The following is a 57,671-nucleotide window of genomic DNA, read 5'->3' as shown; positions in this document are numbered from 1 at the left end:
GGAATGGTGGTTAAAGGCGTAGCAATGATTTGCAATGGATCGGTAACAGCAATGCCGGTTCTTTTTCCTCCATAATCAATACAAATAATTCTGGCCACAATTTCATTTTTAAAAAATAAATAAATCGGCAATTACAAAAACACTAAACACCACACTGGCAATACCATTGGCAGTCATAAATGCAATATTTACCCTGCTTAAATCATTGGGTTTAACAATGGAATGCTGGTAAAGCAACATACCTGTAAAAAGCAAAATTCCTATCCAATACAACCAGTGAAAATGACCATAATAACCGGCCAATATTACACAAGCAGCACTTAAAAAATGTAAAAACGAGGAAATACGTAGTGCGGCAGCTTTTCCAAATACAGCAGGAATGGAGTATAAATCCTGCGATTGATCGAATTCTATATCCTGTAAGGCATAAATTACATCAAAGCCACTTACCCAAAATATTACTGCAAATGAAAATAAAACAGGCAGCAGGTTAAAGGTTCCGGTTACTGCCAGATAAGCCCCAATTGGTGCCAATGAAAGCCCTAAACCCAGCACTAAATGGCATAATGCAGTAAACCGTTTGGTATAACTGTAAAATAATACTACAAAAAGCGCTACCGGTGCCAAATAAAAACAAATTTTATTGATGAAATAAGTTGTACCCATAAACAAAAGGCAATTCAGCAAAACAAATCTTAGCGCACTTTCAGGAGAAATAATGCCTTTGGGAATTTCGCGAATGGCGGTACGTGGGTTGCGTGCATCGAAATGCCGGTCTAAATATCTGTTAAATGCCATTGCAGCATTTCGGGCAGTAACCATACATATTATTACCAATAAAAATTTTTCCAATACATACTGATTACTAAAATAGCTGTGTTGTATAATTGTTTTATTATTGCCAACTTCCTGAAACATATTAGATGTTTTCCGGTGTATTACACCAAGAAAAAAACCAATGAATGCAAAAGGCATGGCAAAAATGGTATGAGAAAACTTTACGAGACTTAAATATTTTTTTACCTTATGCATAAATTTTATTTTCTTTTAAAATGATTGGATTTTCTTCACCAGCTCCCATAAAACAATACCGGCTGCAACAGATACATTCAGTGAATGTTTGGTTCCCCATTGTGGAATTTCAATACATCCATCGCACAAACTTAATGCATCTTCACTCACCCCTTCTACTTCATTTCCCAGTACAATAGCAATTTGGGTGTTTGAAGTTATTGCAAACTGCTGTAATGATATACTTCCTTTAGCCTGTTCTACACCCCAAACGGAATAGCCTAAACTTTTCAATGAATGAACTGCGGCGGAGGCAGTTGGCACATACATCCAGTCTACCGTTTCCGTAGCTCCCAAAGCTGTTTTATGGATATCCCGATGCGGTGGTTGAGGAGTATAACCGCAAATACAAATTCCTTCCATTAAAAACGCATCGCAGGTTCTAAAAATACTGCCCACGTTGTGCATACTGCGAATATTATCTAAAACAACAATCAATGGGTGTTTAGCAGATGCTTTAAATTCCTGAACCGACTTGCGGCCCAATGCATCCATACTTAATTTTTGCATATGCAAATGTACATAGTATGTATGCTTTGAAAAGATGAGCAATTAAAAAGTTCCCCCATAAATATGAAGGAACTTAACCCTTAAAACAACCAACATGAAAAAATACAATAAACAACATAATTAATGGTTGTTTTGTTCATGCGGCTGGCTACATATTTTATACCAATGCCAAATCAAGCACTTGTTGCATGGTTTTAACATAATGAAACTGCACACCGGTTATAAAATTGCTATCTATTTCCTGTACATCTTTTTCATTCTGCCAACACATAATAATTTCTTTAAGACCGGCTCTTTTTGCTGCCAGTACTTTTTCTTTAATACCTCCTACTGGTAATACCTGGCCACGCAAAGTTATTTCACCTGTCATAGCTAAATAAGGTTTTACCTTTCGGCCGGTAAATGCTGAGGCTAACGATGTAAGCATGGTAATACCGGCACTTGGCCCATCTTTTGGTGTTGCGCCTTCAGGTACATGTACATGCACATTATGGGTAGTAAAGGCACTCATTTCAATCCCAAGTTTTTTGGCGTTGGCCTGTAAATAAGTGTAGGCTGTGGTGGCACTTTCTTTCATCACATTACCCAGATTGCCGGTAAGCTTCAATTCTCCTTTTCCTTCACTCAGTACTGTTTCAATAAATAAAATATCGCCGCCTACATAAGTCCAGGCTAAACCTACTGCTACACCGGGCATATTCGCCATTTTGTATATTTCATTATTATAGCGCTGCGGACCTAATATTTTTTCAATATCTGCTAATGAAACCGATAGTTTAATTTTATTTTTTGTAGCCAGTTCCTTGGCTTCATAGCGCATAACGGAGGCTAATTGACGGTCTAATTCTCTTACGCCACTTTCACGTGTATAGTTTTCAATAATTTTTTCTAAAATCTTATCACTGAATTTCAGATTTACTTTTGCTAACCCATGCGCTTCCATTTGTTTTGGAATGAGGTGTCGTTTGGCAATTTCAACTTTTTCTTCAATGGCATATCCACTTAAATCAATTATTTCCAACCTGTCGCGAAGTGCGGGTTGTATGTTTTGAATATCGTTGGCAGTAGCAATGAACAATACCTTGCTTAAATCATATTCCAATTCTAAATAGTTGTCATAGAAACTGTTGTTTTGTTCGGGATCCAATACCTCTAACAATGCAGAGGATGGGTCGCCGCGAAAATCGTTACCAATTTTATCAATTTCATCTAAAATCATTACAGGATTAGATGTTTTGATTTTTCTGATATTCTGAATAATTCTCCCTGGCATAGCACCAATATAGGTTTTCCGGTGCCCTCGTATTTCACTTTCATCGTGCAGACCACCTAAACTTACACGCACATATTTTCTGCCTACTGCATGGGCTATACTTTTACCTAAAGATGTTTTACCAATTCCGGGAGGGCCAATAAAACAAAGAATCGGGCTCTTCATATCGCCTTTTAATTTGAGCACGGCCAAATACTCCAGAATTCGGTTTTTTATTTTTTGCATGCCATAATGGTCGGCATCTAAAATTTTTTTGGCATTTTTTAAATCGTAATTATCATCGGTATATTCTCTCCATGGTAAATCAAGCAATAAATCTAAATGATTGTACACCACAGAATAATCGGGTGTACTGGGATGCATTCTTTCTAATTTCTCAATACCAGATTTAAACATGGCTTTGGCAGCTTCAGGCCATTTTTTGGCTTCAGCTTTCTTTTTCATTTCAGCAATTTCTCTTTCATTGGGATCGCCGCCTAACTCCTCTTTAATGCTTTTAAGTTGTTGCTGTAAAAAATAATCACGTTGTTGTTTATCCAGTTCTGTTCTGGTTTTTGTGGTAACCTTATTTTTCAGTTCTGCAAACTGCAATTCTTTGTGTAAAATACCGGTTAATTTCTCTGCCCTTATTTTGATGTTTTCAAGGGATAACAATTCCTGCTTTTCTGTAATAGAAGTATTTAAATTGCTGCTTACAAAATTGATGAGAAAGGAAGGATTTTCTATATTTTTTAAAATGATAGAAGCCTCGGTAGGTAAATTGGGAGACAACTGAATAATTTCTGTTGCCAGATCTTTAATAGTACTGATGTATGCATCAAAATCCGGGTCATTTAAAACCGGTTGATCTTCTAATAATTGTATTTGGGCTTTAAAAAATGGTTCTTCGGCTATTACTTGCATTAATTCAAACCTTTTTTTACCCTGAATAATGATGGTTGTCCCACCATCGGGCATTTTAATCAGTTTCAAAATTTTTGCAACTGTACCAATTTTACACAAATCTTTTACCGCAGGATCTTCTACTTCGGTATCGTTTTGTGCCAATACGCCAATCAGCTTATCGTTTTTATAAGCTTCATTTACTGCCTTTATGCTTTTATCCCGCCCTACTGTTATGGGCAATACCACCCCCGGAAATAATACTGTGTTTCGTAAGGGTAACAAGGGTAAAGTATCGGGAATTACAATTTTTTCTTCTTCACCTTCCCGTTCATTAATGGCAATGATGGGCATAAAATCATTCTCGTCTTCTGCTGAAAAAAGAAATTTGTTTTTGTTCATACACTACAATCTATGGTAAAAAGTCATTTTGTCACTTACAACCAATAAAAATGATTTATTTATTGGCGTATGTTTGGGGCAATATTAATGCCATTGGCAACAAAGATGGGCAAACGGTACAAAATGGCGCAAAAAAATGGCATACCCGGTAAGATATGCCATGCCATGCATTATGCAGAAATTTACATTAAAACCTAAATCCCATACCCATTTGTATTTGCTGACTTTTCCAATTATTTTGATTACTTACATCGTTCAAATTATTCAAACCTACCGCATAACGACCATAAATACGCAATACGTTAAAATTCAACTGCACGCCTCCAACCATGGCAAAATCGCCCGATTTAAAAGCATTTTGCCCATTCACCAACAAGTTGTCATTTTTATTCAGCAGTATACCAAATTGCGGCCCAAGATTGAAGGTTACCAATTTTCCAACATTATAGCGCAACAATACCGGAATGGTTAAATAATCTAATTTAATATTTTGATCGGGCGGAAAAATACCAGAAAATGTGGCTGATTTTGTGGCAGATTGGCTCCAGAGTAATTCCGGCTGAATACCAAATTTTTTATTAAAATCTATTTCGGCAAAACCACCCACCTGATACGACAATTGAAAGCCCTGATCAAAAGTTTGCCCATCAATCTTAGTTAAATTACCGCCTGCTTTAATACCGGCTCTAAAACCTTGCGCCTGTGCTATGGCCGTTAAACAAAACACACCAATGGTTAATACTATTATTTTTTTCATAAATGATTGTTTTACAGGGATAAAAGTCAATGATTGTGCCAAACTTAATTCTATATGTAAACAAGTTGCAAACAAGCAGTATTGTATGATAATATTTAAAATTAACGCTTTGTTCTATTAAGCTCTGAAAAGCTTACTGGGCATGGGTTTTAATAAACTTGGCTCAACAGTCATTAGTTATACAGAGTTTACTGAAACACTATTTGGCAATGAGTTTCAAACGAAAACAGATTTTAATAGCACAACACGTTATTTAAAATTAAAAAAGGCTAAAATTTTTTCTTGATACAATGAATGACCAATTAACTGTGCTATTGCTGCTGATTTAAACCAGTTCTATTATGGTAATTTCAGGCAAAAAACCTACTCTGCCCGGATAACCAATGAAGCCATATCCGCGGTTTACATATAAATACTGCGAGCCTTCCTGATATAATCCTGCCCATTGTTTGTACATCCATTGTACCGGACTCCATTTAAAAAAAGGCGTTTCTACACCAAATTGCATACCATGTGTGTGGCCAGACAGTGTTAAATCAATATCGGGATATTTTGTTCTAACTTCAGCATCCCAATGGCTGGGATCGTGGCTCATTAATATTTTAAAAGAATATTTTTCTGTTCCGGGATAAGCTTCCTCCATTTTACCATATTTTGGGAATCTGCCTTTTGCACCCCAGTTTTCAATTCCCAGTAATGCAATGGCATCACCGTTCTTTTCCAAAATAGCATGTTCATTCATTAAAAGGCGCCAGCCTAAAGCTGCATGTACTGCTTTCAACTTTTCCAAATTCAGTTGTTTAGCCTGTATAGATGGCCATTGAACATAATCGCCATAATCATGGTTACCCAATGTACTGTACACGCCCATTGGCGCTTTTACTTTTTCAAATACATCCATATAATCGTTCATCTCTTCGTAGCGGTCGTTTACCAAATCGCCGGTAAACAATACCAAATCGGGCTTTTGTTGCAACAACATGTTTACCCCATGCGCAACAGCCTGTTTGTTGTTAAAACTGCCGCTGTGTATATCACTAATCTGAGCAATCCTTAAACCTTTAAATGCATTGGGCAAATTCGCAAATTGCAGGCGTATATATTTTATTTGATAATTGTATTTATTTCCAAAACCATATAAAAGGATACCCATTAATGTAATACTCATACCAATACCCATCCAGCTTAAAAATAAGGAACGTGAAATAGTTTCAGCTCCATTATCGGCAAAATGAGTACCAGATTTCGTGGAAAAAAATGTTATAAGCCAAACTATACCACGCCGAATATCATCCATTAAAAAGAATACGGAAGCAATCAGTTTGGCCATGAATAAGCCAACTAATATAAAAAAAACATAATTTCTAAAAAATTTAGAAATCTGTAAGTCCTGAATATAGGGCAATGCAATTAAAGCAATCCAGCAAAGTAGGGCAATCAACCAGTAAATAACAGTTACCCATATCCGGGTTTTTTCTGAAGCGTTTTGCAGTACTGTTTTAACAGCCTGAAATACATAAACATCTAAAATAATTAAAATGGAGATAATGATCCACCAAATTCCGGTACTACGCATAAATATTTTTTTAACAGGCAATATTTTGTTCACTAAAGTTTTAATAGCATTGCAACATTGTTTAAACATCTTTCTACTAATTTTGTTAAGCAGATGACATTAAATTTTTAAATGCTTAATAATACAACTATGCAATTTACGTATTACGGACATTCTTGTTTTTTGGTTGAAGTGAAAGGCAAAAAAATTCTTTTCGATCCATTTATTACTTACAATGAATTAGCAAAAAATATTAAGGCAGATGCCATTGAAGCCGATTATATTTTTTTAAGCCATGGCCATGCCGATCATATAGCCGATTGTAGTTCCATTGCCACCAAAACAGGAGCAAAAGTGGTTGCAGTTTTTGAAATTCATGAATGGCTCAATAAAAATGGCGTTGCCAATACACACCCCATGAACACAGGCGGCAAATGGCAATTTGATTTTGGAACCGTTAAATGTGTGGTAGCACAACATAGCAGCGCACTGCCCGATGGAACTTATGGCGGCAATCCGATTGGATTTGTTTTTACTACTGATGAAGGTAATTTTTATTATAGCGGCGATACGGCACTTACCTTAGACATGCAACTCATTCCCGGTTGGGCTGCCTTAAATTATGCCATTTTCCCCATTGGAGATAATTTTACCATGGATGTTGCCGATGCGGTAAAAGCAGCCGATTTTGTGCAATGTAAACATATTATAGGCGTACATTATAACACATTCGGTTTTATTAAAATAGACACCGAAGCTGCAAAAATAGCATTTGCCACCGCCGGCAAAACGCTGCATTTACCAGCTATAGGCGAAACCATTCCGCTTTAAACATTCTAATCAATCATAAAATACCAGCCTCTTCCGCAAAAAAGAAGGGTTTTTTTAAGTTTTGGCAACAACCACCACCGCTTATTATGCATCATTCATTTTTTTGCAACCCCGCTATTAAAAAAATTCTAACTGAAAAAACACATCAAAATATGAGAAATTAAATATGAACACATGCAACAGAATACTTTAGATTTGCAATCTTGATAAATTGGGAAATCCTTTCTTATTTTTAATTGCATTTTAAGCAATCAACCCTATGGCGAGAATTATTAGTATTGCAAACCAAAAAGGAGGTGTAGGTAAAACCACTACAGCTATTAATCTGGCTGCCAGTTTTGCAGTTTTAGAGTACAAAACATTATTGGTCGATGCTGATCCACAGGCCAACAGCACTACCGGTGTTGGTTTCGATTTGCATAATATTACCAACAGTTTATACGATTGTATGGTAAATAATGCATCCGCAGAAGATGTGGTTTTGAAAAGTGAAATGCCTTATTTAGATGTTATCCCTTCTCATATTGATTTGGTAGGCGCCGAAATTGAAATGATCAATTACCCCAATCGGGAAAATGTTTTAAAAACAGTTTTAGAACCCATTAAAGAAAAATACGATTTTATTGTTATTGATTGTTCCCCTTCTCTTGGATTGATTACTGTAAATTCATTGGTTGCGGCCGATAGTGTTGCTGTTCCGGTTCAATGCGAATTTTTTGCTTTGGAAGGATTGGGGAAATTATTAAATACCGTAAAAATTGTGCAAAACAGGTTGAATCCGAATTTACAAATAGAAGGCATATTAATGACGATGTATGACGGCCGCTTACGTTTATGCAATCAGGTAGTCAGTGAAGTGAGAAGGCATTTCGACGATTTGGTTTTTTCAACCATTATTCATAGAAATACCAGATTAAGTGAAGCACCCAGTGTAGGCAAACCCGTTATTTTGTACGATGCAGAAAGCAAGGGCTCTGTTAATTATCTGAATTTAGCCAAAGAAATTTTACAAAAAAACGAAATGACCAATATGTCGAACACAGAACGAATAATTGAATAGACCTTTTTACCTGTCATTTCAAAATAACTAATTCATCAGAACACATCATTGATTATGAGTGCACCAAAACAAAATAAAGCTTTATTGGGTAAGGGCATCCGCTCTTTACTGCAAAATATTGATGAAGATTTAAAAAATACAACCGGCCATCTTAAGAACCAGGTAGTTGAACAGGTTACCGGAGTAATGCGCATACCCATTCAGGATATTCAAATCAATCCCAAACAGCCCCGGCGTGATTTTGATGAAAATGCTCTTCAGGAATTAGCAGCTTCAATTAAATTACACGATATCATCCAACCTTTAACAGTATCTAAATTAGCCTCCGGAAAATACCAGCTCATTGCAGGCGAAAGAAGATACAGAGCAAGCAAATTAGCCGGATTAAAAGATGTACCGGTATATATTCGACAGGCTAATGATACAGAATTATTAGAGCTGGCTTTATTAGAGAATTTACAGCGTGAAGATTTAAATGCGATTGAAATTGGCTTAAGCTACAAACGCATGATGGAAGAATTAAATTATACACAGGAGCAGGTAGCCGAAAGAATGGGTAAGGAAAGAAGTACCATCACCAATTATATACGTTTATTAAAATTGCCGCCTGATATTCAGTTGGCAGTAAGAGGCGGTAAAATTAGTATGGGGCATGCAAGAGCATTAATCAATATTGATAGTGTTGATAAACAGCTATTTGTTTTTAATGAAATTAAATCAAAGGAATTAAGTGTGCGCCAAACCGAAGAATTGGTGCGCCAAATGTATAAGGCACAAAACCATCAGGCTGTTAAATCTTCCTCAAAAAACCAATTACCACCGGCTTATAAAAAAATTGAAGATAATTTAGCCTCTCACTTTGGTACCAAAGTTTCGCTGGCACATCAAAAAACAGGGAAAGGAAGTATTACATTGGAATATTATTCTTTACAGGAATTGAATAAAATTTTAGAGCTTATGAATATAAGCGTTAGCTAAAAATGAAGGTAAGCATTACAATATTCGGTATCATTATTTTTTTGAATACTGTATCTACTGCATTCAGCAGGAATGGCAGCAGTTTACCCGGCAGCAACATTCATGAAAAATTTCTGATGGATACTACGGGTGAAAACAACCAGAAAGAGGCCACAGGTCCTATTATCAAAAAAAAACACAATCCAAAAATTGCCACGCTCCGCTCTGCCATATTACCAGGTTTAGGCCAGGCATATAATCGCGAATACTGGAAAATTCCTATTGTTTATGGTGCTTTGGCTATTCCTACCATTACCTATTTATACAACAATACCTGGTACAAACGAACCAGAGATGCATACAACATAAAAATTAATAACGATACTGCTCATTTTGCCAATATTTATCCCATTTTACAAAATGTAGATCCGTCTGCTTTACAAACCTATCGCAACTCATTTAGAAAAGACAGAGACTACTCTATTCTCTGGTTCATGATTTTATGGGGTTTAAATGTAGTAGATGCCACAGTATATGGGCATTTAAAAGATTTTGATGTTAGCAACAATTTAAGTTTACATATTGAACCCACTTATAATCCTATGCTTTCGGCACCGGGATTAAGTTTTACCTTTAGTTTCAGAAATAAACACAATATTTTAAAACCATTACCCGATGTCAGGTAAATGGTATTTGTTTAAACCCCAAGCAATCGAATCATGAAAATTGCATTAATAGGTTATGGTAAAATGGGCCAGGCCATTGAAAAAGTGGCAGTAGCCAAAGGTCATGAAATTGTTCTAAAAATTGATGTAAACAATGCACATGAATTGAATGCAGCACATTTACAGAAAGCAGATGTTGCGATTGAGTTCACGGGCCCGCACAGCGCCTTCAGCAATGTAATGCAATGCATCAACAGCGGCACACCGGTAGTTTGTGGTTCAACCGGCTGGTTAGCAAAATGGCATGCAATAGAAGCGGCTTGTATACAACAAAAAGGTTCATTAATTTATGCCAGCAACTTCAGTATAGGCGTTAATCTGTTTTTTGAATTAAATAAATTTCTGGCACATTTAATGAAACAGCATCCGGAATATGAAGTAACTATTACAGAAATTCATCATACACAAAAAAAAGATGCACCCAGCGGTACAGCTATTTCATTGGCAGAACAAATTATGCAGGAAATACCATCGAAAAAAAAATGGGTTAATACCATTACAAACCTCGCAGATGAATTAAGTATCATTTCAGAGCGAATTGATCCTGCACCCGGCACACACAAAATTTTGTACCACTCAACAATTGATGATATTGAAATTGTACATACCGCACATAGCCGAATGGGCTTTGCCGACGGAGCAGTTTTGGCTGCCGAATTTTTGATAGGTAAACAGGGAATTTTTACAATGAAAGATGTATTAGGGTTACATTAAAACCGCTTACATGTTTTTTGAATCAGAAAAACAACTTCCTTTCTTGTAGCAATCAATACAAACTAACGTATTGTGCTATTAAGCTCTGAAAAGCTTACTGGGCATAAGTTTCAATAAAATTGGCTCAACAGCCATTAGTTATACAGAGTTTACTGAAACACCATTAGGCAATAAGTTTCAAACGAAAACTGATTTTAATAGTACAACACATTACAAACTACTCAACATTTAGCATGGTGATTGTTATTCTATTATCATGAATTTACAAATGCATAACAATAAAATAACTACATTTAACAGCATGTTGAAAAAGCAAAATAGTTCACGATATTCGTTAAAAGTTTTAACATTGAATATAAAATAACCCTGAGTATGCTGTCTAAAAAAACACAATATGCTTTTAAAGCACTGATTTATCTTGCACAACATCAGGATAATGATCCTGTTTTAATTGCAGAAATTTCTAAAAAGAAAAATATTCCAATAAAATTTCTGGAAAACATTCTGCTCGAATTAAAAAAAGTAGGCATTTTAGAAAGTAAGAAAGGCAAGGGTGGTGGCTATTTTTTTAAAAGTCCACCTTCATCCATTCCTTTGGCAAAGGTGATGCGTACTGTGGAGGGGCCTATTGCTTTATTACCTTGTGTAAGTTTAAATTTTTATGAGAAATGTAAAGATTGTGAAGAAGAAGTCTGTGGCCTGAATAGAGTGATGATAGAAGTAAGAGACGCTTCTTTAAAAATTTTAGAAGGTAAAACTGTGGCAGATTTAGCCATGTTGTCATGATAAAAAAAGCAAATATTATTTTTACTCCTGAACATTTTCATTGCCGTCATCGTATCTGCACAGCCCGTACACGAAATAAAACATAGTGATACAACAAAACCTGTATTATTCACTACAGTGTATCAAAATAATTTTTAAAACTAAACATGCGGCAAATTAGCAATCATATCTGCAGTCATTAATTGCAAATTAAAATCGGGTTGCCAGTTCCAATCTTTTCTTGCGGTAGTATCATCAATACTTTGCGGCCAGCTATCGGCAATGGTTTGGCGGTAATCGGGCTGGTATGCAATGGTAAAATCAGGAATAAGTTGCTGAATGGCTGCTGTAATTTCTTTTGGTGAAAAACTCATGGCAGCAACATTATAAGAAGTTCGTACAGTTATTTGATCCTGTGGTGCCTCCATTAAACTTAATGTGGCTTTAATGGCATCGGGCATATACATCATTGGTAAATAAGTGTCTTCTTTCAGAAAACAGGTATATTTTTGTTCTTCAAGTGCACCATGGAAAATTTCAATGGCATAATCAGTTGTACCACCACCCGGGGCAGACTTATAACTGATTAAACCTGGATAACGAAGGCTTCTTACATCAACACCATACCGTTGATGATAATAATTACACCAAAATTCACCTGCGTATTTACTGATACCATAAACAGTAATAGGCTCAATAATGGTTTGTTGCGGACAATTTATTTTTGGTGAAGTAGGTCCAAAAACTGCAATACTGCTTGGCCAGTAAACTTTATGAATTTGCTCCTCCCGAGCAATATCTAAAACATTTAATAACCCCTGCATATTCAGGTTCCAGGCAAGATTTGGATTTTTTTCGCCGGTAGCAGATAAGATAGCCGCCAATAAATAAATCTGTGTAATATTTTGCCGTATTACCTGCACATGCAACATTTCCTTATTCATTACATCTAAACTAACATAAGGCCCTGTACCCTTCAGTAAATCATTTTCTTCCCGTAAATCAGAAGCCACAACATTTACATTGCCATACACTTTTCTTAAAGCAAGGGTTAATTCTACACCTATCTGTCCGCTGGCTCCAATCACCAAAATTTTATCTTTCACCATTTAATTTAAATTTACTAACAATTGTTAGCGCAAAGAAAACAAAAATGCATGTAAGTTCGCATTTCAATAACTCATTTAATTTTATGATGCCTGCATACTTATCTTCTGTATTAAAAAATCAACAATATCATCCACAACAATTTTTTTTAATTGCCGGGCCCTGTGTAGTAGAAAATGAAGAATTGGTAATGGAAGTAGCAGATAAAGTATATAGCACCTGCATAAAATTAGGTATACCTTATATATTCAAGGCCAGTTATCGAAAAGCGAACAGAACCAGTGCTAACTCCTTTACCGGTTTGGGCGATGAAGTTGGATTATCGTTAATTGAAAAAGTAGGTAAAACGTTTGGCTTGCCTACAACATCAGATATTCATGCACATGATGAAGCAGCCGAAGCAGCAAAGTATATAGATATTTTACAAATCCCCGCTTTTCTTTGCCGGCAAACTGATTTATTGCAGTCTGCCGCAGTTACCCATAAAATTATTAATGTAAAAAAAGGACAATTTTTAAGTGGCCCTGCCATGCAGTTTGCAGTTGATAAAATTAAAAAAGCCGGAAACCAACAAATCATGTTAACAGAACGAGGTACTACATTTGGGTATCAGGATTTGGTGGTAGATTACAGAAATATTACCTGGATGAAAGCTTTAGATACACCGGTGATAATGGATTGTACCCATAGTTTACAACAACCAAATCAAACCAGTGGCGTTACCGGCGGTAACCCTGCGTTAATTGAAACCATTGCAAAAGCAGCAATAGCAACCGGGGCAGACGGTTTATTTATTGAAACCCATCCCAACCCGGCAAAGGCGCTTAGTGATGGAGCCAATATGCTGCCACTTCATTTACTGGAAAATTTACTTGAAAAACTGGCCTCTCTGAGGGAAACAGTGGTTAAAATTGGTTAATACAATTGAAAAATATTTTATAAATACTTCAGCGGATTTCTTCTCGCATTGAGAATGTATCGCTTTATATTCATCCAGAAAGCAAGAATCATATATATAATCAGTGGTGAGCCCATGGTTAGAAATGAAATATAAATAAACCACATCCTAATTCTTGAAGTGGCAATACCAAGTTTTTCACCTATTGCTGTGCAAACACCAAAAGCATGCATTTCCATAAACTCACGTAACTTATTCATCAGTTTCATAGTGTTTATTTTAGAAATAAACTTTATGCAATTTACTGTATTTACAAATAGTAACTGCAAAACAATTCATAAAACAGTTTTTTATCGCCTTTTGTTTTATCGTAATTTTGCATTTTTAAAAAACTTGAAACAGTTCACTTTATTAAAGTCATCTCTTTTCATTCATCAAATTATAAAATAGCAATTATGGCATTCGACATTGAAATGATTAGAAAAGTTTACGCTGAAATGCCGGCTAAAATAGCCGCAGCCCGTAAAACTTTAGGCAGACCCTTGACACTGGCAGAAAAAATATTATTTGCACACCTACACTCAGAACAACCTTTAAATAACTTTGAAAGAGGCAAAAGTTATGTTGACTTTGCTCCAGACAGAGTAGCGATGCAGGATGCTACCGCACAAATGGCCCTGTTACAATTTATGCAGGCAGGAAGGCCTAAAGTTGCCGTACCCTCAACAGTACATTGTGATCACTTAATTACAGCACGTGTAGAAGCAAAAGAAGATTTGCAGGTAGCTACTACCGAAAGCAAAGAAGTATATGATTTTTTAGCTTCTGTTTCTAACAAATATGGCATTGGTTTTTGGAAACCCGGTGCCGGAATTATTCACCAGGTGGTTTTAGAAAATTATGCTTTTCCAGGCGGTATGATGATAGGTACTGACTCTCATACTGTAAATGCAGGTGGCTTAGGTATGATTGCAATTGGAGTTGGTGGAGCAGATGCCTGCGATGTGATGGCGGGTTTACCCTGGGAACTGAAATGGCCTAAATTAATTGGCATTAAACTAACCGGAAAATTGAATGGATGGGCCGCACCTAAAGATATTATTCTTAAAGTAGCAGGCATACTAACAGTAAAAGGCGGAACCGGCGCCATTGTTGAATATTTTGGTGAAGGAGCAGCTGCCCTTAGTTGCACCGGAAAAGGAACCATTTGTAATATGGGGGCTGAAATTGGTGCCACCACTTCTACATTTGGTTATGATGATAGCATGAGCCGTTATTTAAAAGCCACCGGCCGCAAAGAAGTAGCTGCAATGGCAGATACCATCAAATCATATTTGAATGCTGATCCGGAAGTATATGAAAATCCCGAAAATTATTTTGATCAGGTGATTGAAATTAATTTAAATGAATTGGAACCGCATTTAAACGGGCCTTTTACACCCGATTTGGCTACACCTGTTTCTAAAATGAAAGAAGCTGCCGCTGCAAACGGATGGCCCACCAAAGTAGAAGTTGGGTTAATTGGCAGCTGTACCAACTCATCATACGAAGACATTAGCAGAGCGGTTAGTTTAGCAAAACAAGTTGCTGATAAACAATTAAAAACAAAAGCAGAATATACAATTACCCCCGGTTCTGAACAAGTAAGATTTACCATTGAAAGAGATGGCTTTTTAGATACATTTGAAAAGATTGGTGCAAAAGTTTTTGCCAATGCCTGCGGGCCTTGTATCGGCATGTGGGATAGAATGGGCGCAGAAAAGCAGGAAAAAAACACCATTGTACATTCATTTAACAGAAACTTTGCCAAACGTGCCGATGGTAACCCCAATACCTATGCTTTTGTGGCTTCGCCTGAAATGGTAACCGCATTAGCCATTGCCGGCGATTTAACTTTTAATCCATTAACAGATTATTTAACGAACGAAAAAGGTGAAAAAGTAAAACTAGACCCTCCGGCAGGCATTGAATTACCCGCCAAAGGTTTTGCGGTAGATGATCCCGGTTATCAGGCACCCGCCGCCGATGGAAGTAAGGTGAACGTTGTGGTTGACCCTCAATCAAAACGTTTACAACTCTTAGCACCTTTCCCGGCATGGGAGGGTACTGATTTAAAGGGATTAAAACTACTCATTAAAGCAAAAGGAAAATGTACCACTGACCATATCTCTATGGCAGGCCCATGGTTAAAATACCGTGGCCATTTAGATAATATTTCCAACAATTTATTAATTGGTGCTATTAACTTTTTTAACGAAAAACCCAATTTGGTAAAAAACCAGTTAACAGGCGCTTACGGCCCCGTTCCCGATACCCAAAGGGCTTATAAAGCAGCTGGTATTGATACCATTGTGGTGGGTGATGAAAATTATGGAGAAGGCTCTTCCCGTGAACATGCCGCCATGGAACCACGGCATTTAGGTGTACGTGTAGTTTTAACCAAATCATTTGCCCGGATTCATGAAACCAACCTAAAAAAACAGGGCATGCTGGCATTAACTTTTGCTAATAAAAATGATTACGACAAAATTGCTGAAAATGATACCATTGATATTATTGGTTTAACCGAATTTGAACCCGGTAAGCCTTTAACCATAATTTTACATCATGCAGATGGCAGTTCAGAAGCAATTATTGCCAACCATACCTACAATCAGCAACAGATTGAATGGTTTAAAGCTGGGGCTGCTTTAAATATCATCCGCAAACAAGTAGCCGGGAAATAAATAGGTTGATCAATTCAATTAAAAAAAGAGGAGCGCTGAGCAATAGGCGCTCTTTTTTTTATTTCATCCGTATTGATCGGATCAATGTATGAATAACTTAGCCTTCCAAGAGCATATCAACACTTATTTTAAAAAACAGTTTCTTATTTTAATCATAAACACTTACTTTTGCAGCCCCAATTCTGTTTTGGCAGAATCATACTTTCAAAAGGAAGTTTGTCCATTGGGTAAAAACCAATTTAAACAATTAAAAAAAGGGTAATGAACAATTACGAATTAATGATCATTTTTACCCCGGTACTTTCAGAAGATGATTTTAAATCAGCACAAAAAAAGTATACGGAACTGGTAACCGAAAATGGCGGCACCATTGTGCACAGCAATCCCTGGGGATTGAAATCACTGGCTTATCCCATTCAGAAAAAAACAACGGGTATTTATTGGGTATTAGAATATACCGCCAATCCCGGTTTCAATGAAAAATTGAAAATTCAAGTGTTACGTGATGAGCAAATCATGCGTCACATGATTACAAAACTCGATAAAAACGCCGTCGAGTACAACTATGTAAAAAGAAATGGCGGATTTAAAATAACCGAAAAAATGGAGGGATAAACCATGGCAAAGAATGAAATTAAATACCTTACCGCCATTAAACAGGAAAAACCCAAAAAGAAATTCTGCCGGTTTAAAAAATATGGCATTAAATACGTTGATTATAAAGATGTTGAATTTTTAAAGAAATTCATCAATGAACAAGGTAAAATGTTGCCCAAACGCTTATCAGGCAATTCTTTAAAATACCAGCGTAAAGTAGGTGATGCCATTAAAAAAGCACGCCAAATGGCCTTATTACCATACGTAACCGATCTCTTAAAATAAAATTTCTTAGTAACCTCCCTAACCTCTGTAAAATTGAATGAGGGACAGTTTCATCAACTGGGTAAAGGGAACTAAATTCAATAATATGCAAGTTATTTTAATTCAGGATGTAGATAATTTAGGAGGCAAAAACGAGTTAGTAGCTGTTAAAAACGGTTATGCCCGCAATTACCTTATTCCTCAAAAATTAGCAGTAGAGGCTAGTCCTTCCAATTTAAAACAATTAGAAGAACGCTTAAAAGTACAGACCAAAAAAGAAACAGCTATGCTGGCTGAAATTCATAAGGTTACTGAAGTACTGAAATCATCTCCAGTAAAAATTGGCGTAAAAACCGGTACCAGTGGCAAAATTTTTGGAACGGTTACTGCTTTACAAATTACCCGCGCCATTCGCAACCAAAAAGGATATGAAATTGATCGCAGAAGAATTCATATTGTATCAGAAGTGAAAGAAATTGGCCTGCACAAAGCATCGATCGATTTTGGCAATGGCAACCTTGCAGAAATTGAATTTGATGTGGTAGCTGAGTAAAACAGCCTTTTCACCATATTTTAAACCGTAGCAAGTGCTGCGGTTTTTTGTGCCCATCCACCACAAACCCACTTATTTAAAAAAAAATTGGGGAACCAAATAAAAAAATTATCTTCGTTTGTCCAATGACCAGTTCTTCCATTTCTCTAGAAGGTTTTCACGTAAATGCTTCAGGGCTTTTGGTTACTGTTTTCATCATTGGTATCACTTAACTTAATTTTTTAAAATGAACATTTACGTTGGAAATTTGAACTGGAACATGACCAGTGAAGACCTGCAAGAACTTTTTGCGCCTTATGGCGAAGTTACCTCAGCAAAAATCGTAACAGACAAATTCAATAACAACCGCAGCAAAGGTTTCGGTTTTGTTGAAATGCCTGATGACGAAGCTGCAAGAACTGCTATCAGTGCATTACATGACACAGATGTGCAGGATCGCAAAATCGTTGTAAACGAATCTACCCCTCGCCCTGAAGGCGAAAGAAAAAGCGGTGGCTTTAAGAAAAGCTACGGCGGTGGCGGCGGAAGCCGCGGTGGCGGATTTGGTGGTAACCGTGGCGGAAGCGGCGGTGGCTACAATCGCGATCGCGGTGGTAACGGTGGTGGATATAACAGATATTAATACCCACAGTTCTTCTTACCTCAAAACAATTTAATCCCATTCCAAATATGAACGGAATGGGATTTTTATGTAGCATAACCTTATGGTTAAAATATCAGCATTCCTTCGTATTTACGCGTTTCAACCGTTATTTTTGCATTGAAAAATTTTTGAGCATGTCAATTGTAAATGTAGGACTGGCACAAATGAGCTGCACCAAAGAAAAACAATCCAATTTATTAAAAGCTATTGAACAAATAAAAGTTGCAGCTGCCAAAGGCGCTCAAATAGTTTGTTTACAGGAATTATTCACTTCACTATATTTCTGTGATGTAGAAGATTATGATAACTTTCTTTTGGCAGAAAATATTCCGGGGCCATCCACCGATGCATTATCAACTGTAGCAAAAAAATTGAATGTGGTAATAATAGCCTCCTTATTTGAAAAAAGAACACAGGGAATATATCATAATACCACTGCTATTATTGATGCTGATGGCACTTATTTAGGTAAGTACCGTAAAATGCATATACCAGACGACCCTGCTTATTATGAAAAATTCTATTTCACGCCAGGCGATTTGGGTTATAAAACCTTCAAAACAAAATATGCTACCATTGGGGTACTGATTTGCTGGGATCAATGGTATCCGGAAGCAGCCCGTATTACCAGTTTAATGGGGGCAGAAATACTCTTCTATCCTACTGCTATTGGTTGGGCTTCGGCACAAGATGAAGCTACAAATATTGAGCAATTTAATGCCTGGCAAACCATGCAAAAAAGCCATGCAATTGCCAATGGAGTGCATGTAGTATGTGTGAACAGAGTAGGTACAGAACAAAATGGATTAATGAAATTTTGGGGTGGTTCATTTGTTTGTAACCCATTCGGCACCATACTTCAGCAGGCATCGCATGATCATGAAGAAGTAATGGTAGTGCCTATTCATCTTGAAAAAACAGATAGCTATCGAGTACACTGGCCTTTTATGAGAGATAGACGAATCGATTCTTATCAACCCATTACAAAAAGATTTATAGACGAACCATAATGGAACAGACAACCCCGCAACAACAAGGCTATTTTTTCCCCGCCGAATGGCACCCACACAGGGCTACATGGCTTAGCTGGCCACATAAAGAAGCCAGTTGGCCCGGAAAAATAGATGCTATCTATTCGCCCTATGCACAATTTATAAAAGCAGTATCGGCAGGAGAAAGAGTGTGTATTAATGTGGCTGATGGAAAGATGGAACAATTTGCCGCAGAAATTTTACAACAGGCTTCAGTTGATCTTTCGATGATCGACTTTTTTCATCATCCTACCAACGATGCCTGGTGCCGCGATCACGGCCCCGCATTTCTGTTACACCGTACTGAACAAAAAAAAGCCATTGTTGACTGGAATTATAATGCCTGGGGCAACAAATACCCACCCTATGATTTGGATGATATTATTCCAACTCGCATTGCGGAAAAATTAGGATTACCAGTTTTTTATCCGGGTATTGTTATGGAAGGCGGTTCAGTAGATTTTAATGATGCAGGTACGCTAATTACCTCAGCTGCCTGCTTACTCAATAAAAATAGAAACCCACAATTATCAAAAACTGACATAGAAAAATATTTGCATGAATATTATGGGGTGGAGCAAATTTTATGGGTTGATGAAGGAATTGTTGGAGATGATACCGACGGGCATATTGATGATACTGTTCGATTTATAAATACCGATACCGTTGTTACTGTTGTGGAAGAAAATAAAAATGATGAAAATTATGCATTGCTGCAACATAACCTTAAACAATTGCAACAAATGCGATTATTGAATGGCAAACAACTAAATATTGTTGAATTACCCATGCCATTACCTGTTATTTATGAATCGCAAAGATTGCCTGCTTCCTATGCCAATTTTTATATTGCAAACAAAGCGGTTATTGTGCCTACATATCGAAATAAAAATGATGAAAAAGCATTTGATATTTTATCACAGTTATTCCCTGATCGGGCTGTTATCGGAATCGATTCAGCAGATGTTATATGGGGCCTGGGTAGCTGGCATTGTTTAAGTCAGCAAGAACCTACTAATTAATTTTATACTTAATAACAATAGCTATGCCTACAATAAAAGCACCAATAGCCGGTTGTATGCGCTGGGGGAAATGGGGCGCTGATTTTTCATTTACCGATTATAGTAATGTTATTGAAGCCTGTATTGAAGCAGGTATTACCAGTTTTGATCATGCAGATATATATGGAGATTATACAACTGAGGCTGCATTTGGCAAGGTGTTACAATCGCAGTCTTCAATAAGAACCAAGATTCAAATTATAACAAAATGTGGCATTGTTTTGCCTAATCCGCAGAGTGGCATTGATGCCATTAAAACCTATAATACAACTGCCAGGCATATTATACAATCTGCAGAGCAATCACTCCTTCATTTTGGAACAGATTACATTGATGTGTTGCTCATTCACCGACCCGATCCTTTAATGCATCCTTTGGAAATTGCAGAAGCAGTACACACATTACAACAACAGGGGAAAATATTGTCATTTGGCGTTTCAAATTTTCTACCCCATCAATTAAAAATGCTTTCAAAATACTTGAAAATTGAATACAACCAAATTGAAGCATCTATTTTACATCTTCATCCTTTTGTGGATGGCACTTTAGATGCGTGTATTGAACACAATATTACACCAATGGCCTGGTCGCCTTTAGGGGGTGGATTAATTAATGATGACAATCATCCCCGATATAGAAGTATTATTCAGGTGGCAACCACCATTGCAACAAGATTCAATACAGGAGCGAATGAAATTTTAATTGCCTGGTTGCACAAACATCCCTCAGGTATTTTACCGGTTGTAGGTACTACTAAAATGGAAAGATTAATTCAGGCAAAAAATGCCGCCTCCATTCAACTCACCAATGAAGATTGGTTCCGGTTATGGGTAGCAGCAAGGGGTGAGGAAATTGCCTGATTTAATCAGCATCTTTTTTCCCGGAATCTGGTATCAAGACAAATGCAGCACGCATTGGTTTTGGAACAGTGGTATGTAACCCTTTTATTCCTTTCCAAAGCACTTCATTAAATGCTTCTTCAGGCACTCTGTCTTCTTTGGTAAAATCAAAATGCTGGCTCATCATTGATAACCTGTTCTTATGAACATTTATTTCATCCAAATCTACGTTTGAAGGAATGTGCTGATAAGGCGTATAATTAGCCTGATTGGTAAACGAGCGCCACAATGGTGTAGCAGCCGCATCATACTGCGACATAGGTGGTAAACCTAATATTAATTCAATGGTTCTTAATACAGAACTGGTTGAATACATGGTATGATCAACAAATCCTCTTTTAATAAAGGGGCTGATTACATAAACAGGCGCCCGATGCGCATCTACATGATCGGGTCCATTTTGTGCATCATCTTCTACAATAAATACTACAGATTGATTCCAGACAGCACTATGCGATAAATGCTCAATAAATAAACCCACTGCTAAATCGTTATCAGCCACATGAGCAAATGGGGAAGGCCTGCCTAATTTCATACCTTCAGTATGATCGGTAATAAGCCTTAAAGTATTGAATTGTGGTAATTGATGAATAGCTACTAACGAATCAAAATCTCTTTTCCACTGAGTCACCCGGCTGGTATCTCTAACATACATATCCCAACCTGTAAAATATGGGCAAATATGGTTTTTTAGCACCGGGATGTTAGGTTTATAATCATCTGCAAATTCACCATAAGTTCGGTAACTGATGCCTTGTTTTTTACACCAGCTCCATATAAATCCATTTTTATTATTAGCAATAGGTCTTTTACCTTCCGCATCATAGGAACCACCTCTACCGCCATAGCTGGTTGGCCATGTTTTTTCCAGATAATCGTTGGCATAAGCACCTAAACTCCAGTTATGTCCATCGGCACTTACTTCTGCATCACAATAAAAATTATCTAATAAAACAAATTGTCTGGCCAATGCATGCTGGTTAGGCGTAATTTTTTCACCGAATAAAACCAATGACGTATCTCCATTGCCTTCTGGCATATCACCCAGTACCTGATCATAAGTACGATTTTCTTTAATAATATAAAAAACATACTTAATAGGGGAAGTATCACCAACCTTTGCAGGAATAGGGTTACCGGCCTCACCCTCGGCATGTAATTCTTTATACTTATTATAGGGTGTATTTTGATATACCTGTTGTGAATACAGTGCCAATAATGCTTTATCAGGTTCAGGAATAATACTCAGGCTACCTTTAAACATTCCTGCAATATATTCAACAGGTCCTTTTACTGTATTATCGGCTTTATGATACCATACACTTTCACTTTTAGAAGCAGGATTGGGGCCTAAAGGATTCGCAAAAGATTGTAAACCTTTCCCGTTCGTAACAAAAATATTTTTGCCAATTACTTTTACATTGGTAGGATACCACCCAACAGGAATAAAACCTTTAGAAAAACTTTTTCCGGGAATAGCAACATCAAACACTGCAAGACAATTGTTATCTGCATTTGCAACATATAAAGTATGACCATCTTCCGACAAAGCAACACCGTTGGTAGTTGACCCCGTTGGTGCATTCGGATACAATGCAGTGTTGAGCGTTTCAATTACTTGATGTAAGTTTGTATTAATAACGGATACGGTATTATCATCCGCATTTGCTACAAAAAGATATTTTCCGCTGTGCGATAAAACCATTTCATTAGGATGACTGCCTACATGAATACTGTCTGTAATTTTTTGTTTCAAAGTATTGTAACAGAGAATTTTTTCTCCACCCCATACACTGATATACAATTTATTCTTTTTAGGAGAAAATAAACAGGTATAAGCTTCAGCACCTAATGGAAGTTTTGAAAGAATGGTATTTTTTTGTAAATCAATGATATAGAGGCTATTGTTTTCTTTGGTAACAACATACAATTGATGCTGTTGATGATCAACAGCTATGCCTGCCGGTGAAACTTTTACCGGCCATTTTTTATCTAAAATAATAGAGTCATGTAAGTGCAGTTTACTATTATTGATTTTGTAAACCAAAATACGATTATCATTTCCGCCGGATACGTATAGATACTGATCATTTTTACCAAATACAAGGCCATACCAACTTTTGGGAATGGTTACACTATCTAATCTTAATTGCTGTTGAGCATCAAATAATTCAATGGATTGTGTGCTTTGTCCATTATTGGTTACTGCCAAATATTTTTTTGAAGTACTAACAGCCATATTCAAAGGCAAATCGTCCAAAGATAATTGTTTACCGGCGGGGGTTAAGCTCCATCCATTGGGTAGCATAGTTTTAGTACCGGGCAAACTAACCTGTTGTGAAAACAAGGACGAGCCATACAACATAGCAACAAACATTAAAATACGATAGCGCATCATGGTATGTTTTAAAAATAAAGTTATGAAAGATTTCATAAACCTTGGTTTAAGGAATTATGAAATGCCATATTATTGGAATACTTCAAATTTTTAGAGTGATTGAATATATTGCCTACAACGGTTTCGCATTGGCGATATGGCGACATTAGAATTCCGTACTTCAGTTTTGCTTTTGTCAATTAATTACAAATAAATATACTATTATAAATTTTCTTTTTTTGCTACTTTTTTCTTTTAGTATACAGTCCGGAAACAATGATAAAAAATACAAAAGTTCATTATTTATGCTAAAGATCAGCATTCTTCGTCTGCCGAAACTGAAGCTGATTAGCGATATGCAGCCGATTTTTCTTACGTCGCCACGCTATATATGTCAATGCAATTTTGCAGGCAGGCACTGTTATATTTACTCAAACAAAATTTTGTCAATAAGAAAGAAAGGCTTTTTATTAAATCTTTCAAATCCCTGTATAATTATACTTCTTATGCAAATAATTAATTTAGGCCGCATCGTATTTCAGTTCTTTGAAAGTCTTGGTTTAAATCTGCGGCTAATCTTTATTAACCTATAATTTTATTTTGGTTTTGCGTAGTATATAACAAATTATAAGCATAATTGTCAATATCCTTATAAGGTAAATAAAGTAAAATATTGCTTCCTATTGAAGTAAGCCCGATAGCTGTTTTATAATTTTTAAGTATTAATAATTCCTTTAGAACTTAACTTGTGCATAATGCTTCTTTTCTTCCAATTTAAACGTACACTCGGCGTATGTTTTCAACTACGCCGTACTTTTTTGTGCATTGGCTACTTTACACTTATTCTACCCTCATAAAACGAATGTACAAATTTTACAAATCGTATATCATCATTATTTTGTATAGCACATGCTACTTAGAAAAAGGGCGTAGCACAGCCATATGCCCAGTGTCTTTTCGTTTTTATTTAAATAAACTACGCTGAGTTGAGCTTGCGTGAAAAATTAACCACAGAGAATACACAAAGGGTTACACAGAGTGCACAAAGAAAAGTGCCAATAACCTCTACGAAAATGCCCATCCCCCCACCCTCCTCCCTCCTCCCATACAAGTTCAATTCAACAGCGTTGTACAACGCTGTAAACCCGGAGGTGGGTGGAGTTTGAATGGGCTGTGTTGCGGTTGTTTACCTGCGGATTGTACGGTAAATTTTTGCGGAAAATAACACCAAAAAAATTTGGAAAAGGAGGTTACGGTGTTGTATATTGTATGCAACAAATTGAATATACTATGGCTAGCATTTCTAACTGCTTTGTATCGGGTACGTTCAACGGATTAACGTTTTATGTGGTGAACGGTAGGCAATTGGTGCGCACCAAAACTTCTATCAACAAACAACGGTTTTTGAGCTATCCGGCTTTTGCCCGCCTGCGCCAATACAGCGAATGGCTAAAGCTGGCATCACCCATTGCCAGTAAACTATACCGGCAATTACTCCCTTAAAAAGGATTACAACAACGCATGACAGGTAAACTCATTCAATGGCTAAAACAGGGTGTACAGTTGGCGGCGACTGTGCAACGTTTAATAGCTGCTTATTTTCCTGTGCAAGAACCGGTACAGAAACGACATGCCGTTGTATATTGGAAACCGATTGATATGGTACAGGGCAATGCTACCAATACTTTGCAGCAACCCGCTATTGTAAAAAGGCCATGGCTTTTTTGGAAAGTGCATGCCGATATGCGTACCTAACAAAAGGGTGGTACCCAATTCATGGCACCATCCTTTATATTGGAATTTCAGACAGATCATCTGTTTATGCTTTCACTGCTTTAATAAAATTGCCGGCAGTATCAAAAATTAAATCCTGACCATTTACTTCGGCTTCGTAATGCACGGTACCATTGGTCTTGGTGATGCGAGAGGCAGCTCTTATTTTATAATTGGTAATTTTATTTTCAAGATACAGCATTACTGCAGGCGGTAATTCAGCTATTGCTATAACCACCTCTGTTTGCAACATATTTCCATTGGCATCAAAGCATATAATGGTTGCTTTTCCATTTTGCTGAAAAGCTGCTTCATAATTAGCATGCTCTTTTTCCCAAAATGGGATAACACCGGGATAATGTTTAAAAAAAGCTGTTTTTACCAATTTAGGAACATCCATTTTATACAATTGTTGCGCAAATAACTTTCCGTTATATAAAACTAAGCATACAAAAAACAGTGTTATTTTTTTCATGACATTTATTTTGTTGTAACACATAAGAATTCAATGATGTTAAAAAGTAAAATGCAGGCTTGCCCTTAACCCAAATGACGGAGTATTGGGCTGATGTAAGTATGTTAAACGCCAAATGGCATCTAACCTCAACACATGAAATATATTATCGATACCATAACCCACTTCTGTGTAAGGCACTCCATCCGGCACTTTAAAATGGTAATTGATAGTCTGGTCATAATAAGCATTTGCAATTTTATTGGCTTCTGTCATACTGCCTTCCAATGCCCTTATTGAAAACACACTTCGCCATTTTAAACGGTAAATCAGTGGCAAATGATTAAATGGGAAACCACCCAATTGCTGTTCCGCAAAAAAGCTAAGATACCTGTCGCTGGCAAACTCATACCGGTACATATTATTAAAGGCATATTGGTTGTAATAATACGTATCATTACCTTTTGCTACATCTAACAAAACAAGGGGCAACACACCATTCGTAATTCCAGCATTGAAAACATATTTTAAATCTCCAACACCATGTATCATCAAGTGTTGGGAAATTGAAAAATGATATTTTTGATAGGCTAAATCTGATTGCAGGGCATAAATATTACTGGCAATTCCATTGGTGAAGGTAAATGCAACAATCGGAAATTTACTGCTGATGCTACTGCGTTGAAAAGAAGTAATCACATATTTTTCTTTAAATGCGTAACGTACACCGAAGGATACATTGTTATCCCGGTATCCATCCATCTGCGGATTGGGATCATTCACAAGAATGGGTTTGTAGTTCTGATAAGAGAAATAGGAATTAAACAGCGGACTCAACTGTTGGGTAGCAATCTGAATATGAAAAGAGAGCCCGCTTGCATAAAATTTTTGGTATTGAATCTGGAAAGATTGATTGTCTACCAAATAAATGGCTGAACGGGGTATTCGCAACAACAATGAGCCGAAAAGGCTATTCTCGTTAAGTTCATCTGCATTATCTTTTAAAGGAGAAAAATCTTTTTGCCAGGAAAACCTGAGGGTTTCCCATGCATAATGATTGAATACAAACAGTGTATGGAATGCATATCGGGGTTTCTTGTCTTTCATACCCATTCCTACATATCCGCCTAATTGCACTGTTTTACTGAACAGGGTATTGGTGCGTAAACCCAGGTTAAATCGCTTGCCTTCTATATAGTTGGATGTAAATGATTTATACAGATTTCCAATATCTATTTTACCCATTGGGTAATATCCGGTTGCCAGTGTTTTTAACACATTACTATAGGTTTTAAATTCCGGAATTTGTTTCAGAGCATCTACTTTTTGATATAAATATTTTTTGGAACCATCAAAAGTAAACAGGTCATTATCGGCAGGCAGCATATTGTGCTGTTTGCTGCGTAAACCAACTTCAGGATGTGTAGAAGGTTCCCGAACCAAGGGTATAATGGGCTCATTCACCCGTACATTTTTATAAGCTTCTGTTTGAATGGCTGTAAAACCGGGTTGTTTGTTAGATAACAATTTAAATGAAATACTAGTATTACTTGCAGTTAAAGCATACACTGAATCACGTATTAAACTAAATTGCTGCTGTAAACGTATTTCATCTACCCAGTTCAAATTGGAGCCTTTTGCAGTTACCATACTCATTTCAGCAATGGCATACCGTTTAGCATCTACCCAAACATACCCTTCAAATGTATTACCACCTGCACTTAATGGTGCAAAATTAAGTTTATACAATGTTTGTGATTCTTTCACACTTGTATCGGTAATGGTATAATGATAATGATTGAGTCCATTGGCAGATAGTGGACTGATGAATTGAGCTTTTAAAAGTGTGATGTAATTGTCATAAATATTGATGGGCATTTTAAAATCGTTCATATTTTGAATAATACTTTCATTTTTAATGCCGGATGTTTTTTGTTGATACAGTTGATAGTTTTGCTGATGAGTAGTCAGATTAAATTGATAAGCCCCTATTTGTTCGTGTATAAAAACGGGTATATTCACTGTTGCAGTACCCTGTACTGCACTATCAAAAAAAAATTGTTTAAAAGGCCTCAGCAATTTGCTTTGTATCATTTTATTTGATAAATGATTCACATCAATTTCAATGGCATGATACACATCATACTGCAGGGTATGAAAAAAAACAGGGTTATTGGCAGGTTTATGTTTCATGATTTTTTTAAACAGGCTGATGGCAGGATCATATCCTTTTGGGTAAACAATTACATCCTGTAATGTATTGTTGGTTTCCATTAATGCTACCCTAATTTTTGCAAGTAAATTAACTGGTACCGGATATAAAACAGGCGCATAACCCATGCAGCTAATGCGTAAAGTATCAGGAACAGGTGCATGATACAAATGAAACAAACCCAATGAATCGGTAACTGCCCCTCTTTTTTGATGCAACCATCGAATGGTTGCATTACGAATGGGTTGCTGAGTTAAGCTATCCATAACCTTTCCTTCAACAAAAAAGCCTTGAGCTACAACAGCACTATGGATAAAAAATAGGCATATCCACAAGAAAGTTGCGTATAATATGGTACGGTATTTTTGCATATTTAAAAAAAGTAAATGAAAGCCCTTTAGAAAAAGGGCTTTGGATATATTTCCGGTTATGTGATGCATCGAAACTGTACTATACTATGCCCGGAAAATATATTTTATGTTGGGGGGATGATGAACAAATCTAATCATACTCTGTATCTGTTTCACAAGAACAACCTTCTTTAAATAATTTACCCGGTTGCCCGGTTGAATCTTCATATTGCCCGGTTTGCTCCACTTTTGTTTCTGTATTCAGCAATGCACCGTTAGTAGAAAACAATGCAAGTTGTTGCATACCGTTGATTATAAAGTATGCACAATAGCCTATACTGTCTTTTACATACCATTTTACTGGAATAACTTTTGCATATTTTGCGATAAATGAATCTCTCACTATCACAGGTATGGAATCGGCCGGAACTACCCTGCAAAAATTACTTATTTCATTTTTTTTATGTCCCTCTTTTTTACAGGCAAATAAAAAAAATGCAGCCAGAACAAAAGCGGGTATTAATATTTTGCAAATGGTAAGCCTCATAAAAGTGTTTTCAGGTAAGATGCTGATAATATGAAAATAGTTGGGTTACTTTTTAATTTTTAGAAAGAAATATTTATCCCTGCTTCAATACCCAACTGATACGGTATGGTTGAAGGCAGTTTACTATTGGTAATAGATTGCATACCCATCTGAAAATTAGGAGTAATGAATAAAGAAGTACCGGTACTAAAAGCGTATTGAAAAGAGGTACCTGCAAAAACACTGAAATACATTTTCTTCAAACCCTGTAAGGAAGTAATTATTTCCTGTTCAGACTGGCTACCATTTTCAAAGCTTGTTTCTATGGTGGCATTCTTTAATACATTCAGTGCAATACCAACAGTGGGTGTTATCGACCATTTATTTTTATTCAACTGATAGCCCAATCTAAGCGGTACGCTGATATATTGCAAAGTATGTTTCGCCGTAGTGGTATACAGACTGTCACCAATTTGAGGTTGCACACTAAAAGAAGGTGATACATATGCATAGCCGGTTGAAGTAGTATATTTATACTGCACCAAACCATTGCTGTTTTGTGAAGCATAAATGGTTTTTGGCTGAATGGTTACGAATGATTGTGCGTACTGTAACCCAGTTGAAATCTGCCAATGCTTTACCCGATATTGTGCCAAAACACCGATTGAATAAGACAGCTCATTATTCTCTCCCTGATTGCCTTGCTGATTGCCCTGTCCCGGTTGGCTAACACCACCCGATGTATTGTGTAAATAGTTCATAAAATAGGGAGCAGCCACCAATGCAATTGAAAAATGTTGCCGTGTTAATTTTGAAATGAGCATGGAGGAAACCGGTATGGAAGGTGCAATCGTACTTGCATTGAATATGTATTTATTTTTTTCATCATTCAATTGATAAACATTTGCAAACAATACAGGTGCAACAGAATATGCGGTGTGATAATTTTGGGTGTAAAAACTATCTTCAGCAGGTAATGGTGTGTTATTTATAGTTCTATGAATACCAACAGAACGTAATAAATGAGCCGAAAAGGGAATAACAGCAGATTTTTGAACCAGAGGATTTTTTTGCTGATTTGCATAAGAACGGATTTTATTTTTATTGAGAATTTTGCTTTCAGGCTGAGCCCAATAAGGGTTTACAGATGGCGCCATAATAGCTGTCTCGGATTTTTTTGAATTGTTTATTTGAGATAGCGGCGCATTTTTATCAGATGGCATTTGCTTTCCGGAAGATGGGCCGGTTAATGCTCTCTGTACATAATCATTTTTCACCTGATGAATAGAAGGGCGTATGGTTAATAAAAGCAGTGCTACAAATAAACATATAGCAATAATGGCAGCAGCACCTCTCCAGTAAATAAATTTTCGTTTATATTTTTTATTTGCTTCGTTATTTAAATGGAGTGCAATATTTTCCCAAATGTCGGTATCGGGCATTTCACGCATATTATCAATATGCTGTTTAAAAATATCGTCTATATCTTCTAAAGGGTTACCCATGTTAATTGGCTATTTTAGTATGAACCTGAATTAAATGCTGTAATATTTTTCTGGCATCATGCAAATTAGACTTAGAGGTACCTTCACTGATATGCAACATTTCTGCAATTTCTTTATGTTTGTACCCCTCAAAAACATATAAATTGAATACTATTTTATAAGCAGCCGGAAGTGATTGTACCAATTTTAATAAAACTTTGCCATCTATACGCTCTGCCATTTGTAAATACTCATCTGAACTTTGCTCTATATTTTCCATCGTAACAATGGGCATTAATTTATTTTTATCTCTGAATTTTGCAAGTGCGGTATTCACAAATATTCTTCTAACCCATCCTTCCAGTGAACCTGTACCATTAAACTGCGCTAGATTTTTAAATATCTTTAAAAAGCCCTCCTGAAGTAAATCCTCGGCATCTGGCTTTGTAGTGCTGTACCGTAAACAAACAATCATCATTTTAGGTGCATATTTCAAATAAAAATGTTTCTGTGCATCAGGTTTTCCTGAAATACAGTCATGTATCAGTTCCTTTTCATCTTCATCCTGATATACTTTTGTCAAAACGCCAACATTGATTTCTTGCATAGATGCTATTATTCTCAAAAAGGTTGGTTGATTGGTTAAAAAAAAGCAATTCCTTGCGGAAATAATTTTTTTTGCCTCCACAGATAATGAGGTTACACTTTTAAAGCATTCATAAAATTACCACTACATCAAAAATCAAGTCCTCTCCATTTACTTCGGCTTCTTAATGTACGATGCCATCGGCTAATGTAATTGTAATATCTGATGCTTCTTTAATTTTTTTACCCGGATGATTTTTTTGAATGTACTGATGTACGGCAGCAGGTAATGCAGCTATTGGAATGGCTACCTCTGTTTCAGATAACTTGCTATTGGCATCGAACAAAGCACTCATTTCTTTACCATTTTGGTGAAAAACGGCTTCATAATTGGCATCCTCTTTTTCCCATTTGGCAGTAACACCGGGAAAATGTTTGGCAAATGCAGCTTTCACGGCAGCAGGCACTTGTGCCCACTTGAATTTTTGTGCGGTTACTGTTCGGGCCATCAATATAACGCTGGCTAACAATCCCATTAACCTTTTCATACAGGTAATTTTTTAATGATACATGAATTTGATACCGCAAATCTACCACTGAATTATGAAGCAAAACTATAGCAGCAATAAGCCATTTGTTAAAAAAGAAAAAGTCAATGGCAGAGTTAATGAGGCTTTGCAGCCATTAATAATGTTTAAACAATATTTAAACTGCTCCCATACAATAGATTTGCCCCTTTTTTGTGCTACTCTACCGATTTAATGTCCTGAAACCTAAAACTGCTTTTTACTTTGCAAGTATTAACCTTAGCACCATTGTATGAAGAAAACTATACTTTATATCTTTATTTCATTTCTATTACAGCAATCCATATCCGTTGCACAAAGCACCGGCACCATTCGGGGTATCCTCAAAGATTCTATAGGGAAGCAGGTATTGCGGGATGCTTCGGTACTGGCATTGAATGTAAAAGATTCTTCTGTTGAAGCATCTACACTTTCCGGAGCCGGTGGTGTATTTATTTTAAGAAATGTTCCCCTCAATAGCATTTTGCTTCAAATCAGCTTTCAGGGATATGCCCCTTTTTTTAAAATCATTACCCTTAGTAACAATAAAACAACTGTAAACTTAGATACCATTTACATGGCCATACAAGCCAAAGATTTGGGTAATGTTACTGTAAAACAAGCACCTATTGCGGTTAAAAAAGATACTGTTGAGTTTAATGCAGGCAGCTTTAATGTTAAACCAAATGCTACAGCAGAAGATTTATTGAAAAAATTACCAGGTGTTGACATTGATAATACCGGCGTTATTAAAGCCCAGGGCGAAACCGTACAACGGGTACTGATTGACGGTAAACGCTTTTTTGGTGATGACCCCAAAATGGCTACCAAAAACCTACCGCCGGATGTGATTGATAAAATTCAGGTATTTGATGATTTAAGCGATCAGAGTAAGTTTACCGGCTTTGATGATGGCAACCGGGTAAAGACCATTAATATTACTACCAAAAAAAATACACGGAAAGGTTATTTCGGCAAAGCAGTTGCCGGAGTGGGTTCAGATGAAAACTATGATGAAAGTTTTAACCTGCACCGCTTTGATGGCGACCAGCAAATTTCATTGTTAGGGCAGGCCAACGACATCAATAAACAGAATTTTACACCACAGGATATTTTAGGCGGCAACACCGGTGGCAGAAGAGGCGGCGGACCACCACGTGGCGGAACGGCAGGTGTTAATGCTACCGGCATTACCTCTACCTGGGCTGGCGGTGGCAATTATAAAGATACCTGGGGCAAAAGCACCGATGTTACGGCCAGTTATTTTTACAATAACCTGCATACTACCAACGATCAGCAAAGCCTTACCCAAAACCTGTTGCCCGGCGATTCTTCTATTTTCAATAACCAAAACCAGTATAGTATTTCAAGGAATCAGGACCATCAGATTAATATGAATATGGAAAGTACTATAGATACCAATAACTCTATTATTTTCAGACCCAATGTAGTGTTCCAAACCAGTACACCCAATAGTTCCTCCACTACCCTTACAACAGGGGGACTGGGCGGCAAACAAATTAACCAGTCGGTTAGTACCGCCTCCAGCACCAATACAGGCTTTAACATCAACAATGCTAACCTGATGTTCCGGCATAAATTTGCCAAAAAATCACGTACCTTTTCTGCCAATGTAAATATGAGTGCAGGATCAAATAACGGTGTTGGGTTTATGTATTCGGTAAATAATTTTTATGTACCCTATATTAAAACAGATACCATTAACCAACGGTATATTGATTCCAGCAATAATTTTACCATTAGCCCCACCCTCTCATACACAGAACCCATTGGTAAAAACCAAATCATTGAACTGAATTACAATTACAGTTACAGCAGCAACAACAGTGTGAATAAAACGTTTAACTACGATGCCAATGCACATGATTTTCTGCAGTTTGACAGTTTATTCAGTAATTCGTACAAATTCACTTCACATTCCAATCGCTTTACAGTAAATTATCGCATGCAAAAAGAAAAAATGCGTTTCAGTGTGGGATCGGGCATACAGTGGTTAGACCAAAATAGCTTAAACACTACCAAAAATATTATGGTGAATACCCACTTCGTGAATTTAACCCCTACAGCTAATTTCATGTACAGTTTTTCACGCACCAGAAACTTACGTATTTTTTACATGGGGCGTACCGGGCAACCTTCGGTTAACCAGTTACAACCCTTAAAAACCACTTCCGATTCTATTAATTTTCAAATCGGCAACCCCAATTTAAAACCACAGTTTACACACAGCATCCGGGCATTGTACACTTCCTTCGACCCGACTACCCAGCGGATCATCTTTGCCACCGTCAATGCATCGACCGTTACAAACGATATTCAAAGCTCCATCATTCAAAATACCAATGGCGGTAAAACCACCACCTATGCCAACTTAGGCGGTACCTATAATTTCTCGGGTTACTTTAACTATGGTTTCCCACTCAGCAAACCCAAATCCAATTTAAATTTTGTCACCAACATTAATTATAACCAAAGCCAGACGCTGGTGAACAACGTGAGTAACTTTACGTACAATACCACATTGGGGCAAACCATTAAATGGACCTCCAACCTGAAGAAAATATTTGACATGAATTTCAGTTCTACCACTACATACAATATTACCCGCTATACCTTACAAGCCAACCAGAATGCCAATTTTTATACAGAAACCCTTTCTGCCGAAATCACCTGGTACAGCAAATCGGGCTGGATTGTGGCTTCTAGTTTTGATTATACTTACAATGGCAATCGTGCTGCAGGTTACAATACAAGTGTGCCTTTGTGGTCACCCAGCGTTGGCAAACAGGTATTTAAAAACAAATCCGGTGAGTTCAGGTTATCAATATTCGATTTATTGAATCAAAACACCAATGTTGCCCGCAACATTACGGCCAATACCATTCAGGATGTACGCAGCAATGTATTAACACGATATTTAATGTTAACCTTTACCTATAACCTGCGCAATTTTGCCAGTCAACAGCAAAGAATGCCCGGTATGTTCAGAGGCATGGGGCCCGATGGCTTTGGCGGTGGCATGCGGAACTTTAGAAACGAACCGTAGTTAGTTTTATGTGATGATAACAATCAAAGCTGTAATACCTTGCCAGATTGCATTGTAGCTATACCACCCACTTTTGTGAGCGGTATTTTTTTATAAAGCACCTTAAATTTTTGAATTAACGATAATTTTTTAAAGAAAAACGTTTTTTATTTAGAAACTGTACTACTTTTACGGCCTGAAATTAAAGTTGACCAAATTTATACCGAATTATACCGAACAACATTGAAACAGAAGGCAACCCATACTTATCAATTCGCAAATTGCTCCAAACAATTGGATCAGGCCTCTGCATTGGGTAACAGCAACTTCCGCTTTTTACTGCGACGACCTCGTATCTAATATTTTGACACCCGACTCTTTCCTTATTGGAATGGCCTTGCAATGGCCTGTTTTCTATTTTCAAACATCGCATTTAAAATATTGAACCAGCAGTGGAGAATCAACAAGAAATTATTGTACGTGTTGCGCATCATTTAGATACGCACTATGCTTTGCGCATTACAACCGAAATGGAGGCATCGGCAAAAGCTCGTGGTACCGGTATTGCTAAACGCTCGCCGGAATATGTGGCTGCTAAAATGCTGGAAGGCAAAGCCGTTATAGCCGTTACCACTACGGGGCAATGGGTGGGCTTCTGCTACATTGAAGAATGGAGCCACGGCAAATTTGTTGCCAATAGTGGTTTAATTGTTTCGCCCGAATTCAGAAAAACGGGCGTAGCCAAAAAAATTAAACAACGCATCTTCCAACTATCTCGCGAAAAATATCCGGAAGCGAAAATATTTGGACTGACTACCGGACTGGCCGTAATGAAAATTAACAGCGAGTTGGGTTATGAACCCGTTACCTACAGCGAATTAACCGATGATGAAGAATTTTGGGCAGGTTGTAAAAGCTGCGTGAACTATGATATTTTAATGAGCAAGGATAGAAAAAACTGCATGTGTACCGCTATGCTGTTTGATCCGAAAGATAAGCACGAACCCAAAGAAACCACTGCTAATTTTGAAAAAAAACGCAAAGTGTATGAACGTTTGTTGCATTTAAAACAAATCAGTTTTGGCAAAATATTTAAACGTAAAGAAACCAATGGCAACCCTACCAAAAATAAAAGCCTGTTCCACACCTTTTTATCATTTTAAACAACCGATACATTAAAATATTGCAAGCATGAAAACCAAAAAAGTTGTACTTGGATTTAGCGGTGGTCTAGATACTACCTTTTGTGTAAAGTACCTGAGTGAAGACAAAGGTTATGAAGTACACAGCATTTTAGTAGATACCGGCGGTTTTACCGAGGCTGAATTAAAACGCATTGAAGCACATGCCTATAGCCTGGGTGTTAAAACACATACCACGGTAAATGCCGTGCAATCGTATTACGAAAAAATTATTAAATACCTAATATTCGGTAATGTATTAAAAAACAATACCTATCCGTTAAGTGTAAGTGCCGAAAGGCTTAGCCAGGCACTGCATATTGCCGAACATGCCCAACAACTGCAAGCCGATGCCGTTGCCCATGGCAGTACTGGCGCCGGTAATGACCAGGTACGTTTTGACATGATTTTTCACATCTTAATACCCGGTGTAGAAATTATTACCCCCATCCGCGATTTACAACTAAGCCGTGAAGCCGAAATTGATTACCTGAAGCAAAAACAGGTAAATATGAATTTTGAGAAAAGTATGTATTCCATTAACAAAGGATTATGGGGTACCAGTGTAGGCGGTAAAGAAACCCTGAGCAGCAAAGGCATGTTGCCTGAATCGGCATGGCCCACACAGGTAACCAAAACACAGGAGGAAGAAGTAGAGTTGGGTTTTGTACAAGGAGAATTATTATCAGTAAACGATACCCATTTTGCGCACCCCACCGATGCCATTAAACATTTACATAGTATAGCTGCGCCTTTTGGCATTGGCCGCGATATTCATGTGGGTGATACCATTATTGGCATTAAAGGCCGCGTTGGTTTTGAAGCAGCCGCACCTATGATTATTTTAAAAGCACACCATGCTTTAGAAAAACATGTACTCACCAAATGGCAGTTAAACTGGAAAGATCAGTTGGCCGCTTTTTATGGCAACTGGTTGCATGAGGGCCAGATATTAGACCCCGTGATGCGGGATATAGAAGCTTTTTTAACCAATAGCCAGCAACAGGTTACCGGAAAAGTGTTTGTACAATTAATGCCTTATCGCTTTCAGGTCATCGGCATTGAATCGCCATTTGATTTAATGAACAGTAAATTTGGAAAATACGGTGAAATGAATACAGGTTTTACTGGCGAAGATGTAAGAGGCTTCAGCAAAATTTTTGGCAACCAGGTATCTATCTATCATAAAGTAAAGGAACAGCACCATGCAGAATAAAATAAAAGTGGGCATTATTGGCGGTGCAGGGTATACCGGTGGCGAATTAATTAGATTGCTGTTGCACCACCCTTTTGCAACCATCCATTTTGTGCACAGTAACAGCCACGCCCAACAGAAAATCGCTTCAGTACATACCGACCTGGAAGGTGATACCAACCTTCAATTTACCAATGCATTAAAGCAGGATGCCGATGTATATTTTTTATGCGTAGGCCATGGCGCTGCCAGAAAATTTTTGGAAGAACACGCCATTGATACTTCCATTCGCATCATCGATTTATCGCAGGATTTTCGGTTACACCAACATGCAACAATAGACGAACGTCACTTCGTGTACGGCTTACCCGAAATGAATAAAAAAGCCATCCAATCGGCCCGTAATATTGCCAATCCGGGTTGTTTTGCCAGTACCATTGAGTTGGGTTTACTGCCCTTGGCCAATGCGGGTATTTTGGGCGATGTGTTCACAACCGGAATTACCGGCTCTACCGGTGCGGGGCAAAGTCCCTCGGCTACCACGCATTTCAGTTGGCGCTCCAATAATATTTCCGCCTACAAAACCCTACAGCACCAGCACATTCATGAAATAGGACAAACTTTAGAACAATTGCAGGGCAATGATGGAATTACCGTTCATTTTATACCCTGGCGGGGCGATTTTACAAGGGGTATTTACGTAAGCTCAATGATAGATTGCGCCTTTCCTTTAAACGAATTAAAAGAAATGTATCAACTATACTATCGTGAAGCAGTCTTTACCCATGTATCAGATACCATGATCGATTTAAAACAGGTAGTGAACACCAATAAATGCCTCATCCATTTAGAAAAACAGGGCAATAAATTAGTGGTGCACAGTGCATTAGATAATTTATTGAAAGGCGCTTCGGGACAAGCCGTACAAAATATGAATCTGATGTTCGGATTTCCGGAAACAGCCGGTTTACAATTGAAAGCAACGGTATTTTAAATAGATAAAAGCAACAGGAACGAATAACATAACGGTATAGTATAGTACATCACAAAAAAACAACAACACAGCCAAAAGGCTGTAACAGCATAAAACAATTGCATCAAAAAAATTAAACAAGTAAGCCATGAAACTTTTTGAAGTGTACCCATTGTATGATATTGCCATAACACGGGCAGCAGGCGCTTATGTTTGGGACGACCAGGGTGTACAATATTTAGACATGTATGGCGGCCATGCCGTTATCAGCATTGGGCATACCCATCCGCATTGGGTAAAAAGAATAGAAGACCAATTGGAAAAAATTGCCTTTTATTCCAACTCAGTACATTTACCCATACAACAAGAGCTGGCCGATAAACTGGGTAAAATCAGCGGCAAACCCGACTACCAATTATTTCTGTGTAATAGTGGCGCCGAAGCCAATGAAAATGCTTTGAAATTAGCCTCTTTTTATACCGGCCGGAAAAAGATGGTAGCCTTTTCAAAATCGTTTCACGGGCGTACCTCCCTTGCCGTAGCCGTAACCGATAATCCGGCTATTGTAGCACCGGTGAATGAAACCGACAATGTGGTATTTCTTCCCTTTAATGATGTAAGCGCATTGGAAAACTATTTTGCAGAAAATGGGCAACAGGTAGCCGCCGTAATTGTTGAAGGCATACAAGGCGTGGGTGGCATTAATATGGCTTCAGAAGCATTTTTACAAACTATTCGCACACAATGCACTGCACACAATGCCGTTTTTATTGCCGATAGTGTACAATGTGGCTATGGCCGCAGCGGCCGCTTTTTTGCACATGATTATGCTAATGTAGCCGCCGATATTTATACCATGGCCAAAGGAATGGGCAACGGATTTCCCGTTGCCGGTATTTTAATAGCTCCGCATATACCTGCCAAATATGGCATGCTGGGTACTACCTTTGGCGGTAATCCTTTAGCCTGTGCAGCAGCCTTAGGTGTTTTGGAAGTAATGGAACAGGAGAACCTGATTGAAATGGCCAAACAACGCGGCATGTATATCATGAATAAATTAAAAGAATTTCCTGAATTGGAAAATGTTCGTGGACGTGGATTGATGATAGGATTTGATGTGCCGGATTATTTAAAAGAATTAAGAAAAAAGCTGATATTCGATTACAATATTTTTACCGGCGAAGCCAAACCCAATACCATTCGCTTATTGCCCTCATTGGCCTTAACCCGTAAGCAAGCCGACGAATTTTTAGAAACCTTACGGGAAGCCATTGATGCAGTAAAAGAAGATCAAGGCTTATTGGAAAAAACCGAACAATAAATTACCCATCATACCCTTTCAACTACATTACATGAAACAGTTTATCAATGTATATGATGTATTAACGCCGGAGATGCAACATACCGGCACTGCCATCAACAACATGGTAGCAGCGGCATTGGCTTATAAAGCCCATCCGTTAAAAGATCAACATTTAGGTAAAAACTTACGTATAGGTATGTTGTTTCTTAACCCCAGCTTACGTACCCGTTTAAGCACACAGGTAGCCGCCGCTAATTTGGGTATGGAAAGCATTGTGTTTAATGTAGACAAAGAAGGATGGGCATTAGAGTTTGAAGAAGGTGCCATTATGAGTGGCAATACGGTTGAACATATTAAAGATGCTGCCCCCATTTTGGGCAGCTATTTTGATGTGTTGGCCATACGTACCTTTCCCTCATTAAAAAACCGGGAAGATGATTACAGCGAATTATACATCAACCAGTTTATTCGCTACGCCAGTGTACCGGTTATTAGTTTAGAAAGCGCTACCCTACACCCCTTACAATCGCTCACCGATATTATTACCATACAGGAAGATTTACTGCGTAAATCCGGTACCGCACAAAAAAAACCAAAAGTAGTACTTACCTGGGCACCGCATGTAAAACCCTTACCGCAATGTGTAGCCAATAGCTTTGCACAATGGGTTAATGCCTGGGGTGAGGTCGATTTTGTAATTACGCATCCGGAAGATTATGCCTTAGATACCCAATTTACCAACGGTGCCACCATTACGCATAACCAAACAGAAGCATTACAAGATGCCGATTATGTATATGTAAAAAACTGGAGCACCTACCACGACTATGGCAAAATATATGAAAACGACCCGGCCTGGATGTTGACCAATGAAAGGCTGGCACTTACCAATAATGCCAAAGTAATGCATTGCCTGCCGGTTAGAAGAAATGTGGAATTGAGTGATGAAATATTAGATGGCCCCAACAGCCTGGTAACGACAGAGGCAGGTAACCGCGTATGGGCCGCACAGGCAGTATTGGCCAATATTTTACAAACTCTGAAACAAGGCTAATGGAACAGGTATTTATTTTAAAAGTAGGCGGCAATATTATTGATGACGAACAGCAACTCGCTGCTTTCCTGCAGGCCTTTGCCGAAATACCAGGAAAAAAAATATTGATTCATGGCGGCGGTAAACTGGCTACCCGCATGGCAGCACAATTACAAATACCACAACAAATGGTGGGCGGACGCAGAATTACGGATGCAGAAACGCTTAAAACTGTTACCATGGTGTATGCCGGCTACATAAACAAAAATATAGTAGCCCAATTGCAATCTTTTCAATGTAATGCAATAGGTTTAACCGGCGCCGATGGCAATTTAATACAAGCCCACCAACGCATACACCCAACTATTGATTATGGTTTTGTGGGCGATGTAGATGGTATTAACACCGCATTATTACAACAATTGCTCAACAACAATAGCAGTGTGGTAGTAGCGCCTATTACCCATAACGGCAATGGGCATTTACTGAATACCAATGCCGATACCATTGCGCAGGAAATAGCAACAGCGCTGGCACCACACTATGCAGTATCGTTAATTTATCTGTTTGAAAAAGCTGGCGTATTAATGGATGTAAACGATGATACATCGGTGGTTCCATTGATCACGCCCCAAATATATGCACAACTGAAAGCACAGGGAATTATTGCAGATGGCATGCTGCCCAAATTAGAGAATGCGTTTACCGCATTGCAAAAGGGGGTGCAGCGTGTTATAATTGGCAAAGCAAACGTATTATCCGAACTATTGAAGGGTACTTCCGGTACCACCCTTACTTCGGGAACATAAAAAAATTCTTTATGCAGTCAAACGAATCGGTTACAACGGTAGCATATTTAGCAAAAGATGCAACCCGGCTTTTAAAAAAATTAATTGCTACCCCTTCCTTCAGCAAAGAAGAGGAGGAAACAGCAGAATTAATTCAAACATTCTTAGAAAGCAAAGGGGTAACTACCCATCAGTTCTTAAATAATATCTGGGCAAAAAACAAATACTTTAATCCCGATAAACCCACTATCCTCTTAAACTCACACCACGATACGGTAAAACCCAATAAAGCCTATACCCTGCCTCCATTTGAACCTATTGAAAAAGATGGTAAATTATACGGCTTAGGCAGTAATGATGCCGGCGGATGCTTAGTTTCTTTAATGGCTGTTTTTTTACATTTTTACCAGCAGGAAAATCTGGCTTATAACCTCATTATGGCCGCAACGGCAGAAGAAGAAATTTCAGGCAGCAATGGCGTAGAAATATTGTTACCCCGCCTACCTAAAATAGATTGCGGCATTGTAGGCGAACCTACTTTAATGAATATGGCCCTGGCTGAAAAAGGTTTACTGGTTATTGATTGCACGGCACAAGGCAAACCCGGCCATGCAGCCAGAGAAGAAGGCGATAATGCCATATTAAAAGCCATGAAAGATATTGAATGGTTTACCCAATACCGGTTTGAGAAAGTGAGCGATTTATTAGGGCCTGTTAAAATGAGTGTTACCGTTATTCAAACCGATAATAAACAGCACAATGTAGTGCCGGCACAATGCCAGTTTGTAGTAGATATTCGGGTAAATGAATTGTATACTTTTGAAGAAATACTGGCGGTAATTCAACAAAACATACAAAGTCAGTTTCAGCCAAGAAGCTGCCGTTTACGTTCTACCTCCATTGCAATGGAACATCCGCTGATACAAGCAGGACTTAGTTTAGGCAGAACCTGTTACGGATCGCCCACTACCAGCGATAAAGCATTGATGCCCTTCCCTACGTTGAAAATGGGGCCGGGCGACAGCGCCAGAAGCCATAGTGCGGATGAGTTTATTTTTACGGATGAGATTACCAACGGTATTGCATTATACATTGAACTATTGAACAAAGTATTATTACCTGTTTCCGAAAAAAAGCAGCCGGTAAAACAATAAAAACTGATTTATTTTTTAACCACGTATATACAACATCATGAAACTCTGGCAAAAAGATAGCGGTGCATTACAGGCAGTAGAACAGTTTACTGTAGGCAACGATAGGGCTATGGACATGTACCTGGCATCCTTTGATGTATTGGGTTCAATGGCACATATTACCATGCTGGCAGCCGTGGGATTATTGGAAACATCAGAAGCCCGATTATTGAAAAAAGAACTGCTTCATATTTATACTACCATTGAAGCCGGCCAATTTCAGTTAGCAGATGATGTGGAAGACATACATTCACAAATTGAAATTTTGCTTACCGAAAAATTAGGCGAAGTAGGCAAAAAAATACACAGTGCCCGCAGCAGAAACGATCAGGTGTTGGTAGACATTAAATTGTTTTTACGCCACGAAATTACCGATACCGTTAGGGCCATACAGCTATTTTTTTCCCTACTGCAACAACAAAGCGAGCGGTTCAAAAACCATTTACTGCCCGGCTACACGCATTTGCAATTGGCCATGCCCTCTTCTTTTGGGTTATGGTTTGGCGCTTATGCCGAAAGTTTGGTGGATGATTGTATTACACTGCAATCGGCGTATAAAGTGGTCAATAAAAATCCCTTAGGCAGTGCAGCGGGTTATGGTTCATCTTTCCCCATTAACCGTACATTGACCACCAATTTATTAGGCTTTGATGATTTGAATTACAATGTAGTTTATGCACAAATGGGTAGGGGTAAGGCAGAACGCATCACCGCACAAGCTTTGGCCAATGTAGCTGACACCTTAGCTCGTTTAAGTATGGACATGTGCCTGTACCTGAACCAGAATTTCGATTTTGTATCTTTCCCGGCTGAGTTAACAACCGGCAGCAGCATTATGCCGCATAAAAAAAATCCGGATGTATTTGAACTCATTCGTTCGCATTGTAATCGTATCAAAGCATTGCCGAATGAAATTACCATGCAAACCACCAATTTGCCATCAGGCTATCACCGCGATTTACAGTTGTTGAAAGAACATTTGTTTCCTGCCTTTAGCATTGTACGTCAATGCCTGCAAATGGCTACGCTGATGCTAGAAAATATACACATTAAGGAGCATATTATTGCCGATGAAAAATACCGCTATCTATTTAGTGTGGAAGAAGTAAACAAATTAGTATTACAGGGCGTACCTTTTCGCGAAGCCTATCAACAAATTGGCCGGCAAATTGAAGCCGGGCAATTTACCTACAGCACCCAATTGCACCATACCCATGAAGGCAGTATAGGTAATTTGTGTAACCCGCAAATACAACACCAAATGGATACCGTAATAGCCGGATTTGGTTTTGAAAAAGCAGCACAGGCTATTGCTCAATTGCTGGCCGATGCCAAAGGATGATGACAGAAATCTGTTAAAAACAGCATTGCCAACCTATAAAAAACCGGCATCCTGTATTTCCATTCAAATTTGTTGCTTATCATTGCTTACGAAATAAAAATTGTTGTTCAAAAAACAACCGATGAAAGTTATACAGATTGTACATTATCAACACATCCTATTAAGCTAAGTATATGACTAAATTATTCCTTCCTATCGCTATTTTATTAGGCAGCCCAGCATTGCATGCACAAACCAAAAAGCCCATGCCGACGCACAGCACGACACATCCTAATACCCTTCTACTCAAAACAGAAAAAGACTCAGCCAGTTATGCATTGGGTATTAGTGTGGGGCAATCGTTAGAAGCACAAAACCTATCCAATATCAATACCGAATTATTTTTGAAAGGCTTAAAAGAAATTACCGAAAAGAAAAAAGTGCAACTAACCGATGCGCAGGTAATGAATATCATTACTGCTTATGCAGCCAAAATGCATGAGCTGAGAACTCAGGCCAATATAGCAGCCGGCAAAAAATTTCTGGAAGCCAATGGCAAACGTCCTGGTGTAGTTACCCTGCCCGATGGATTGGAATATGAAGTACTGAAAGCCGGTACCGATACCATAAAACCCACCTTAGCCGATAAAGTAACCTGCCATTACCACGGTACACTTATTGACGGAACAGTATTTGATAGTTCGGTTGATAGAGGTGAACCAGTAACATTTCCATTGAATGGCGTGATAAAAGGCTGGCAGGAAGCCCTGCAATTAATGACCGTAGGCAGCAAGTGGAAAATTTACCTTCCCTCCGATTTGGCTTATGGCAACAAAGGAGCAGGCGAAAAAATTGGCCCCGGCGCTACCTTGGTTTTTACGGTAGAACTGTTGGGTGTTCAAAAATAATGGACATCACCCCCTAAAAATTACATAAAAGCAATCTTAAAAGCTATTAGCGTAGGTTGCAGTTGGTGGCATGTGGTACATATCATTAAGATTTATTACTTTCGTATGGTATGGATCAATTGTACACCTTTATTTGGCTAATTGTTACACTACTGTTCATCGGTTTTTTTGCCGGTTATGAAATTGCTTTTTTAAGTGCCAATCGTTTAAGCATTGAATTAAAGAAAAAGCAGGGCCGCAGCGGTGGCATTATTGTAGGTAAATTTTTAGATAAGCCCACACAATTTATAGGCACCTGCCTGATTGGTGTGAATGTTTTTTTGGTGGCCTATGGCTTGTTGTTTGATGAATTACTCAACTCCAGTATCTGGAATTTCTTTAAACGCTTTTTCGATATTGAAAATAGCTATTTGAAATTGATTTTCAATACCCTGCTCTCTACCCTGATTGTATTAATTTTTGGTGAATTTATACCTAAAGCCATTTTTCGTGCCAGGAACGACAGTTTATTGATTGTTTTTGCACCTTTGGCAAAATTCTTCCACAATATTTTTCAACCATTGGCCGTATTTTTTGTAGGCATTTCACAATGGATTTTAAAATACATTTTTAATGTGCCGGTGAAAGATAAAAGTGAGGTATTCAGTAAAATAGATTTGGAGCATTTATACCAACAAAATAAAGATACCGATGAAGAAAATGCAGAGGTAAACAATGAGTTGTTTGAAAACGCATTGAGCTTACCCATGGTTAAAATACGCCAGTGCTTAGTACCCCGAACCGAAATTGAAGCAGTTGAAATCACCGCAACCTTAGAGGAAGTACGCGAACGCTACATACAAACCAAACTCAGCAAGCTGATTGTATATGAAGATACCATCGATAATATTTTGGGCTATATTCATCAGTTAGACTTGTTTAAAAAACCCGCTGCCATTAAAGATATTTTGTTGCCAATACCAGCCGTTCCTGAAACCATGAGCGCCACCGATTTAATCAACAAATTCACCAAAGAACGCAAAACCATTGCCTGGGTGGTAGATGAATTTGGCGGCACGGCAGGTATTGTTACATTAGAAGATTTATTGGAAGAAATTTTTGGAGAAATTAAAGATGAATACGACACCGAAGATTTGGTGGAAAAACAAATAGCCGAAAAAGAATTTTTGTTCAGCGGCCGGCTGGAATTGGACTATCTGAACGAAAAATACCATTTGGAATTTAATGATGAAGAATCAGAAACACTGAGTGGATTTATTATTAACCAGCATACCACCATTCCCAAGCCCAAAGAAAAAATCATCATCGGTCCTTACCAGTTTGATATATTGAATGTGAGTGAAACCCGCATTGATATGGTAAAATTAAAAATATTAGAATAAGCAATACCCCTGTTGGTAGAAGGTTACAAGGTTTATTTTGTTAAATACATATTTTTCGTTTTTTGCTAACTTCATCCCATTAACTTTGTGCCCTAATTGAATGTTGCAGGATCAATGGCAAATTTTCGTAAAAAAAATGGAACCGCCGAAACCGTTGAGATGACCTTTATTGATCATCTGGATGCTTTAAGGATGCATATCATCCGCAGTGTTTTGGTGATATTTATAACCAGTATTGTTATTTTTATTTACCGTAACTGGGTATTCGATAATATTATTACCGGTCCCATCAATCCCAATTTTATTACCTATCGTGCTTTATACAAAATAAGCCATTGGTTGGGTATGGGCGATGGATTAACCCTACCACCCGTTCAGGTAAACATGCAAACTACCAGTTTCGGCGGTCAGTTTCTGGGCAGTATTACATTAGCTTTTACTATGGGCGCTATCGTATCGGCTCCTTATGTATTTTGGGAATTATGGCGTTTTATTAAACCGGCATTAACCCCCAAAGAATTGAAGAATACCCGCTTTGCTATTTTTTGGGTTTCGTTTTTCTTTTTTCTGGGTGCTGCATTCGGCTTCTTTTTATTAGGCCCCTATACCTTTAACTTCTTAGCCAATTTTAAATTAGGCACGCTTTCTATGTTAGAAACCCGGCCTACCCTTACCGATTATTTAGAGAACTTAACCAATATTATTCTGGGTTGTGGACTGGCCTTTGAGTTGCCTGTGGTAACCTTTGTACTCACCCGTATTGGTTTATTAACCCCCATGTTCATGCGCCGCAGCAGGCGTTATGCCATTGTTATTTTGCTCACCATTGCTGCATTCATTACGCCCAGTCCCGACTGGATGAGTATGATGATTGTGTTTGTACCCTTAATGTCGCTGTACGAATTGAGTATTCTGGTGGCCGCTAAAGTGTATAAAGATGAGCAAAAGAAAGAAAAAGAAGAATGGGGATAATGGGAGAACCCTACCATTAGTGTAATTCTTTTCAATTTACTTGCCGCTCCTTCTTATTTTCGATACCTATTTTTTAAAATGGTCAATATGCCGGAATAGACACTATTTTGCCATATTAATCATGAATTATTTTTTACTTAAACCAATGCACATGATGAAGAAAATGTTACTCTTTGTTGCGCTGTTTGCCACCTGGCAGTTACAGGCACAAACCGGTGAGGATGCTGCACAAAAATTTGCACAACTCATTAATCCTACAGCTTTAAAAGAAAAATTAACCATTTTAGCCAGCGATGAAATGGAGGGCCGCGAAACCGCTACTCCCGGCCAAAAGAAAGCTGCTGCTTACATTGAATCAGAATTTAAAAAATTTGGATTAAAGCCAGGCAATGGCAACAGCTATCAGCAATACTTCCCCGTTTATCAGGATGAATTAACCGATGAACAGTTTCGTATTAATGGCGTAAACTATGCATGGAATAAGGATTATAATTTTTCTATCAATGCGTTGCAAGATGGTCAGTTTAATTATCAGAACACTGTTTTTGCCGGATATGGCATTGTAGATGAAAATGCCAACATTAACGAATACAAAGGTTTAGATGTTGCCGGTAAATTAGTGATTGTATTAGAAGGCGGACCTAAAGACTTAATGGAAAAAATCAAAGTTCCCAACAATCGTTTCAGTCCATTTGGTATGTATGCAAAAGTAATGGCAGTCCGCCGTTTAGGTGCAGCCGGCATTTTATTGGTTTCTAATGAATACCCAAGAGAAAAGCCTGTTTCTAAAATGGGCAATATGTACCTGAAACCCAATGAAGGAAAACCCTTTATCAATGCCACCATTTCTACGGCAATGACTTCTGCGTTATTGGGCAGAACCGCCACATTAAGCTGGCAACAATTGGCAGATATAAATCCGGGCACCTATTATGCGGATGTGCAAATTGCTATGCACAAAAAAACCAATGAATTACAAAGCAGCAATGTAATTGCCATTTTACCCGGTACCGATAAAAAAGATGAATATGTATTTTTAACCGCTCATTATGACCACTTAGGAAAACATGATGGCAAAATATATTATGGTGCCGATGATGATGGTTCTGGAACAACCGCTGTACTACAAATGGCAGAAGCTTTTAGCGCCGCAGCTAAAGAAGGCTATAAACCACACCGCACCATTGTATTTATGACGGTTAGTGGTGAAGAAAAAGGTTTATGGGGTAGTGAATACTATTCAGAACATCCCATCTTCCCATTAGATAAAACCTCTGTTGATTTGAATACAGATATGATAGGCCGATTAGATACCGAACGTAAAACAGCCGATTCATTAAACTATGTATATGTAATTGGGCACGATAAATTAAGCAGCGAATTACCCATTATTAATGAAGCCGTCAATAAAAAATATGTAGGCTTGAATTTAGATTACAAGTACGACTATCCACAGGATCCTAATCGTATTTACTACCGCAGCGATCATTATAATTTTGCCAAGAAAGGTGTACCCATTCTATTTTTTTATGATGGCATGTTGTTAGCCGATTACCACAAGCCAACCGATACAGTTGATAAAATTAATTTTGAACTGATGAGTAAAAGAGCCCAGATGATATTTTACACAGCCTGGGAAATGGCCAACCGCGATAATATGTTGGTACGCGATAAACCATTGAATATGCCCAATGCCCGATAATGCGCAATATTCCATTATTTACAGCAACCCCATACCGTTTGGTATGGGGGTTTTTTAATTAGGGAATATGGATTATAAAACTGAATCGTAGTAATAGAAATATTTAATACTCAAAAATAGCATGTAGCTGCTGTTTTAATGCAGGAATATAAGCAATGGGAGAAGTATAGTAGCCACCATATTTCGCTACAATACAACCTTGTTTATCTAATAGCAGCATAGATGGAATTGTTACTATTTGATAGGCATCCCCAATTTTTTGTAATTGCCCTCCATCTTTTTTAATCACCGGCTGATCAAATATTTGAATCCAAGGCAGGTTGGCATGTTCTACCCAACGGTGCCAGTCTGCAGCACTTTCTTCAGTAGAAATACTTATAATAGCTAAATGATTCCGATATAGTGAATCTATATTTTTGAGATACGGTTCTATTTGCCGGCATGGCAGGCAATAAGAGGCACCGAACTCCAATAAAACATATTGCTGCTGTTTGTATGCTGCCAAATGTATGGTATTACCTTTTACATCTGTTATGGTAAAATCGGGCACAGTATTTCCTACTGCAAATTTTTTTTCATTGGCAATATATTGCGCAATCATCTTACCATTCTTACTCTTCTTTAAATCATCAGGAAAAGAGGCATACATTTTTTCTATAGTAGCAAGGGGCATCCAATCATTTTTGGCAGACGCTAACCAACTTAATATAAAATAAGAAAATGGATGTTGTAAAATAAACAATGAATCATCCGTTTTTTCACTGCGATTAAACAGATGTACCCTTTCCTGAAGCTGTTGTAGCAATGACCGATATACAGCAATTAGCGAAGTATTATTTTCATGCGCAGCTTTTTGAATAATTTGCTGATAAAAAAGTATACTATCACGCAATGGTTTTAGCAAGGCCTTATAGCGTGCTTCAATACGTCTGTACGCATTAAAAATACTGTCTTCTTCAGAACCTGTTAAGTGTGCATTGTAATATACATTATTCTTAGGAAGTGTTAGGTGCATGGTTGCAGGCGATAAGAAAATATCACAATACTCATTACTGGCTATAGCATTCATTACCGGCCCAATAGAACAGGAAGCCATTACCGGTTCTGCAATGCAGCCTTTAAAATAAAAACTTTGGTTAACCACTTTACAACTGTCTGTTACAAATTTTGTAAGAGTTGCCGCATATTGCAGGTAAATCGTTGTACCATTTGGCCATTGTGTAGTACCTTGTAAGGTAAAAGATTTACAGGCACCCTGTTGGGCGAATAGGCAAGGAAAAGAGAATAAAAGAAGAAAGGGGGAAAAGAAGAAAATTGACTTTCGCATATTTTTTTATAAATAAAATAAAAATATAGAAAACAAAAAATAAATTAAGCACCTATTAAATAGGTGCTTAAAATTTTAGGAACATGCATAATAATAATAAGGTAGCGATTGCGTATTACATAAAGTTCTTGTGCATGTACCTGAAGTGCCCGCAATAGTTGTGCAAGTTGTACCCGGCCCACTTCCTGCAGGGCATTCTTGATTACAATCATCACTACCACCTTTAATTTGTTTCATTTCTTCTTTAGTTAATTGTTTCATTTTTGTAAAATTTAAAAGTTTAAAAATATACCTGTACACCTGCACAGGCAACCCTTGCGCTTAGGTAATAGAAAGTAACTCATTTTTAAATAGCATATACAGTATATGTAGTATTTTATTTTATATGAATATATTTTTTTGTCTCTAGTTGAATTAATAATGGTAATACAGAATTTTGAAAAAATTCTTTTGCCTCCAAGATATCTTGAGAACCACCACGTCGAATATATGCCTGTTCCCATTTTTCTGTCCATATTATATTTGCAGGAAAAATTGGCGCACCTTGTAAAAAATCATTTTGCTCAGAAGAGATTGAATAAACTGGGAAACGAATTTGATAACGTTTTTTAAAAATATTAATCGTGTCCTGATTCTCCATAGCAAAAGATAAAAAAATAATATCAGAATGTTGCTTTAAACTATCATACAAATTATTTAACGCTGGAAACTCAGCAATGCATGGTGGACAGTTGGCAAACCAAAAATTGGCAAAAATAATTTTATGATTCAAAGACAAACCGGTGATGCTTCTAAGCAAATCTATTTGCTGGTTATTCAATATTTTTTTTGTTGGATTGGTTATTTTCCATTTCATATCTATTGAGGTAGCAGAATTTACACGCTTTAACTTAACATATCCATCCTCAGGTTTCTTTTGCTTGAAAACATAGTTTTTTTTATTTAAACATATAGTATCTGAAAATAACCGTACATTACTAACCATTTTTTGGCTGATATCTACAAGTCTTATGCTATATAAATATTTTTGCAACACTAATTGACTAAAACTAAAAGGGACAAATTCAATTAACTGGAATGAATAACTATTCCCATTAATTTTCTTGTTACCGATGTAACTTTTTGTATCGGAAAGCTCAATTGTACTATATTGAATTTGCGTTGTAGGACTAACTTTTACCGATGCTTCAAATTTAAAATGCAAAAGCTGGTTGTTATAACAACCGGATACATTAATGAATGTAATTCTATGATGTTTTTCATTTGGTTGAACATTCATATTTGTTAATACAATAGCAGAATCATTGAAAAAACTACCATCATTATTACTATCGGGTACAATGAAATACTGGTCATTGGAAAGCTTTCCTAAAAATATTTTAATAGTAGTAGTCGTGTTGGTATCTTGACAAATACACAAAAGTTCATCATGTGACAATTTTTCTTTGATTGAATCGTAGGCAATTGTACTAATCTTTCCAGATTGCCATTCATTGTAATACCTTTGTGGCCGATTGAAATAAAATTTACAAACAGTAAATGATTTACAACCTTTGTATTTAGCATATAAAGAATCGTGTTTATTTAACTGACCGTCATTTCCCATTATAATTAAATTATGGCTTTTATAAAAATCCGCTTCATTTTTAACTACTGGAATTTTTATACCACAAGAAGTAAACAGGAATAAAACTATCAGAATGTGAAAGAATTTCATTGATTAAATTTATTGAATGGTAGTATGCTTTAAACTTTTTGGAAAGGAAGGACAATATGTATTTGCATAGCTTTGTCCTTCCTTAAGAGAATACTATTCTGCTATTAAGAATATCAACAAAAATGATTTGTTCTGTTGCTGTAGCAGTTTTAACAGCCTATACTACGCCCATTACAAATCAGTTCTTTATCCGATTTTCCTCTTTCACATTGTTTCGTTGGGCCACATAATGGTCCATACCAACATGAAATACAAACAGAAGGATCAGTACCTCCTTTAATTTGTTTCATTTCATCTTTTGTTAATTGTTTCATTTTTGTAAAATTTAAAAGTTTAAAAATATACCTGTACACCTGCACAGGCAACCCTTGCACTTAGGTAGTATAAAAATATAAACATTTTTTGAATACTACGTGTAAGGGAAGCCCTACAATTTTGAAAATGAATTAGTAAGAATATTTTTTTAGTTTTCAAGCACAGATAATATTACTTCCATCATAAATTCTTTAGAAAATATCAGATCGGTTTTACCATTATATTTATTTTTAATTAGTACCATCAATTTTCATTTATTGAAGAATAATATACCTGAATACGCCCTAACAACTCATTCAAATTATTCACAAACTCAGGATGATTGGCTCGGAGTGGAAAATTGGTAGAAAGAATATCACCATTGGCAAGTAGCACCATAAAGCGAGGTACTTGAGCTATTTGGTATTGTTGTAAAAAAGGATTCTTGTCAATTTTATCAAGACAATAAGAATAGGCCTGCATAGATGACCGTTGTTGAAGAAAATTCTGCCAGACTTTCTTATCCTTATCAATTGATATTGTATAGAGATCAATTTTATCTTTTAATACTTTTTGCACACTATCCAAAGCAGGCATCTCTGCTAAACATGGCCCACACCAGGTAGCCCAATAATTAAGAACAATTGGTTTGTTGGTTTTGAGTAAATGCGAAAGGGATATTTGTTTCCCAGAATAGTTAATTAACGAAGTGTTTTTATAAGGCAATATATTAGCATATGCATTTTCAAAATTGTTATAACGAGTAATAATGGCTTGTTGATCTGCTTTAGCTACATGATAGACACCATATAATAAACTGTCTCTAATGTTGGTGACTAATGGCAAATAGGCGGTATTATACCAAAAAGTAATTTTACTGAATTGGTTTAAGCTAAATACACGAAACGTAGCTTTAGAAAATAACTGATTGGCAATAAAAAAACATTGTTTAAACTGCTTTTTGGTGAATAGCCCATCTGCAGTAATATTGGCATTGGCTTTCACCACTGCATCTAATGCCATTCGATAATAAGGAACTACTGATTTTAAAGATTCAATACTATCTAAGAAAGGAACAAATGTGCTAAAAATTTCTTTTTCTTTAGCGGTTAAGGGTAATTTATGATTAACAAAATATTGGTACAATACATCAATGAAAGCACATTTTGAATTATTTTTAAAAAGCTTTAAATTATTATCATCTTTTTTATTAAAAAACGAATCTATAAAACGAGAATCTAATAGAAATTTTTGATTGGAAAAATTTAGATATTCGTTAAAAGTAAGCGTGGTATCTTTTAAAGTACTTAAAATAAATTGTGATTGAGCGCTATTATTATGGGCAGCATAATATTTTAAATAAAAATAACGTACCGGGTTTTTGTCTGACAAAACAAATCTTTGAGTTTTATCTATTTCTAAAAAAACAGTGTCTCCATCTTTTACACTAATAGTTGGGTTATATGCTACTTGAATGTTGGTATAAGGTAGTTGTATCTTAAATATTTTTTTAGTAGAATCATTTACAATAGAAAAGGTTTGATTGCTGAGTGTCACAAAAGGATAAAAACTATTATAAGATATACTTAATGTTTTAGTCTGAAAATTTGCATTTGAAAAATCAGTCTGTATATATAGGTTGTATAACCGGTTATTTTGAATTTGAGCATCTGCTGCAGCTAAAAAAAAAAGAAATAGAACAAAAACCAATAGTTTACTGATAAAATTGTAAATCTTTAAACGCATTGAAAATGAATATTTATTGGTAGATATTTAAAAGAATTAATTCAAAAGATAACGCTACCCATTAAAATTGGGTAGCCTTATTAATTATAAACTACAAGAACAGGTAGCCTTTACTGCGGATGGAAAAGTGCTTTTACAAGCATCGTAATCAGTGTCGCAACTTGCAACATTAACAGAACCTAATTCAGATCCACCCGTAGAAGAATCCCAGCAAGTAGAAGTACATTGGCCGCCTAAAGATTGGTTAGGCGAACCGATTACACCCCCCTTAATTTGTTTCATTTCTTCTTTTGATAATTGTTTCATTTTTTTAAAAATTTAAAAGTTAAAAAATATACCTGTACACCTCCACAGGCAACCCTTGCGCTTAGGTAACCTAAAAATATAAACAATTTTTGAATAGTATGTGTAGGGGAAGCCCTACAATTTTGAAGAAAAAATTAAATAAAGATGAGTGTTTGGGGCAAGTAAACAAATACAAAGCAGCATATCTGCAATGCCGGATAGGCAACTAAACAAAGAAAATAAACACATTAAAACTAAAAAGAAAATTTCTTTAAATACTGGCTAATAACAGCATCATTTATTTCATCCAATAATTCTAGATTACCATATCCGTTAAATAACCCGTATTTAGGAATGACAGGAATTTTTTTAAAAATCGTGTCCTGATTTGCGAAATTTCTTCTAAATTGATTCGAGCCATACATATTCCGCTCAAACAAAAAAGATTTCCAACCGGGCTGGGATTGATCAACAGATACATATACAATATTCAAATCTGGGTACTTCTTTTTTAGCTCAACTATCTCAGGCAAACTTTTTAAACAAGGCAGGCACCAGGTAGCCCAAAAATAAATGAGTAAAGGCTTACCAGAATATTGAGCTAAAATATCTGTCAAATCTTTTGAATGAAATTGAATATCATATAAATTTTTATTTTTTTTCGAATCTTTCAATTCAGTTATTGGTGTTAGGGTACTTTTGTCAATATATTTAAAAAATATTGATTGCTTTGTTTCTTTCCTAAGCTTTTTATACAAAGGCCTGTCTAATTGTATTTTTTTACGTTTTACATATACAAATAAAGAGACAACAAGATAATCGTAAGAAATAGACTGCTTCTTAAAATAATGTCGAATATCATCATAATACATAGCAACTGCATGATCCGTTTTTAATCGACTAATTGAGGTTTTGGTAAGCTGTTTGGCAATGTTTGAAATTAATAAAGTAATATCACCTTGGGAGAAGACGGAAATTTTTTGGCGATTAATTTGATTGATATAATAGTTCAATCTCTTATTAAGCAATCCTAAACTATCCAATATGGGCATAAATTCAGTGAAATAATAATAGTTATCTGTTAATTTTTGTGTTTCTAATATGTAATGCCGCAAATCATCATTAATTTTTTGAGTAAAATCATAATTATTAATGAATTGATTGACCTTTTTTCTGTAAAAACTGTCATTTTTAGACAAATATAGCTCAATAAAATTTTCATTAGCTATGATACTATCTCGATGATGCAAAAAATAAGTGGTATACTTTTCATACAATGGCGCTTTCATTGCATAGCATTCATTTATAAATGCATTATATCTTTTATTTGCTTTATTTTGAGTATTAAAATCAGCATATCCGTTTTTGTTATGAATGGTAATGGTATCGGTATCAAATAACAGCCAATTGGTATCATTATTAACAGAAAATAGCTGACCAGGAATTATATGAAACACCTTCTTAACACCAGCAGTATCAATAAAATTGAAAGCACAACGATCAGAAAAGAAATCACACATAGATATTTGAACAGGATGTTGATAAGAAGCATTTACCTGCACTTGAACAACCGGCAGTTTACTCCGGGTTTTACATCCAACTATACTTAAAAAAATAAATAGACAAAATGGTAAAATTTTATTAGCCATAATTGAAGTTGTTAAAATTGAAATAATGAGGCCATTATAAAATGACCCCATTGCTTTGAAAATTTTAAAAAAATCTAACAGGCAACACTATAATGGCAAACCATACCATTTCCGGAATTATAACATCTGCCGGCACCACTTTGCTGTGATTTTCCATTGCATTTAATAACAATACCATTTGTACAATCGGCGTTACTAGAACATGGAGTGGTACCTGAATCACCACCAACAATTAATTTCATTTCAGCCTTAGATAATTTACCTGTCAAATTTTCTAACTGCATTTTTTTTGTTTGCATAATTTTTAATTTTTTAATGAATAAATTTAATTGACTACTGTATAACATTACAACAGTAATGATGCCGGCAATACTGCTGTGCACATACAGTATTAGCTACAACCGGTTTTCTTTCAGGTAGCTATGCTAAAAGAAATTTTTAAATTATCATTTACTATGCAATGAATTTAACAACAGTGTTGCGTAAATTTAAAAAAAATATTGATTATTATGTATAGGGAAATCCCTACAATTTTTTAAAGTGTATTTAATTTTTCTCCAGTAATGGCACTTTGAAGAGAATTTTAAATTGTTGGCATAATTTCTCTAATGCATCCATACCATTTTCATTAAATAATATATTTCCGGAGGCATCAGTCACCATAAAAGTAGGGTATACGCCCACTTGTAACTGTTTGTGGAGGGTATTTTCATCATCGTTACCCATTGCCTCATAATAAACGGGCCAATTGGGGTGGTGTTGCCAATAAAACAACTGTGCATTTTCCAGGCTATATTCATTTAGAATAGTCATGAACTGAAATGTATCAGGCAGATGATGCTGTAATTGTTCAATGGCCGGCTGTAAAGCCATACAAGGCTTGCACCAGCTACCGCTGAATTCAAGAATGGTGAATGGCTTTTCTTGAAAGTTGATCGGTACATTTTTATGTAATGCAAGTTGGTACAGATTGCTGCCTACTAAAACTGAGTAAGGAATCCTCCAATGGGTACTTAAAGCAGAATCAATGGTAAAATGCAAAATTTGGCTATCAAAATCAATGGCCTGTATATGCATACTATCTTTTCCAAAAACTGTTCTTTGCCTATTCTGTAAAACATAGTCTAACACGTTATATGCCACCAATTGTAAGCGTTCCTTTTCTATAGCATAAAATAAAATGGCAGCATACTCATTGATCTCTCTCATCTGCTTAGGATAAATAGCAGCCGTTAAGGAATAAGGAAAAATACGAAACTGATAGCTATTACCATTATACTTAAATAGTTCAGATTCATAATAAGTATAAGAAATAATATTAACTTTAAAACAATTAGTTTGCTTTAACAGGGTAGTATCGGAAAATGGTTTACCGGAAGCAGTTAAAGGCTCACAACGAAACGCAGCATCGAAAGAATGAACAGTATAATTAGTATCGGTATATGTTACATTATTCAGATAAATAATAGGCAGTTGTTTAATATAATCAACGTTTGACTGGCCGGGTAATTTTAACGGAAGATAGTACACGGAATCATCCATGAAAGAATGATTAAAGTTTTTATCAACCACTACTATCAAGTGTTGATTAACAGTACCTACCAAAATTGATATGGTATTATGTATGCTGCTATCATTATGAGATTGTATTTCTTTTTTAAATAGAGAATATTGTTGAATGACTGCACCATCCCTTAAAAGTATCGCTGAACCGCTATCGTCAGAATAGAATGGTGAATTAATTTCACTAATATAAAAAAAAGAAGAATCTGGTATATGGGGATGAAAAGAAATACTAAAACTTTGCGACAACAGTATCGTCGGTAGCAGCAAAATAAAAATAAAAAAATAAATATGTATGGTGTATTTCATAATTATACCTCTTGTTTGAAATAAGGAAATGGTTAGTTACTAGAGCGTATCTCAAAAGTATGTTTTTTGTAATAAATTGAATGAATTTGCCGTTTATAAGAGAAACGACATTTATGGATATCACAAACGAACAATGGGACTTGATCTGTGGGTTGATTGAAAAAAATATTCCGGCC

54 protein-coding genes (1 of these 54 running past the window's edge) are annotated in these 57,671 nt (G+C 36.8%); 30 read left to right on the top strand and 24 right to left on the bottom strand.

The features are described from left to right. The 6 genes from ruvX to EO766_RS01975 form a co-directional block, all read right to left on the bottom strand. Positions 1-98 carry the start of a Holliday junction resolvase RuvX gene (ruvX, locus tag EO766_RS02000; RefSeq protein ID WP_074419229.1) on the bottom strand. 319 nt of this gene lie to the left of the window's left edge, so the window shows 98 of its 417 coding nt (coding positions 1-98); the start codon lies at positions 96-98; its stop codon lies off the left edge, out of view. A gap of 10 nt (positions 99-108) precedes the next feature. Next, entirely contained in the window at positions 109-1,032 is a 924-nt protein-coding gene (locus EO766_RS01995) for a UbiA-like polyprenyltransferase (RefSeq protein ID WP_074419226.1), read from the bottom strand. Between the two features lie 15 nt (positions 1,033-1,047). Beyond that, positions 1,048-1,581: an RNA methyltransferase gene (locus EO766_RS01990; RefSeq protein WP_074419227.1), complete on the bottom strand. Its 534-nt coding sequence runs from the start codon at positions 1,579-1,581 to the stop codon at positions 1,048-1,050. 157 nt (positions 1,582-1,738) lie between these two features. Next, positions 1,739-4,138, bottom strand: coding sequence for an endopeptidase La (lon, locus tag EO766_RS01985; RefSeq protein ID WP_218330607.1), 2,400 nt, complete (start codon positions 4,136-4,138; stop codon positions 1,739-1,741). A 187-nt stretch (positions 4,139-4,325) separates the two neighbouring features. Further along, positions 4,326-4,895, bottom strand: coding sequence for a porin family protein (locus EO766_RS01980; RefSeq protein WP_218330608.1), 570 nt, complete (start codon positions 4,893-4,895; stop codon positions 4,326-4,328). Positions 4,896-5,220: 325 nt separating this feature from the next. Beyond that, positions 5,221-6,471: a metallophosphoesterase gene (locus EO766_RS01975; RefSeq protein ID WP_218330609.1), complete on the bottom strand. Its 1,251-nt coding sequence runs from the start codon at positions 6,469-6,471 to the stop codon at positions 5,221-5,223. A gap of 129 nt (positions 6,472-6,600) precedes the next feature. On the opposite strand from EO766_RS01975, the gene EO766_RS01970 reads away from it, so the two are divergent. The 6 genes from EO766_RS01970 (at position 6,601) to EO766_RS01945 (ending at position 11,523) form a co-directional block, all read left to right on the top strand. Beyond that, positions 6,601-7,281 carry a metal-dependent hydrolase gene (locus EO766_RS01970; protein WP_287100652.1) on the top strand — a complete coding sequence of 227 codons (681 nt, stop codon included), beginning with the start codon at positions 6,601-6,603 and terminating at the stop codon, positions 7,279-7,281. A gap of 259 nt (positions 7,282-7,540) precedes the next feature. Continuing rightward, positions 7,541-8,341 (top strand): ParA family protein, encoded by an 801-nt coding sequence (locus tag EO766_RS01965; protein ID WP_218330611.1) that lies wholly within the window; start codon positions 7,541-7,543, stop codon positions 8,339-8,341. A gap of 54 nt (positions 8,342-8,395) precedes the next feature. Further along, on the top strand, positions 8,396-9,319 hold the full coding sequence (locus EO766_RS01960; RefSeq protein ID WP_218330612.1) for a ParB/RepB/Spo0J family partition protein: 924 nt from the start codon (positions 8,396-8,398) through the stop codon (positions 9,317-9,319). A 41-nt stretch (positions 9,320-9,360) separates the two neighbouring features. After that, positions 9,361-9,984, top strand: a complete 624-nt coding sequence (locus EO766_RS01955) for a DUF5683 domain-containing protein (protein WP_218330613.1) — start codon at positions 9,361-9,363, stop codon at positions 9,982-9,984. A 33-nt stretch (positions 9,985-10,017) separates the two neighbouring features. Continuing rightward, on the top strand, positions 10,018-10,737 hold the full coding sequence (gene dapB / locus EO766_RS01950; RefSeq protein ID WP_218330614.1) for a 4-hydroxy-tetrahydrodipicolinate reductase: 720 nt from the start codon (positions 10,018-10,020) through the stop codon (positions 10,735-10,737). 372 nt (positions 10,738-11,109) lie between these two features. Beyond that, positions 11,110-11,523: an RrF2 family transcriptional regulator gene (locus EO766_RS01945; RefSeq protein ID WP_218330615.1), complete on the top strand. Its 414-nt coding sequence runs from the start codon at positions 11,110-11,112 to the stop codon at positions 11,521-11,523. A gap of 140 nt (positions 11,524-11,663) precedes the next feature. On the opposite strand, the gene EO766_RS01940 is transcribed toward EO766_RS01945, so the two are convergent. Continuing rightward, on the bottom strand, positions 11,664-12,611 hold the full coding sequence (locus tag EO766_RS01940; protein ID WP_218330616.1) for an NAD-dependent epimerase/dehydratase family protein: 948 nt from the start codon (positions 12,609-12,611) through the stop codon (positions 11,664-11,666). 83 nt (positions 12,612-12,694) lie between these two features. Here EO766_RS01940 and kdsA point away from each other — a divergent pair, with 83 nt between their 5' ends. Next, complete coding sequence (kdsA, locus tag EO766_RS01935; protein WP_287100651.1) at positions 12,695-13,528, top strand: 3-deoxy-8-phosphooctulonate synthase; 834 nt, start codon at positions 12,695-12,697, stop codon at positions 13,526-13,528. 17 nt (positions 13,529-13,545) lie between these two features. On the opposite strand, the gene EO766_RS01930 is transcribed toward kdsA, so the two are convergent. After that, positions 13,546-13,776 (bottom strand): PspC domain-containing protein, encoded by a 231-nt coding sequence (locus tag EO766_RS01930; protein ID WP_228733107.1) that lies wholly within the window; start codon positions 13,774-13,776, stop codon positions 13,546-13,548. 186 nt (positions 13,777-13,962) lie between these two features. On the opposite strand from EO766_RS01930, the gene EO766_RS01925 reads away from it, so the two are divergent. From EO766_RS01925 to EO766_RS01890, 8 genes are all read left to right on the top strand, one after another. Next, positions 13,963-16,233, top strand: a complete 2,271-nt coding sequence (locus tag EO766_RS01925) for an aconitate hydratase (protein WP_074421185.1) — start codon at positions 13,963-13,965, stop codon at positions 16,231-16,233. 261 nt (positions 16,234-16,494) lie between these two features. Continuing rightward, positions 16,495-16,848: a 30S ribosomal protein S6 gene (gene rpsF, locus EO766_RS01920; protein ID WP_074421186.1), complete on the top strand. Its 354-nt coding sequence runs from the start codon at positions 16,495-16,497 to the stop codon at positions 16,846-16,848. A 3-nt stretch (positions 16,849-16,851) separates the two neighbouring features. Beyond that, complete coding sequence (rpsR, locus tag EO766_RS01915) at positions 16,852-17,115, top strand: 30S ribosomal protein S18 (RefSeq protein ID WP_068247180.1); 264 nt, start codon at positions 16,852-16,854, stop codon at positions 17,113-17,115. An 85-nt stretch (positions 17,116-17,200) separates the two neighbouring features. Then, positions 17,201-17,647, top strand: a complete 447-nt coding sequence (rplI, locus tag EO766_RS01910) for a 50S ribosomal protein L9 (protein ID WP_074421188.1) — start codon at positions 17,201-17,203, stop codon at positions 17,645-17,647. A gap of 226 nt (positions 17,648-17,873) precedes the next feature. After that, a complete protein-coding gene (rbp, locus tag EO766_RS01905; protein ID WP_074420477.1) occupies positions 17,874-18,269 on the top strand; it encodes an RNA-binding regulator in 396 nt (131 codons plus the stop codon). 155 nt (positions 18,270-18,424) lie between these two features. Beyond that, positions 18,425-19,300 (top strand): carbon-nitrogen hydrolase, encoded by an 876-nt coding sequence (locus EO766_RS01900; protein ID WP_074420478.1) that lies wholly within the window; start codon positions 18,425-18,427, stop codon positions 19,298-19,300. Beyond that, on the top strand, positions 19,300-20,343 hold the full coding sequence (locus EO766_RS01895) for an agmatine deiminase family protein (protein ID WP_074420479.1): 1,044 nt from the start codon (positions 19,300-19,302) through the stop codon (positions 20,341-20,343). The genes EO766_RS01900 and EO766_RS01895 overlap by 1 nt, the downstream gene beginning before the upstream one ends. Positions 20,344-20,366: 23 nt before the next feature. Continuing rightward, a complete protein-coding gene (locus EO766_RS01890) occupies positions 20,367-21,242 on the top strand; it encodes an aldo/keto reductase (RefSeq protein ID WP_074420480.1) in 876 nt (291 codons plus the stop codon). A gap of 1 nt (position 21,243) precedes the next feature. Here EO766_RS01890 and EO766_RS01885 read toward each other — a convergent pair whose 3' ends face one another. Next, the gene (locus EO766_RS01885; RefSeq protein ID WP_074420481.1) at positions 21,244-23,715 is read right to left on the bottom strand and encodes a bifunctional YncE family protein/alkaline phosphatase family protein; all 2,472 of its coding nucleotides are present in this window, start codon (positions 23,713-23,715) and stop codon (positions 21,244-21,246) included. 1,233 nt (positions 23,716-24,948) lie between these two features. On the opposite strand from EO766_RS01885, the gene EO766_RS01880 reads away from it, so the two are divergent. Next, entirely contained in the window at positions 24,949-25,161 is a 213-nt protein-coding gene (locus tag EO766_RS01880; RefSeq protein ID WP_143439287.1) for a hypothetical protein, read from the top strand. 18 nt (positions 25,162-25,179) lie between these two features. Next, positions 25,180-25,413: a hypothetical protein gene (locus tag EO766_RS01875; protein ID WP_074420407.1), complete on the top strand. Its 234-nt coding sequence runs from the start codon at positions 25,180-25,182 to the stop codon at positions 25,411-25,413. Between the two features lie 64 nt (positions 25,414-25,477). Here EO766_RS01875 and EO766_RS01870 read toward each other — a convergent pair whose 3' ends face one another. From EO766_RS01870 to EO766_RS01845, 6 genes are all read right to left on the bottom strand, one after another. Further along, positions 25,478-25,906, bottom strand: coding sequence for a PepSY-like domain-containing protein (locus EO766_RS01870; protein ID WP_074420406.1), 429 nt, complete (start codon positions 25,904-25,906; stop codon positions 25,478-25,480). Between the two features lie 39 nt (positions 25,907-25,945). Next, entirely contained in the window at positions 25,946-28,468 is a 2,523-nt protein-coding gene (locus EO766_RS01865; protein ID WP_287100650.1) for a DUF5686 and carboxypeptidase-like regulatory domain-containing protein, read from the bottom strand. Positions 28,469-28,598: 130 nt separating this feature from the next. Further along, positions 28,599-28,994, bottom strand: coding sequence for a hypothetical protein (locus tag EO766_RS01860; RefSeq protein ID WP_074421025.1), 396 nt, complete (start codon positions 28,992-28,994; stop codon positions 28,599-28,601). 59 nt (positions 28,995-29,053) lie between these two features. Next, complete coding sequence (locus tag EO766_RS01855; RefSeq protein ID WP_074420403.1) at positions 29,054-30,478, bottom strand: hypothetical protein; 1,425 nt, start codon at positions 30,476-30,478, stop codon at positions 29,054-29,056. 1 nt (position 30,479) lies between these two features. Further along, complete coding sequence (locus EO766_RS01850; RefSeq protein ID WP_074420408.1) at positions 30,480-31,064, bottom strand: RNA polymerase sigma factor; 585 nt, start codon at positions 31,062-31,064, stop codon at positions 30,480-30,482. Positions 31,065-31,227: 163 nt separating this feature from the next. After that, entirely contained in the window at positions 31,228-31,590 is a 363-nt protein-coding gene (locus EO766_RS01845) for a PepSY-like domain-containing protein (RefSeq protein WP_074420402.1), read from the bottom strand. 271 nt (positions 31,591-31,861) lie between these two features. On the opposite strand from EO766_RS01845, the gene EO766_RS01840 reads away from it, so the two are divergent. The 13 genes from EO766_RS01840 (at position 31,862) to EO766_RS01780 (ending at position 48,605) form a co-directional block, all read left to right on the top strand. Further along, positions 31,862-34,675 carry a TonB-dependent receptor gene (locus tag EO766_RS01840; protein ID WP_074421024.1) on the top strand — a complete coding sequence of 938 codons (2,814 nt, stop codon included), beginning with the start codon at positions 31,862-31,864 and terminating at the stop codon, positions 34,673-34,675. Positions 34,676-35,106: 431 nt separating this feature from the next. Further along, positions 35,107-35,817: a GNAT family N-acetyltransferase gene (locus EO766_RS01835; RefSeq protein ID WP_074421023.1), complete on the top strand. Its 711-nt coding sequence runs from the start codon at positions 35,107-35,109 to the stop codon at positions 35,815-35,817. A 28-nt stretch (positions 35,818-35,845) separates the two neighbouring features. Then, positions 35,846-37,051, top strand: a complete 1,206-nt coding sequence (locus EO766_RS01830) for an argininosuccinate synthase (RefSeq protein WP_074420488.1) — start codon at positions 35,846-35,848, stop codon at positions 37,049-37,051. Then, positions 37,041-38,024, top strand: a complete 984-nt coding sequence (gene argC / locus EO766_RS01825) for an N-acetyl-gamma-glutamyl-phosphate reductase (protein ID WP_074420487.1) — start codon at positions 37,041-37,043, stop codon at positions 38,022-38,024. The genes EO766_RS01830 and argC overlap by 11 nt, the downstream gene beginning before the upstream one ends. Before the next feature lie 127 nt (positions 38,025-38,151). Beyond that, positions 38,152-39,324: an aspartate aminotransferase family protein gene (locus EO766_RS01820; protein ID WP_074420486.1), complete on the top strand. Its 1,173-nt coding sequence runs from the start codon at positions 38,152-38,154 to the stop codon at positions 39,322-39,324. Positions 39,325-39,355: 31 nt separating this feature from the next. Further along, complete coding sequence (locus tag EO766_RS01815; RefSeq protein ID WP_074420485.1) at positions 39,356-40,360, top strand: Rossmann-fold NAD(P)-binding domain-containing protein; 1,005 nt, start codon at positions 39,356-39,358, stop codon at positions 40,358-40,360. Then, positions 40,360-41,148, top strand: a complete 789-nt coding sequence (argB, locus tag EO766_RS01810) for an acetylglutamate kinase (protein ID WP_074420484.1) — start codon at positions 40,360-40,362, stop codon at positions 41,146-41,148. Before EO766_RS01815 ends, argB begins: the two co-directional genes overlap by 1 nt. 11 nt (positions 41,149-41,159) lie before the next feature. Further along, a complete protein-coding gene (locus tag EO766_RS01805) occupies positions 41,160-42,281 on the top strand; it encodes a M20 family metallo-hydrolase (RefSeq protein WP_074420483.1) in 1,122 nt (373 codons plus the stop codon). Positions 42,282-42,318: 37 nt separating this feature from the next. Further along, positions 42,319-43,662, top strand: a complete 1,344-nt coding sequence (gene argH, locus EO766_RS01800; RefSeq protein ID WP_074421022.1) for an argininosuccinate lyase — start codon at positions 42,319-42,321, stop codon at positions 43,660-43,662. A gap of 173 nt (positions 43,663-43,835) precedes the next feature. After that, positions 43,836-44,549: a BamJ family beta-barrel-assembly machinery protein gene (gene bamJ, locus EO766_RS01795; RefSeq protein WP_287100649.1), complete on the top strand. Its 714-nt coding sequence runs from the start codon at positions 43,836-43,838 to the stop codon at positions 44,547-44,549. Between the two features lie 110 nt (positions 44,550-44,659). Continuing rightward, positions 44,660-45,931, top strand: coding sequence for a hemolysin family protein (locus EO766_RS01790; RefSeq protein ID WP_074421021.1), 1,272 nt, complete (start codon positions 44,660-44,662; stop codon positions 45,929-45,931). Between the two features lie 114 nt (positions 45,932-46,045). After that, positions 46,046-46,903, top strand: coding sequence for a twin-arginine translocase subunit TatC (tatC, locus tag EO766_RS01785; protein WP_074421020.1), 858 nt, complete (start codon positions 46,046-46,048; stop codon positions 46,901-46,903). 151 nt (positions 46,904-47,054) lie between these two features. Then, positions 47,055-48,605 carry a M28 family peptidase gene (locus tag EO766_RS01780; RefSeq protein ID WP_074421019.1) on the top strand — a complete coding sequence of 517 codons (1,551 nt, stop codon included), beginning with the start codon at positions 47,055-47,057 and terminating at the stop codon, positions 48,603-48,605. Positions 48,606-48,708: 103 nt separating this feature from the next. Here the strand turns inward: EO766_RS01780 and EO766_RS01775 are convergent, their stop codons facing one another. The 9 genes from EO766_RS01775 to EO766_RS01735 all read right to left on the bottom strand — a co-directional run bounded on the left by EO766_RS01775 (position 48,709) and on the right by EO766_RS01735 (position 57,495). Continuing rightward, entirely contained in the window at positions 48,709-49,932 is a 1,224-nt protein-coding gene (locus EO766_RS01775; RefSeq protein WP_074421018.1) for a TlpA disulfide reductase family protein, read from the bottom strand. A gap of 44 nt (positions 49,933-49,976) precedes the next feature. After that, entirely contained in the window at positions 49,977-50,144 is a 168-nt protein-coding gene (locus EO766_RS01770; RefSeq protein ID WP_287100648.1) for a hypothetical protein, read from the bottom strand. Between the two features lie 164 nt (positions 50,145-50,308). After that, entirely contained in the window at positions 50,309-51,649 is a 1,341-nt protein-coding gene (locus EO766_RS01765; protein ID WP_287100647.1) for a TlpA family protein disulfide reductase, read from the bottom strand. Between the two features lie 149 nt (positions 51,650-51,798). Beyond that, positions 51,799-51,963 (bottom strand): bacteriocin, encoded by a 165-nt coding sequence (locus EO766_RS01760; protein ID WP_143439263.1) that lies wholly within the window; start codon positions 51,961-51,963, stop codon positions 51,799-51,801. A 244-nt stretch (positions 51,964-52,207) separates the two neighbouring features. Beyond that, positions 52,208-53,689 (bottom strand): TlpA family protein disulfide reductase, encoded by a 1,482-nt coding sequence (locus EO766_RS01755; RefSeq protein ID WP_074421321.1) that lies wholly within the window; start codon positions 53,687-53,689, stop codon positions 52,208-52,210. Between the two features lie 84 nt (positions 53,690-53,773). Continuing rightward, positions 53,774-53,995 carry a bacteriocin gene (locus EO766_RS01750; protein WP_074421322.1) on the bottom strand — a complete coding sequence of 74 codons (222 nt, stop codon included), beginning with the start codon at positions 53,993-53,995 and terminating at the stop codon, positions 53,774-53,776. Between the two features lie 233 nt (positions 53,996-54,228). After that, a complete protein-coding gene (locus EO766_RS01745) occupies positions 54,229-55,623 on the bottom strand; it encodes a TlpA family protein disulfide reductase (protein WP_179855968.1) in 1,395 nt (464 codons plus the stop codon). A gap of 74 nt (positions 55,624-55,697) precedes the next feature. Next, positions 55,698-55,922 carry a hypothetical protein gene (locus EO766_RS01740; protein WP_143439698.1) on the bottom strand — a complete coding sequence of 75 codons (225 nt, stop codon included), beginning with the start codon at positions 55,920-55,922 and terminating at the stop codon, positions 55,698-55,700. A 247-nt stretch (positions 55,923-56,169) separates the two neighbouring features. Beyond that, positions 56,170-57,495, bottom strand: a complete 1,326-nt coding sequence (locus EO766_RS01735) for a TlpA family protein disulfide reductase (protein WP_074421293.1) — start codon at positions 57,493-57,495, stop codon at positions 56,170-56,172. Between the last annotated feature and the right edge of the window lie 176 nt (positions 57,496-57,671).

The organism is Hydrotalea sp. AMD (assembly GCF_004100315.1).
Lineage (GTDB): Bacteria > Bacteroidota > Bacteroidia > Chitinophagales > Chitinophagaceae > Hydrotalea > Hydrotalea flava.
This window is presented reverse-complemented; position numbering and strand designations above follow the sequence as displayed.

Excerpts from the sequence above, each read along its gene's own strand:
- EO766_RS01930 (WP_228733107.1), bottom strand. The coding sequence starts at position 13,776 with ATGAAACTGATGAATAAGTTACGTGAGTTTATGGAAATGCATGCTTTT.
- EO766_RS01830 (WP_074420488.1), top strand. The coding sequence starts at position 35,846 with ATGAAAACCAAAAAAGTTGTACTTGGATTTAGCGGTGGTCTAGATACT.
- rpsR (WP_068247180.1), top strand. The coding sequence starts at position 16,852 with ATGGCAAAGAATGAAATTAAATACCTTACCGCCATTAAACAGGAAAAA.
- EO766_RS01845 (WP_074420402.1), bottom strand. The coding sequence starts at position 31,590 with ATGAAAAGGTTAATGGGATTGTTAGCCAGCGTTATATTGATGGCCCGA.
- tatC (WP_074421020.1), top strand. The coding sequence starts at position 46,046 with ATGGCAAATTTTCGTAAAAAAAATGGAACCGCCGAAACCGTTGAGATG.
- EO766_RS01975 (WP_218330609.1), bottom strand. The coding sequence starts at position 6,471 with ATGCGTAGTACCGGAATTTGGTGGATCATTATCTCCATTTTAATTATT.
- EO766_RS01875 (WP_074420407.1), top strand. The coding sequence starts at position 25,180 with ATGACAGGTAAACTCATTCAATGGCTAAAACAGGGTGTACAGTTGGCG.
- lon (WP_218330607.1), bottom strand. The coding sequence starts at position 4,138 with ATGAACAAAAACAAATTTCTTTTTTCAGCAGAAGACGAGAATGATTTT.
- EO766_RS01940 (WP_218330616.1), bottom strand. The coding sequence starts at position 12,611 with ATGGTGAAAGATAAAATTTTGGTGATTGGAGCCAGCGGACAGATAGGT.
- EO766_RS01805 (WP_074420483.1), top strand. The coding sequence starts at position 41,160 with ATGCAGTCAAACGAATCGGTTACAACGGTAGCATATTTAGCAAAAGAT.
- EO766_RS01885 (WP_074420481.1), bottom strand. The coding sequence starts at position 23,715 with ATGAAATCTTTCATAACTTTATTTTTAAAACATACCATGATGCGCTAT.
- EO766_RS01980 (WP_218330608.1), bottom strand. The coding sequence starts at position 4,895 with ATGAAAAAAATAATAGTATTAACCATTGGTGTGTTTTGTTTAACGGCC.
- EO766_RS01765 (WP_287100647.1), bottom strand. The coding sequence starts at position 51,649 with ATGAAATTCTTTCACATTCTGATAGTTTTATTCCTGTTTACTTCTTGT.
- EO766_RS01990 (WP_074419227.1), bottom strand. The coding sequence starts at position 1,581 with ATGCAAAAATTAAGTATGGATGCATTGGGCCGCAAGTCGGTTCAGGAA.
- EO766_RS01965 (WP_218330611.1), top strand. The coding sequence starts at position 7,541 with ATGGCGAGAATTATTAGTATTGCAAACCAAAAAGGAGGTGTAGGTAAA.
- EO766_RS01745 (WP_179855968.1), bottom strand. The coding sequence starts at position 55,623 with ATGGCTAATAAAATTTTACCATTTTGTCTATTTATTTTTTTAAGTATA.
- EO766_RS01945 (WP_218330615.1), top strand. The coding sequence starts at position 11,110 with ATGCTGTCTAAAAAAACACAATATGCTTTTAAAGCACTGATTTATCTT.
- rbp (WP_074420477.1), top strand. The coding sequence starts at position 17,874 with ATGAACATTTACGTTGGAAATTTGAACTGGAACATGACCAGTGAAGAC.
- EO766_RS01740 (WP_143439698.1), bottom strand. The coding sequence starts at position 55,922 with ATGCAAACAAAAAAAATGCAGTTAGAAAATTTGACAGGTAAATTATCT.
- EO766_RS01820 (WP_074420486.1), top strand. The coding sequence starts at position 38,152 with ATGAAACTTTTTGAAGTGTACCCATTGTATGATATTGCCATAACACGG.
- kdsA (WP_287100651.1), top strand. The coding sequence starts at position 12,695 with ATGATGCCTGCATACTTATCTTCTGTATTAAAAAATCAACAATATCAT.
- rpsF (WP_074421186.1), top strand. The coding sequence starts at position 16,495 with ATGAACAATTACGAATTAATGATCATTTTTACCCCGGTACTTTCAGAA.
- EO766_RS01925 (WP_074421185.1), top strand. The coding sequence starts at position 13,963 with ATGGCATTCGACATTGAAATGATTAGAAAAGTTTACGCTGAAATGCCG.
- argB (WP_074420484.1), top strand. The coding sequence starts at position 40,360 with ATGGAACAGGTATTTATTTTAAAAGTAGGCGGCAATATTATTGATGAC.
- EO766_RS01750 (WP_074421322.1), bottom strand. The coding sequence starts at position 53,995 with ATGAAACAATTATCAAAAGAAGAAATGAAACAAATTAAGGGGGGTGTA.
- argC (WP_074420487.1), top strand. The coding sequence starts at position 37,041 with ATGCAGAATAAAATAAAAGTGGGCATTATTGGCGGTGCAGGGTATACC.
- bamJ (WP_287100649.1), top strand. The coding sequence starts at position 43,836 with ATGACTAAATTATTCCTTCCTATCGCTATTTTATTAGGCAGCCCAGCA.
- EO766_RS01775 (WP_074421018.1), bottom strand. The coding sequence starts at position 49,932 with ATGCGAAAGTCAATTTTCTTCTTTTCCCCCTTTCTTCTTTTATTCTCT.
- EO766_RS01860 (WP_074421025.1), bottom strand. The coding sequence starts at position 28,994 with ATGAGGCTTACCATTTGCAAAATATTAATACCCGCTTTTGTTCTGGCT.
- EO766_RS01760 (WP_143439263.1), bottom strand. The coding sequence starts at position 51,963 with ATGAAACAATTAACAAAAGATGAAATGAAACAAATTAAAGGAGGTACT.
- EO766_RS01865 (WP_287100650.1), bottom strand. The coding sequence starts at position 28,468 with ATGCAAAAATACCGTACCATATTATACGCAACTTTCTTGTGGATATGC.
- EO766_RS01815 (WP_074420485.1), top strand. The coding sequence starts at position 39,356 with ATGAAACAGTTTATCAATGTATATGATGTATTAACGCCGGAGATGCAA.
- EO766_RS01850 (WP_074420408.1), bottom strand. The coding sequence starts at position 31,064 with ATGCAAGAAATCAATGTTGGCGTTTTGACAAAAGTATATCAGGATGAA.
- EO766_RS01995 (WP_074419226.1), bottom strand. The coding sequence starts at position 1,032 with ATGCATAAGGTAAAAAAATATTTAAGTCTCGTAAAGTTTTCTCATACC.
- EO766_RS01840 (WP_074421024.1), top strand. The coding sequence starts at position 31,862 with ATGAAGAAAACTATACTTTATATCTTTATTTCATTTCTATTACAGCAA.
- EO766_RS01970 (WP_287100652.1), top strand. The coding sequence starts at position 6,601 with ATGCAATTTACGTATTACGGACATTCTTGTTTTTTGGTTGAAGTGAAA.
- dapB (WP_218330614.1), top strand. The coding sequence starts at position 10,018 with ATGAAAATTGCATTAATAGGTTATGGTAAAATGGGCCAGGCCATTGAA.
- EO766_RS01895 (WP_074420479.1), top strand. The coding sequence starts at position 19,300 with ATGGAACAGACAACCCCGCAACAACAAGGCTATTTTTTCCCCGCCGAA.
- EO766_RS01855 (WP_074420403.1), bottom strand. The coding sequence starts at position 30,478 with ATGGGTAACCCTTTAGAAGATATAGACGATATTTTTAAACAGCATATT.
- EO766_RS01790 (WP_074421021.1), top strand. The coding sequence starts at position 44,660 with ATGGATCAATTGTACACCTTTATTTGGCTAATTGTTACACTACTGTTC.
- EO766_RS01755 (WP_074421321.1), bottom strand. The coding sequence starts at position 53,689 with ATGCGTTTAAAGATTTACAATTTTATCAGTAAACTATTGGTTTTTGTT.
- argH (WP_074421022.1), top strand. The coding sequence starts at position 42,319 with ATGAAACTCTGGCAAAAAGATAGCGGTGCATTACAGGCAGTAGAACAG.
- EO766_RS01900 (WP_074420478.1), top strand. The coding sequence starts at position 18,425 with ATGTCAATTGTAAATGTAGGACTGGCACAAATGAGCTGCACCAAAGAA.
- EO766_RS01780 (WP_074421019.1), top strand. The coding sequence starts at position 47,055 with ATGATGAAGAAAATGTTACTCTTTGTTGCGCTGTTTGCCACCTGGCAG.
- rplI (WP_074421188.1), top strand. The coding sequence starts at position 17,201 with ATGCAAGTTATTTTAATTCAGGATGTAGATAATTTAGGAGGCAAAAAC.
- EO766_RS01890 (WP_074420480.1), top strand. The coding sequence starts at position 20,367 with ATGCCTACAATAAAAGCACCAATAGCCGGTTGTATGCGCTGGGGGAAA.
- EO766_RS01880 (WP_143439287.1), top strand. The coding sequence starts at position 24,949 with ATGGCTAGCATTTCTAACTGCTTTGTATCGGGTACGTTCAACGGATTA.
- EO766_RS01770 (WP_287100648.1), bottom strand. The coding sequence starts at position 50,144 with ATGATTGTAATCAAGAATGCCCTGCAGGAAGTGGGCCGGGTACAACTT.
- EO766_RS01735 (WP_074421293.1), bottom strand. The coding sequence starts at position 57,495 with ATGAAATACACCATACATATTTATTTTTTTATTTTTATTTTGCTGCTA.
- EO766_RS01960 (WP_218330612.1), top strand. The coding sequence starts at position 8,396 with ATGAGTGCACCAAAACAAAATAAAGCTTTATTGGGTAAGGGCATCCGC.
- EO766_RS01870 (WP_074420406.1), bottom strand. The coding sequence starts at position 25,906 with ATGAAAAAAATAACACTGTTTTTTGTATGCTTAGTTTTATATAACGGA.